Consider the following 57,671-nt stretch of genomic DNA (forward strand, 5'->3'; position numbering starts at 1 on the left):
ATTTAATTGATAGCGATAAAGCGTACCCGGATACACATCATTTACTTTTATCTGCCAATAACCTTCCGCTAGAGGTTTAAGCGGAATTAACTGTTGCTCTGGCTTTAAGATTTGCACTGCAACGCTGTTTAATTTTGGAGACCAAACTGTAAACTCACACTCTCCATTACCCAAGTAGTGAGCGCCAATTTTCACGCAGCATCCTCCCGTTAAATCAGATTTTGTGTAAAGGTTAGCCGACAACAAATGTCATCAATTACACACTTTTCCCAAAAGCTCCAGATAGAATCATGAATTGTCTTGGAGATAATTTACTAGCGCCAAAAGATATATTTGTTAATAGCTAAAAGGAGTAGAATCAGCAGGCTTCATATCTCCAAATTTTCTAGAAAACGCTGGATATGCTTGCACAACAGCTTTTAGGAAGCTTTAAATACAACTTACCTAAAGATAGATGCTCAAAAAAAAAATTTGAATAGATAATACCTATTGTCTACAGAAATAGGGAAATACAAAAATTTGTATCTCTGTTTATACATACTTTATATCGCATTAAAAATTGCATTTTTTTATGGTACAAACACCACCATCACAATTTTCCGAAGAGCAATACAAAGTCGAAAATGCTAATGCAGAGGTACAAGCATTAATCGAATCGCCTACGCCAGATACAGAAATAGATTTAGAATTTCTCTACACTAGAGATATTGAATTTCGCCAAGAAACTATTTACTTCCTCGTTGTAGATCGCTTTTATGATGGCGATGCTGAAAATAGCGAAGGTTATAATCCAGAACTTTATGACCCCAATGGGAAAGATTGGGGCAAGTATTGGGGGGGTGACTTACAAGGAGTAATCGACAAATTAGACTACTTGAAAGATATGGGAGTAACCGCACTTTGGCTAACTCCTTTATTTGAACAAGTCGAGGAATTATTTGTTGGTAACGCAGCCATGCACGGCTATTGGACAAAAGATTTTAAACGGCTAAATCCTCGCTACATTGGTAATGGAGAAGATCCTTCCTTAAACAATACTCAAGAAACCAGAAATACGACTTTTGACCGCTTAATTGCAGAATTACACAAGCGGAAAATGAAGCTGATACTAGATATTGTCTGTAACCATAGCAGTCCTGATACTAGTGGTAGCAAAGGTGAGTTATATGATGACGGCGTAAAAATTGCCGACTTTAATGATGATGTGAATCACTGGTATCACCACTATGGTGAAGTGCAGAACTGGGAAGATGATTGGCAAGTCCAAAACTGTGAACTGGCTGGTTTAGCTACTTTTAATGAAAATAATACTGAGTATCGTAACTATATCAAGTCTGCAATTAAGCAATGGCTAGACCGGGGTGTGGATGCGCTGCGGGTAGATACAGTCAAACATATGCCAATTTGGTTTTGGCAAGAATTTACTGGTGATATGTATAATCACAAACCAGATGTATTTATTTTTGGTGAGTGGATTTACAATTATCCCAGTGACGATCGCTCGGTGGAATTTGCCAATAATTCCGGTATGACTTTACTTGATTTTGGTCTGTGCGTAGCAATTCGCGGCGCATTAGCCCAAGGTGCGGAAGGGGGATTCCATCTCATCCAAGAAATATTCGACCAAGATGATCGCTACAACGGGGCTACGGAGTTAATCACCTTTGTTGATAACCATGATATGCCCCGCTTTCAATCCCTCAACCCCGATCCAGCGATGTTGAAAGTAGCGATCGCTCTCATTATGACATCACGGGGTATTCCATGTATCTATTACGGTACAGAACAATATCTGCACGATGATACCAACGGCGGTAATGACCCCTATAACCGCCCCATGATGGAAAATTGGGATACTGATACTGAGGTTTATAGATACCTCCGATTGTTGTCTGGTATCCGACGGTTAAATCCAGCCGTCTCTATGGGTAGCCAGTGGCAAAAATACCTCACACCCGATGTTTATTGTTATGTCCGCCGTTATCGTTCTTCTGTTTGCTTCGTCGCCCTTAATCGTGGTGGAGAGGTGACTTTACCAGAAGTCCAAACAGACTTACCAGATGGTGAACATACTTGTGCGGTGACTCGGAATAAATTTGAGGTAAAAGACGGTAAAATTTACAATCTACAACTGGAAGAACGGGGAGTCATCGTTTTAAGTCATGTAGGCGAACGAGTAAAAGCGCAAACCATTATCCGCGTTCAACTTAATGGTGTACATACTCAACCAGGGGAAACTATCGTAGTTGTCGGCGACTGTCCAGAATTGGGTAACTGGGATATTAGTAAAGCCTATCCCCTGGAATATATCAACTCTAATACTTGGTTTGCCGAAATTCCCTTTGATGAAAGTGCAGGCAAACTCATTAGTTACAAATATGCCATGTGGCGTGAAGGGCGATCGCCTCTGCGAGAAAATACCTTAAATCGTCGCTGGGTAGTGGCGAAGGAAGGCACTGTTAAATGGCGTGATACTTGGGCTTCTGGGAGAGAGTCTTAACTTGAAAGAAGGGTGAAGTAGATAAAAAAATGGGGAAGATTTGTTTATCTTCCCCACCTTGATTATTCTGCTTCTTGTCTGGCTTGTTAGCTTCTTTGAGCTTTTGCCGTAACATTTGTCTTTGTTTCTTGAGTTGTCGCTTTCTTGCAGAGCCGCCTCTGCCTTTGTCGTTTCTCCCTTCTTTGCGGGGAGATTCCCATCTTTTTAATCGCATCTTCTTTTTTATCTAGTTAACAGTGGGCAGGAGGAGAATCGAACTCCTATGACCGCAAGGTCGCCACATTTTGAGTGTGGTGCGTCTACCAGTTTCGCCACCCGCCCTTGGAAGCAACTTCACTATTATAGTATAGCAATTAAGTTTAATGCAAGGAATAAATTAAAATTTCTCCTCTACTTATACCGTTTCTTGATGTAGCTTGCCTGGCGTAGCCATAGATGCACTTTATTCTGTACTGTAGAGACGTTGCATACAACGTCTCTACATCATTTATTTGGCGCAGCTTCATATTAATTTGGTATTACTTAAAATGCAGAAAACTAGAATCAATATCTTGTAACTGAGAACAGCCCATCAGCGCCATTGCCACATTTAACTCCTTTTGCAGTAGCGAGATAACATGAGATACGCCTGCTTGTCCTCCTACTGCCAGTCCCCATAAAATTGGTCTACCTATGAGTACAGCTTGAGCGCCTATTGCTAAGGCTTTGATAATATCTGTACCCCGGCGGATTCCGCCATCTAGTAAGACTTCAGCTTTACCATTGACGGCTGCGACTATCTCTGGGAGGGCATCTAGTGAGGCGATCGCACCATCCAATTGTCTACCTCCATGATTGGAGACTACAATTGCTTTAGCTCCATATTCCACCGCCCGCGCCGCATCATCGCCCCGTAAAATCCCTTTCAGTACCAACGGTAGGGGAGATAAAGACTGCAACCATTCCAAATCTTCCCATGTTAAAGCCGAGTTGAGTTGTTGAGCAAAATAGGTCAATAACCCCGATTCTCCTGGCACATAAGGAATATCTAACCCGGAAATTGTTGCCAGATTAGCCAAATCCAGACCTGGAGGTAACGCAAATTCATTACGTCTATCTCGTTCCCGTTGTCCGAGTACAGGAGCGTCCACAGTCAAACATAATGCTTTGTAACCTGCTGTATAAGCCCTTTCTACCAAAGCGCGAGTTAAACCTTGGTCTTTATGAATGTAAAGCTGAAACCATTGCAGGGAGTCGGAAAACTTACTACCAACCTCTGCTACTTCTTCTAAACTTTTGGTAGATAAGGTACTCAAAACCATACCTACCCCAGCCGATGCAGCCGCCATTGCTGTGGCTAGTTCGCCTTCTGCATGAGCCAAACATTGAAACGCCATTGGTGCAATTAATAGAGGTAATTGCAGAGGTTGTCCCAAAACAGAGGTTGTGAGGTTAATTTGGCTAACATCCACTAGCATTCGCGGACGCAACTTAATGCGTTCAAAGGCTGTACGATTCTCTTGTAATGTGATTTCATCCCCAGCCCCACTAATGTAGTAGTCAAAAGCCATCTGAGATAGATGAGTTTTGGCTAACTGTTCATATTCAAAAAGGTTGATGGGACTGGATATAGCTGTCATGGGGCTGATTTTTAGTAAACACTGTTTAATAGTCAGGACTTAGGCAACTCGCACAATATTAGGGTGTGTCAGATGAGGAAGATCCTCTAATGTGTACGAAATTATTAGGGCTGACGCACCCTAAAGTTAGTTTAATTATGACACTTGCGTAAGTCCTAATAGTTTCAAATAAAGTGAGGACTTACACAACTGGCAGATTCGTATGGTGTGTCAGATTTGAGTTTTTTGTGATTCTCAACAGCCAAGAACTAGCGCTACTTTTATCACTTGGATAGCGATCGCCAATCTTGCTTCCTGCTCCTCTGCTTCCCTTAGCCTAGCAATTTTGGGTTGGTGAACTACTAGCACTAGCCCACCAAGGATCAAGAAGAGCAATTGGCAGTAACAATAATTACAACCTATATTAGAGAAAGCAAAAAACACCAGCTAATTTACCCTACTCATCTTGCCTAATAGAACTGAAATTTAACTAGATATCTATTAATTTTCCAAAGTTTTGTCGCTCAAGTTAAAAAAAGTATGACGCATTTTTTTATTTCAATTAGCAACAGGAAATCTACTTACATTCTAGTTATTTTTGCAACTATGAGCTTGGGTGCGATCGCGTCCGGCAGGGTAATTATCTCACCGATACTGGGGAGTAATGAAGCAGTAACACCTCAGCCAGTAGTTGCAACTCCAGTAGTACAAGGAGTAACTGCTTTGGGACGTATAGAACCGGAAGGAGAAGTCAGGCAAGTGTTTCCGGCTTCTACAACAGAATCGGCTCGTATCCAAAGACTACTGGTGAAGCACGGGGACAAGGTAAAGGCGGGGCAAGTGCTGGCAGTGTTAGATAATTATGCCCGTCGTTTAGCAACTGTGAAAATGGCAGAGGAAGAAGTGCAGGTGGCTCAAGCCCGCTTAATGCAAGTCAACGCAGGAGCAAAACAGGGAGATTTACAAGCTCAACAAGCAGAGATCGCTCGATTAGAAGCAGAACTGCACAATGCCAAAATCGAGGAATCACGATATCGCATTTTGTATAAAGAAGGAGCGGTTTCAGCTTCGCAGTACGATAGCAAACGCCTACAGATGGAAGCTGCACAACGATATATGACTCAAGCCTATGCTGCGTTGAAGAGTTTGGCAGAAGTACGCACAGTGGATGTGCAGTTGTCCCAGGCAGAGGTGAAACAGGCAAAAGCTAAGGTGGTGCAGGCTCTGGCAGAACTGGACTTGAGTATAGTGCGATCGCCACAAAATGGACAAATATTGAAAGTGCAAGCTTTTCCCGGTGAATTGGTGGGAACTCAAGGCATCGTGAGTTTAGGTAATACAACGCAAATGGTAGTGATAGCAGAAGTTTACGAAACGGATATCCGCAAAATACATCTAGGGCAAACAGCAACAATTACCAGTCCTAGCCTCACCAAACCGCTCTCTGGAAAAGTCTCTCAAGTAGGATTAGAAATTGGTACTCGGAATGTATTAGATACAGATTCCCCAACAAATGTAGATACTCGTGTAGTAGAAGTAAAAATTCTTTTGCATCAAGAAAGTAGTCATCGTGTAGCAGGAATGACGAATCTCAAAGTTGATGTATCCATAGACATGGAACATTAAAATCCTCTGCCATAGATTTATTAGAAATAAAAAATTAAACCTGTGAAGCACAGCCAGCATTAAACTCAAAGTATTTTTTAGCTTGTTAAAGAAGTATCAATATTTTTTAGTTTATGATTCAACGTTATTTCCTTGAATTGCAAAAAATTCCCATTGCTTGGCTACAACTAAGCTATCAACGCAATCAAACTATTGCGGGAATTATTGGCATCCTTTGCATTACATTTTTACTATTTATTCAGATAGGACTGAGAAACGCATTTTTAGAGGGGTCATTACAATTACCTTTAAACTTCAATGCAGATATTGTTTTAATTAGCTCTCTCTCTTCCACTGCACTGCAACCAGTAACTTTTTCTTCAAGACCTTTATATGAAGCACTAGCATTAAAGCAAGTTAACTCTGTTGCACCAGTTTACATCACATCAACCCAATGGTACGACAGAAACAACTCCCTTTATCGCATTAGAGTTAACGTTCTAGGTATTCCTTTAAATATATCAACACTTAATTTGCCGGGAGTAAAAGAAAATCTGCAAAAACTCAAGAAGCAAAAATTTGCGTTATTTGACCATAATGCCAGAAATGAATTTTATCCTATCATTGCCGAATTTCAAGCAAAAGGAGAATCTGCCGCAGAAATCCAAGTAGGAAATACTAGCTCGTTGAGAGGACTTAGAGTTGTAGGATTGTTTGAATTAGGAGTTAATAATGCTTACGATGCTAGTTTTATTATCAGTGCAACAACTTTTAGTGAATTATTCGGACGTGACAATTCACAAATAGATATTGGTTTAATTAAATTAAAGCCAGAGTATAACTCAGATGTAGATATAGAGAAAACTGTTGATGACTTAAGGAATTATCTACCTAGAACCATTAAAGTATTCTCTAAATCTGAATTAATCAAACGAGAAAGAACCTTCCATGAAAATAATTCTCCAATGGGTTTTATCTTTCGTTTTATTTTGATTATTGCTGTCGTTGTCAGTATTTTTATTTTATATCAAATTCTTTATGTAAAAGTTACACAAAACCTGGGGAATTATGCGACGTTGAAGGCTTTAGGGTTTAGTCAAAAATCTTTGATTTCCGTAGTTATCCATGAGGGTATTATTTTAGTAATTGCTGGATATATTCCAGGTATAATATTATCTTATTTAGCTTATTCATATCTAATTAATGTGACAAAGATTTTTATAGAAATGAATTTAAGAACAGCTTTGACTGTCTTATTGTTAGTGTATATGATTTGCTTAATATCATCAATTCTTTCTTTGATTAAGATTAAAGACGCAGACCCAGTGGATGTTTTTAAATAAGTTTAATCCAATATTTTTACGGAATTTATGAATCAGGTTATTAAAATTAAAGAACTTAACCATTATTATCAAGAAGGCAGAAGAAAAAAACAAATTCTATTTGGCATTAATCTTGAAATTCAATCCCAAGAAGTTGTGATTTTAACTGGAGCGTCTGGTTCAGGGAAAACGACACTTCTATCTTTGATGGGCTGTCTACGTTCTGTGCAAGAGGGTAGTCTTAAATTGTTTGCTCATGAATTAAAGGGAGCTAACGAATTCGAGCGGACGCAAATACGCAGACGAATTGGTTATGTTTTTCAACATTTCAACTTATTAGATTTTATGACTGTTCGTCAGAATGTCATTCTGTCTCTAGAACTACAGGATAATTTTACACCTCAAGATGCTATTAGCAAAAGTACAGAAATTCTCAAATTAGTTGGTATGGAAAAGCACATAAACGCTTATCCAAGGGATCTCTCCGGTGGGCAAAAACAACGGGTAGCGATCGCCCGCGCCCTTGTCCATCGTCCGCAATTAATTTTTGCAGATGAGCCAACATCTTCTTTAGATGGACAAACAGGAAAAGAAGTCGTTGAACTGATGACAGGACTGGCGAGGGAACAAGGGAGTGCTGTTGTGATTGTCACCCATGATAACCGTATTTTTGGCGTGACCAATCGGATTCTGCGTATGGAAGATGGCAAACTAGATTTAGACTATCAGGGCCGGCTATCTGTTGCTTTACCGACCTTAACTGATAAGCAATTAATCCAGTTACTTCCTCAATTAAAAATGCTGACTTTCCAACCTGGTGAAATTGTCATCCACCAAGGTGACTTAGCCGATAAATTCTATATCTTGATGGAAGGAGAGGTAGAGGTAATTCAAGAAGATGGGGACTCAGAACCAAAATTATTAAAAAGATTAGGGCCTAATAGCTATTTTGGTGAAATAGGGTTACTTCACGAAACTACGCGGACAGCAACAGTAAGGGCGGCAAGTGACACTCCTATAAAAGTTATAGTTTTTGAACAATCAGATTTTGAGAAGATGGTCAACAGTTCCGAAATGACCTATGCAGTTTTGAATTACCAAGCAATGAAAGCTGGACGAACGCAAATCCAAACTCCTAATAGTGCATCTATACAACTTCGCCAGAAAGAATTAAAAATCCTTGAGGAATACTGTAGGGAAGCCTCAAGGACTGAAATTGATGTGTTGAATGAGTTAATTAACGAGCTATCACAGCAAACTAGGCATAGTAAGTAAAAATCATACATACCTAATACCTTGCACTATGTCACCAATTCCGCCAGCCACCTTTTGGTGCTACTTCACTGGTATATTTCTGACCATGATTTAGTAATAAAGATTGGTATTCTTGACTACTTGCCCATCTGTCAATTTCTCTGGCACGGAGGACTGGAACGGGGTGGGTTAATTGAGCAGTACGAGCAGCTTTAACCATTTCCCCCATTTCGCTTTTACTAATATCGTCGTAAGCGCGAGCTTGCTCAATAAAAGCATCCAAATTCAGTTGCGGTGCTAGGGTGGGGGAACCTCCAGCCAACTTCATTAAAACTGACATCACGACCTTGGGGTCTTGGGTAGCTAGTAATGCGGCGCGATCGCAGGTAAACTCAGCACAACGTACCCACTCTAAAAGTTGTGCCTGGATAGCTTGAGCCATAAAAGCCCCTATATTGGGGACTGCTGATGCTGCTAATACTAATAAATTTACAGGTGTCAGATAAACACTGTGGTCACACTTGAGATGTCCCAACTCATGGGCAATCACCGCCTGGATTTCCTCTGGAGTCAGGATATCAATTAAGGAAGTATGCAACACTACAAAAGGTTGCTTACCCCGCATAGCAAAGGTGTAGGCATTAGGAGCCGGGTGTTGTCTGACATACAACTGGGGAGGCTCAATATCCAAAATTTTGCAAGCTTCTAACAACAGCTTGTGTAAATTAGGCAGTTGTTTTTCCCCTACCAAAACACTCGAAGCAATATTTTCTACATAAAAAACTTGCTCCGCCATTGGCCCTAGTAAATTTCGTACCAACATATCCAAGCCCGGTATTTGCTTGAGAGATGTAGTAGCTTCCAGGTCTAGTGGATGACGAAACGAGTCAGCTTTTAAACCGATGAGCGGAGATTTGAACAAGGACATGATATAGCCAGTTGGTAAAACAAAACATCAACAGCCTCCCACAGTTAGTATAGCGACTGGAGGTTGGGGACTGGGGATTGGGGAGCAGGGGAGCAGGGGAGCAGGGGAGAAAAACTACCCCTATACTCCTACACCCTTACACCCCTACACCCCTACACCCTTACACCCTTACACCCCTACACCCTTACCTAAGTAGAAATCGGCGCTGGCGACGCATTGTTATTAGCGGCTACTTCAGCATTTGCTGGCTCCTCGCGTACTCGAAGGATTTTAGCTCCCAATTGTTGCAACTTTACATCAATTTGATCGTAGCCCCGATCAAGATGATGTAAGCCCTGAATGGTAGTTTTACCTTCGGCGGCTAATCCGGCTATGACTAACGCGGCTGATGCTCGTAAGTCTGTGCCGATGACTGGCGCACCTGATAAAATTGGCACTCCGCGCACAAAAGCAGTATTGCCTTTCACCCGAATATCTGCCCCTAAGCGATTTAACTCTGAGGCATGGCGCAAGCGATTTTCAAATACTGATTCGTTAATAATGCTGTCGCCTTCTGCCAAAGTTAACAAGGCCATAAATGGTGCCTGCATATCCGTGGGGAACCCAGGATGGGGCAAGGTATCAATATCCGTAGCCTTGAGAATTTCGGCAGGAAGAATGCGTAAGCAATCTGGACTTTCCTCAATGATGGTTACGCCAATATCCCGCAACTTGGCAATTAACGGGATTAAATGATCTGGTACTACTGAGGAAAGAGTAATTTCGGAACGGGTGATAGCTCCGGCAACGAGGAAAGTTCCAGCCTCAATGCGATCGGGAATAATACTGTAGTCAACAGAGTGTAATTTAGGAACACCAACAATAGTAATTGTACTAGTGCCAGCGCCCTGAATATTAGCTCCCATTGCCTTGCAGAAATTAGCCAAATCGACTACTTCTGGCTCCCGTGCAGCGTTTTCCAAGATGGTTTCGCCATCGGCGAGGGTGGCTGCCATCATCAAGGTTTCTGTCGCTCCCACACTGGGAGTATCTAGGTAAATTTTGGCTCCTTTCAACCTACCACCACTACCAGGAACATAGGCGTTACAAATGCCATGTTCAATTTGCACCTCTGCGCCCATTGCTTGCAGTCCTCGGACGTGCAGATCAACGGGTCTGGCTCCTATGGCACAACCGCCAGGTAATGGCATCTGTGCAACGCCTAACCTTGCCAAAATGGCTCCTATGGCAAAGAAACTCGCTCGTAACTGGGTAACTAGCTCGTAGGGAGCTTTTGATGTCTTAATTTCGCTGGCATTGATGTCTATGATGTCTGCTTGTCGTGTCAAGCGTACACCTAACGCCGATATTACTTCACCCATTCGTTCTACGTCCGCCAATAAAGGAACGTTACGAATCCGGCAATCTCCTGAACAAAGCAAGGCTCCAGCCATGATTACCAATGCTGAATTTTTTGCCCCGCTAATTTTGACATGACCCCGTAAGGGATGCCCACCCCAAATTTGCAAGACTGAGGAGTCTGCTTCTGGCACCAGTTTGGCATCTGGTAAGCTGCTAGAAGGATTAATAAGCCTACCTCCAAAATAAACACGTAATTTTCTAGGTTAGAAGTTGGTTTTGATTCTACAGTAAAGATTTGATTTGTCTACATTTTTGTAGTTATCTCTTGTACTGATAAATCATTTTTCGGGTCTGCGCTGATGGCTGGAAGTTAATGATAGCAAGGCTTATAGGTTTTAACTAAATTTATCGACGACTTAATACAGAGCATTGTTTTTATGTAAAAATAAATACTCAATAAAATCTTGTCATATGCCCTCACTACTGCAAATTAAGCCATCAGCGATTATCCACCTATGAATAATTCCCATTTCGTTAACTCTAATTTCTATAAGACCCTAATTAAAGTCTGACAAGTTGATATTTTTTATCAAGCAATGAGTGTTGGCTAGAAAAACGCCACAAGAATCATTTTTTCTAGTAGCATAGCTATAAAAGAGTTTACCAACCCCTGTTTGCCAATGATCGCCAGCAATCGCTCAGTCACAAGAAGCATGGGAGCAAGGGGGAAGACTGAGCGGCAACTTACTAGCAACCCTACGCACTTTAACTCTCAAGAATTTGACTTGACAAAAATCAATAATTAGGTAACAATCAAAAACGGTCGATAAATAAACCGCAAGCGGAACTGGCGGAATTGGCAGACGCGCTAGATTCAGGTTCTAGTGCCGCAAGGCTTCCGGGTTCAAGTCCCGGGTTCCGCATAAATTCAGTGCTTAGTTATGAGTACTGAGTGCTGAGTTGTTAAATAATCGGAACTCAGCACTAGTAATGTTAACAAGTTTACAAAACTCTTTAGTTAAACAAATCCGCAAGCTGCACTCCACCAAGGAGCGGCATAAACAAGGTCTGTTCCTGTTGGAAGGGACGCATTTGTTAGAAGAAGCTTGTGCAATGGATTATCCCCTAGAGGTGGTGTGTTGTACTCCAGAATGGGAGGCAAGCCACACAGCTTTGTGGGAAGAGGCTTGTAATCGATGCGATCGCTGTGAGATAGTCAGTGAAGAAGTATTGCAAGCGATCGCTACTACTGTACAACCAGATGGGGTAGTGGCAACAGCAAAGCGCAGCGAACTCCAAAGCCAAATACCATTTACAGGTGTAGTCCTAGCCTTAGAAACCATCCAAGACCCTGGTAATTTAGGGACAATCATTCGCACTGCGGCGGCTGCTGGTGCTTCCGGGTTATGGTTGAGTCAAGATAGTGTAGATTTAGATAACCCGAAAGTTCTCAGGGCTTCGGCTGGACAGTGGTTTCGTTTAGCCACCGCAGTTAGTGAAGATTTAAAAGCAACAGTGCAGCTTTGCCAGCAAGCAGGAATGCAGGTAGTAGCCACCTTACCCACAGCTAAGTTAACTTATTGGGAAATAGACTGGCATAAACCCAGTTTAATTTTATTGGGGAATGAAGGCGCTGGCTTGTCGCCTGATTTAGCGGCGATGGCAGACCAGGAAGTGAAAATTCCCCTGAGTCCTGGTGTAGAATCTTTGAATGTGGCAATTACATCCGCCTTAATGTTGTACGAAGTACAGCGACAGTTAAACTTTCAATAGGTAATACATTGATGTTGCTGCGTTGGGTGGCGACTATTTGGACTTTGTGATTTCTTCTAAATAATTTTCAATATCAGCAACCGCATCTTCCAAGGCTGCCAAATCAATATGAGTTTCATCCTCACAAGCCGTCACTTGACCAATATTATCAGTAGATGTAACGGTAGTTTCTTCATCTTCAACTAAGCTTTCCTGTAAGATATCCTCCAACTCTTCCAGGGATGCTTGAAACTCTTGTTCAAGGTGACGGCGCTTTTCGGGCTGGCTTTGCTCCATAGTTTTGTAAAAAAATTTGATTGACTGTGTAACCTAAACCTGGGGTGACTGAAAAATTGCAGTTCTTCACCAGTATCTACAAAATATAAATTTGCCCATCTAAAAAATATTTACATCCATTTGCTGTATAAAGTTTACACACTCATCGGCAAAACGGGTAGCGAAATTTTATGGATAAAAACCCACCCACAAGGGGATAGAGTTTTGTCAGTGGTCAGTAGTCAGTGGCAAAGATATGTAAAAACCACGCCATGTGCGGGTTGGGTTATTAGACCAGATCATTTCCACAACTGACATACGCTGTGCAATAAAAAAAGCCTGCCAAAGCAAGCTTAGTTTGTATAGATTGAGACTTTAGTTTGAAGTCTGGTTTTTAATAATGAGTACCGGTTTTGCGATGATTAATCGCAGTTACATCATCGGGCTTGAGTAACTTACCGTTGTCAACAGTTGCATATACTACCCAGTGGTCGCCACATTCTAGGCGTTGGTCAACCGAGCATTCCACATAAGCTAAAGCGTCAGCGAGGACTGTACAACCGTTGTCAGCTTCTGTAGTGGTGAAGTTGGCAAAACGGTCTTCCCCTGGCGCGAAGTTTTTGCGGAAATGCTTCATGTATTCCAGATGACTGCCTTCAGGTAAGATATTCAAGGCAAATTTACCACCGGGATACATGAGGGATTCAATCGCCCGTTCTTTGGCAATGGCGACAGTTAAACCTGGTGGGTTAAAGGTGGCTTGAGATACCCAAGAACCAAGCATTCCTGTAGACACATCGCCTTGTTTGGCGGTAATGACACAAACTGAGCCGACAATGCGACCAACAGCTTGTTCTACAGGGGTAGCGGCTTGTTGGGGTACGCGGACTTTTTTGGCTTTCTTCAAGGTTTGGGCGAAGTCTGTACCAACTTCTTCACAGAACTTGAGGGTAACATCGTCTGGTTTAAACTTCACCTTCAAGGTTTCTAAACCAAAGCGATATCCCGCATCCCGCAGTTTACCTTCAATCATGTCTAAGGCTTCACCACTCCAACCGTAGGAACCAAACACCCCGGCTAGTTTGTTGTTATCACCAACTTTGAGGACAATACCCAAAGCAGTATTAATGGGGGTTGGTGCATGACCACCGATGGTAGGAGAACCGATGAGGAAAGCATCGACTTGTTCTAAATTGCTTTGAATTTCTTCCGGTGTGGCAAATTCGCAGTTGATAGATTTAACCGCAACACCGCCTTTAGTTAATCCGAGAGCGATCGCCCGCGCTATAGTTGCAGTATTACCGTAAGCTGAAGCATAGAGTAAGGCGACGGAAATTTCTCGCTCTTTTTGGGCTTTACTCCAATCTGCATAGGCTTGGGTGAGGGCGATTAAACTGGTACGTACCAGAGGCCCATGACCCACAGCATACATCCGCACTTGTAAATCAGAGATTTTCTCTAATGCTGCTTCCACATGGATAGCATGGGGAGCCATCAAACAGTTGTAGTAATAACGTTGGTCTTCCTTGAAGGATTCCCAGTTATCATCAAATACATCATCGCCACAGATATGAGCGCCGAAAATCTTATCTGTGTAGAGAATCTGGGTTTGCACATCGTAAGTACAAAGTCCAGCCGGCCACCGGGGGCTAGGAATTGGCAAGAACTTCAACACATGACCCTTACCTAAATCCAGGGTTTCCTTACCCCGCATTGCCAAAATATTTAAGTTGTCATCAGGGAAAGCCGCCCGTAAATCACCAGCCGCCGGTAGGGAACAGACAAAGGTAATCTGGGGAGCCAATTCTAACAGCGCCTTGAAAGTAGGTATGCGGTTGGGGCTAAAGTGACCCAAAATAACATAATCCAATTTTTTCAAATTGATCGTCTGTTGCAATGCTTCGAGATAAATTCCCATAAAGCTTTCAACAGGCGGGTCAATAATTGCTGTTTTATCACCTTCAATTACATAAGAGTTAGAGGTAGTACCTCTTTCTAAAGCATATTCAATTTCAAACCGCAAACGTGACCAACTACGCGCTCTGAGAACTTTCGTGTTTGTAGCAATCGGCAAAACCTGTACGTCACGGGGCTTGGAATCGCTCATAGATTTTGTTTTAGGTTTGTCAAAAAATTGCAAAAACCGGGTAGATTTTGCCCAGTCTTTAATTGATTGGATTAAGTTCATAGATATTGGGAGTTGGGTATTGGGGACTAGGGACTGGGGACTGGGGATTAGGTATAGAAACGTTCTTCTACACCCCTATACCCCTATACCCCTATACCCCTTTCTTAGTAATAGTTGCCTACTTTGCGGTGACGAACTGCTGTTAGTCCATCGGGCTTGGAAACGCGACCATCTTCCACGGTGCAGTATAAAATGTAGTGATCGCTGCATTCTAGGCTGCTTTGGACTTCGCATTCCATGTATGCTAGAGCGTCTGTGAGGATGGGGGAGCCGTTTTTGGCAATTTGGGTTCTTACTCCGGCAAAGCGGTCTGCACCGGGATGGAGGCGCTTGAGGAATTGTTTTTTCAGTTCTTGGTAATTGCCTTCTTCTAAGACATTGAGAACGAAGCGATCGCCTACTTGCATTAAGGTATCAATAGCTCTATCTTTAGCTACGGCAATCGTAAAGCCCAATGGTTGCAAGCTGGCTTGGGATACCCAGGAAGCTAACATGGCGCTGCTAACATCACCTTTTTTGGTTGTGACGATATACAGACCGTTGCTAATCCGTCCCAATGCCTTTTCCATGTTGACATCGAGGGACTTGATTTGCTTGATGTTACGTTCCCGTGTCAGCAGTTGTCCCAAGTCTGTACCCGCTTCTGTACATAATTGGTATGCGGATGCGCCAGGAACATCTTTAATCCGAATCGCCGGGAAGGCTTCTTTCACACCCAAATCAATAAATTTGCGGCGGATGGTATCAACGGGTTCGTCATCGCCACCGAAGCATTCAAACAAGCCGACTGCTTGCTTATCTTTAACTACAGATAGCAGGGAACTAATACCAGCTTGAGCTGCTACCGATGTTGTGGGAGGCATACCAATAATTAAACCAGCTGCCCTACCTGCCAATTCTTGAATTTCTTGAATTTCTGCTGTGCTGAGGTCGATCATTTCTACAGCAACACCAGTTTTTTGAATACCCTCGCCGATGGCTTGAACTAGTAAGTTGCTATAGCCATAGTCGGCGACATAGAATAAACCAACGGTGGTTTCCGCTTTGGCTTGTCTTTGGCTCCAGCTTTGGTAACACTCAGTCAACACATCTAAATGATGGTACAACAGAGGCCCGTGACCGTTAGCGATTATCTTAATTTTGCCCAGTTCACCCATGCGCTTCATCGCGTTCAATAGCGATCGCGCATTTGGCCCCATGAGACAGTCGTAGTAAAATCTGAAATCAGCTTCAATCGCTTCTAAGTCTTCATCAAAAGTGCGGTTGTCGCAAAAGTGCATCCCAAAAGCATCACAAGTATAGATAACTTCGGTTTTGCGATCATAGCTAAAAATGGTATCAGGCCAGTGCAGATTAGGCGCACTAACAAACTCAATTTCGTGACCTTTACCAATATCGATGCGATCGCCACTTTTGACAATCCGCTTAGAAAAAGGATCGTGTACTAAACCTTCCAAAAATTGCAAAGCAATCTTAGAAGCCAAGACAGTTGCTCTTGGTGCTAATTGCAGCACATCTTCCACCAAACCGCTGTGGTCTGGTTCTGTATGACTGACAATAATGTAATCAATAGCCTTGGGGTTAATTAGACCTTTTAGTGTTTCTAAATACAGCTGGCGGAACTTCTGGTGAGAAGTATCAACTAAAACTGTCTGTTCGCCTCTAATTAGATATGAATTATAAGTCGTACCGTTTTGTAGTCCGAATTCGATATCGAAGCGATCGCGATCCCAGTCTAGACAGCGAATCGCCGTAGTGTTAGGGGCAATTTCTACAGTTTCTACAGTCAGACGATGCTGAACATTTTCTGTGTGGGCGTTGCCGGTCGTAGACATCGATACCATGATTCGTCTCCGAGCGCAAATAAACAGTAATTATTTCTCTGCCCCCATTGTGCGCCTAACTAAATTTTAAAGTTGTAATAAAAACGATATTTTCTCAAATTCAACTTGTAGCAAATAATGCCATTTATCAGCGTATTTTATAACTCAATAAATATCCTGTAAATCAAATTACCCAAAGGGTATCACGTTTTAGAGGCTATTTATAAAGTAAATCTAAAAGCGAGAGAAAAGGAGTTACGGTAACGATAAAATACTTCATAAACAGTGTATTTACATAGTTGCTCATGGCTCGAAAGTCTTACCCCACAGACTTAACTGATATAGAGTGGGAAATTCTGTCTGAGTTGATTCCACCAGCAAAAACTGGAGGACATCCACGCACAACAGATATGCGTGAAATATGCAATGCCATCTATTATCATTTGAAAACAGGATGTCAATGGAATATGCTTCCAGGGGACTTCCCACCAAGCTCAACGGTATACAGCTACTACAGGAAATGGCAGCGCAAGGGAGTTTTGGAAAAATTAAATCATACATTGCGTGGTCAAGTTCGCTCAAAGTTAGGCAAATCAACACAACCAACTGCGATCGCCGCAGACAGTCAGTCGATCCAAGACCGACCAAAAAAGGGGATGTGTACGGTTTTGACGGATGTAAAAAGGTAAAGGGCAGAAAGCGGCAGACTTTGGTTGATAGTCTAGGACTTTTGTTAAAAGTCGTTGTCAGTGAAGCAAACGCCCCAGAACGAGTACTTGCTGCTTACGCACTCATGGAATTGCTAGAAGAACGCCCGGAATTACTGGAAAAAGTTAAAGTTATGTGGGTTGATTCTGGTTACGACGGTGATAAATTTGCACTCTGTGTTTGGTTGATGATCCAAGCTCATGTTGAATATGCTGTTATGACTAGAATTATGCTACGTCGTCTTGTCTCCTAAAGATTTACTTTATAAATAATCTCTTAAATATTGATATTTCTTGGCATAATTTAAAATCCCTCACATATCATACATAACTTATTCGTCTTGGCAAGATTACCGTAACAAAAAGCATAGATTTCCCTACTTCATAAGTATTAAAACCTAAACTTCAGGAAAGGTGGGAAGATGATACTAATACAGTTTCTTGATGAAAATGCACTTTATTCCGCACTGTAGAGATGCTGCATGCAACGTCTCTACATCATTTATTTGGCGCAACTTCATAGACAATTGGTATAACTTCAACTGTTATTGTTAAATAGGACTCACGCACCCAGATTTTCTGTTGATATCTGGTGTAAGGGTTGTAAAATTTCCATCAACTCAGACTGAATTACTCTTCATCATTGCTGTCACTAAAACTCACCTTTTCATAAATTTCAGGTATAGAAATTTGTAAATCAACAGTGCTGAGTGATAAAGTTGCAGAGTCACTTTCTAATTCAGTAAACAACCATTGATCAGCCGCAGTTTTTACATATTTCATCACATGATGTTGATACTGGTCGATTAAAATATATTCTTGAAATTCTGGAATAGGGCGATAATAATGAAACTTATCGCCTTGGTCATAATTTTTTGTGGACTTAGATAAAACTTCTACTATTAATGATGGATTGGTGACAGTGGTGGTATTAGTTCCGGCATAAACCGGCTCACCTTGAATTACCATGACATCAGGATAGGTATATTGCTGATAACGGGGTAGCCATAAACGCACATCAGCCATGTAAATCTCGTAATCTTGAGCGCGCAAAGCAGATTTTAAAGCAAATGCTGTATTAAGGGCTATTTTATTATGATTAGTAGTGCCGCCTGTCATCGGAATGATTTCTCCATTGCGGTATTCGCTTCTAAATTCGGCTTTTTCTTCCAGTTCTAGATATTCTTCGGGGGTGTAATAACGTTTTTGGGTTGCGGTTTGCATAACAGTTTTCACCTATAGAGAAGAATCACAGCTTAATTGTTTATTTTTGTGGCGATCGCCTAGCGTTTTTTGATATCCAATAGACTGATTGTAAGATGCGTAGGCGTAACCCGTCGTAGACATCGCTCGGCATAGATCCTAATACTTTCATTTATAAAATAAAGATGTACTCATAACTGAGGAACGGGAAATCAATCATGCTAAATTACAATCCATTAGCTTGCTTACCATCATCAGAGGAACTACCAGACTCGGACGATACCCCCGTGGATAATGAATTACAAGATTTGATTCCCGGTTTACTCAAAGCCCTTTTGGCGATGGCTTGGCCAGAACGCATGGATTGGTTTTTTGGCGTAGATATGGGTATTTATTATGACCCTGACTCACCAGCAATAGTACCGGATGGGTTTTTGAGTTTGGGTGTAGAACGATTTTATGATGCAAATCTTCGTCCCAGTTATGTGCTTTGGGAAGAAAAGAAACTACCAGTATTAGTGCTGGAGGTAGTATCCCAAACATATCGCGGTGAATACTCAACTAAGAAAGCGGAGTATGCAAAACTAGGGATTTTGTATTATGTGGTTTACAATCCATTGCGTCGCCGCAAGCCACGATTGGAAGTATACAAATTAGTTAACAATGTTTATGAGTTATATGATGGCAATCCTGTGTGGCTACCAGAAATAGGTTTAGGAATTGGTATAGAACAGGGAACTTATCTCGGTATTCCCCGCGAGTGGGTGTATTGGTATAACCAAGAAGGGCAAAGGCTTTTAACTCCGGAAGAACAAGCACAGCAAGCACAGCAACGCGCCGAATTATTAGCAGAAAGATTGCGATCGCTTGGCGTAGATCCTGATTTAATCTAAGAGCATATTTTAAAATTTCTCTGGTCAGTAGCAAAACGTTTTAGATCCCCCTAAATCCACGCCACTTGCTACACAGCATATAAATGTGTGTACAGCGTAGCTTCCCTTGTAGAGAAGAGTTAGGGTTTAGGTCTGTATTACATTCAACTGCAAACCGCTATCACTAAGCTCAAAAGTTCATTAACGAAGCTTTGAAGTTCTCGAATTAAGCTCAAAGATTCATCAATGGAGTTCAAACACTCGCCCATGAGTATCAAAGACTCTCGCGTGAATGTCAAAGACTCTCCCACGAGTATTAAACACTCTCCCACAAGTATCAAACACTCGCCCACAAGTATTAAACACTCGCCCATGAGTATCAAAGACTCTCGCGTGAATATCAAAGACTCGCCCACGAGTATTAAACACTCTCGCGTGAGTATCAAAGACTCGCCCACGAATATCAAACACTCTCCCGCGAGTATTAAACACTCATTACAGCAACTTTCATTTACCTAAACCACACACTCACCTTCTTCTTTGCGCCTTTGCGCCTCTGCGTGAGACAAAAACTTTCAAGAATTCCCCATCACCCTCTCAAGACTCACCCTCACATCTTCAGCGTGTGGTGACTGTAATCGCTGCAAAATCTCTAAAGCTGGTTGCAAATAAGATATCGCCTTAGCGTATTCACCCTGCTGTTCCGCCAAATGCCCCAAACACCACAGAGTTATTGCTTTGCCTTGGACATTACCAATGTGTTCAGTTATTTCCAAAGACTGGTGGTAGAGTGCGATCGCTTGAGCGACTTCCCCTTTATCGGCATGGAGAATTCCCAGTTGGTGCAAAGTCGCCGCTTTGCCTTGGACATTTCCAATGCGTTCTTTTATTTCTAAAGACTGATTGTAGAGTGCTATTGCTTGATCCACTTCCCCTTTGTCGTCTTTCAGCATCCCTAAATAATCATAGATTGCTCCTAATTCTCGTTCGTCTTCTGCGGGACAAAGATTTAAAGCTTGTTCGTAATAGTTTGATGCTCGATCAACCTCACCTATTTGGTGTTCACAATAAGCAATTTCTCTGAGAACCGTTGACATTTTGGTAGGGTGCGTCAGTGCCATAGAACCTAACTATACAGAGAAATTATTCATACTGACGCACCCTACTGGCTTTAGGTCGGTTAGTGTCAATCTGTCTACGACACGCTACGGAAACATAGAGAAGCCGCAGGTTATTACGAATTACTTTGCCGTGAAGCTTGGGCGCGTTTGTTAATTTCTGACCAATTAACTACATTCCACCAGTTATTTAAATATTCAGGACGACGATTTTGATATCTGAGATAATAGGCGTGTTCCCAGACATCATTCCCCATGATTGGGTATGAACCTTCTGCGATAGGGCTATCCTGATTAGGAGTGCTGACAATCTGTAACTGTCCTTGGGGATTTCGCACTAACCAAACCCAACCACTACCAAAGCGATCGCCTCCTGCTTTGTTAAACTGTTTTTTGAACTCTTCAAAATTGCCAAAGGTTTGGTTGATTTCTTGGGCGATGTCTCCTGTTGGTTGTCCACCGCCATTGGGACTCATAATTTGCCAGAAAATTGTATGGTTGAGATGTCCGCCACCATTATTACGTACTGTGTTGCGAATATCTTCAGGCACACTATTCAAATCCCGCAGTAAAGCTTCTACACTACTATTTTGCAGTTCTGGATGCTTTTTCAACGCATTATTAAGGTTATTAACGTAAGCGGCATGATGTTTATCGTGATGCAGTTTCATAGTTTCTGCATCGATCGCTTTCTCTAGTGCATCATAACCATAAGGTAATGGCGGTAACTCGGCTGGATTTGTCCCCAGTGGGCGGTCTAGAAAACCTATGGAACGTTTATCTGTTGCGGTCGCAGTGGTTTGCACAGGACTTGCTACATTAGTTGGGAGGGAATTTGCTGCCTCTTGAGGTTGGCAAGCATAAAGCATAGATGTCACTAGAATTACCATGAAAAAGCCAATAAACCGTTGCCACAGAGATGATTTCATGTTGTTGCCTCTTGTTTGTTCTTAAATTGAGCTATAATATGCTCTGCTTATATAGTTGGTGCCAAAATTCTTAATAGCAAAGAATAAATAATTGCCAGAAAAATTGGACTTTATATGGCGCTTAAAACACAATAACTTAATCTGGATTCAGAGTTAATAGATAATAGGTAATAAGACAATTAGATTTTATTCTTTTTAGCTGTGACGCTAGCCTGCGCTCACGATTTTCTCACCTGATAACGTACTAGCTCTTGAACATCTTGAGGCTGTAGTTTTAATACTTGAGCAGTCATTGATTCTATCATATTTATTTCGGTGACTGGAAATACAAAGCTCAACTTTCTCAGTGATTTATTAGCAGTTATTACTTCAATAAATGTTATTTCTTTTTCTTTTTTAATCTCAGCTTTAATTGCCTTTAATGCTACAGGAATATTGACGGTCACTGGTTGATTACGATTTATCTTTTTTACTTGAGGATACAATCCAAATGTTTTGGCGATCGCTGCTTCATCAAAATTAGATTTAGGAAATTCCATTTCTACTGTCTTGAGCAGAGAATCGCCAATATTAATATTAACTTTTGTTAGGCTTTGGTCTTGTTCTATTTGAGTATCAATTACCGTAAAACTCATCATTAATATAACTTGCGTCAGCTGATCAGCTTGTAACTTATCTATTGTCCTATAAGACAAAGCTAATAAGTGCTTCGTTAACAAATCACTGCCAGCCCAAAAAGAAATACCCACCAGCAAAAGTGACATAATAATCAGCAAAATATGTGGACGTAAATCAGGCATAGATGTAATTTGTCAAGTAAAATGGTCTTAAATCTTTAATAAGGTCTGAAAAAATTTATCAATTTTCCAGTAAAACTATCTATTGATAGATATATAATCTGTCTCCTGGTCGAACAAATCAAAATATAAAATTGGGATAGTAGTTATGATAGATATCAAAACACTTATCTTTATTAAAAAGGATCTGACAATTCCATCCCCAAAAATCTTATGCGGATATTACTAGTGGAAGATGATTATGAACAATTAGAGCCATTACAAGGTATCTTATCGGAAGCTGGCTATATTGTAGATACGGCGGAAGACGGAGAAATTGCCGAGTGGTTGATTTCCCAAAAGGATTATGACCTACTGATTTTAGATTGGATGCTACCCACAATAAGCGGGTTAAGTTTGTGCCGCCAGTATCGTTGTTCGGGTAAAACTGCACCTATATTGATGCTAACGGCCAGAGACACCACACCAGACAAAGTGATGGGTTTAGATGCTGGTGCAGATGATTATCTCGTCAAACCCGCAGACTTAGTAGAACTGTTGGCGCGGGTTCGTGCTTTAGCAAGGCGAGTTCCCAATTGGCAAGGAGACAGCTTGCGTGTTGCAGACTTACAATTGCATCTAGCATATTTAACCGTAGAACGAGAGCAACTCAAAGTCGAGCTATCTCCCCGTGAAGCACGATTACTCGAATACCTCATGCGTCACCCCAATCAGGTTTTAACTCGCAGCCAGATAGAAGAAGCACTGTGGGAGTGGGGAATGGAACCAGAAAGCAATGCTTTAACCGTACTGGTACGCAAGCTGCGACACCGTTTGCAGCAAGTAGATGCAGCAGAGTGGATTAGAACGGTTTATGGTATGGGTTATCGCCTAAATCCACAATATTAAATATTGTCAATCAATGGGATAATTGCCTAAAAGATAGGGACTGGGAATTGGGAACTAGGTGAAGCCGGAGAACATAACTAATTACCCACTACCTATTACCCATTACCTTATGAACAGTTCTGATGACTACAAAAGCGATCGCAATATTTGATATAGATGGAGTTATCCGCGATGTTGGGGGTTCCTATCGTCGAGCCTTAGCAGACACGGTAGAGTACTTTACAAATAAGGCCTATCGTCCCACTTCTTTAGAAATTGATGAACTGAAATCCGAAGGTATTTGGAACAACGATTGGGAAGCGTCTCAAGAATTAATCTCCCGTTACTTTGCAGCTCAAGGAACACGCCGTGAACAATTGCAACTAGACTACAACAATATAGTTGCCTTTTTTCAATCCCGTTACCGTGGCCCAGACCCAGACAATTGGACGGGATATATCTGTGATGAACCGTTATTATTACAACCAAGTTATTTAGAACAACTTACACAAGCGGGTATTGCTTGGGGATTTTTTAGCGGTGCTACTCGTGGTTCTGCTAACTATGTTTTAAAACAACGTTTGGGTTTACACTCTCCCGTACTCATTGCAATGGAAGATGCGCCAGGTAAACCAGACCCCACAGGACTTTTTGCAACTATTAGCCAGTTAGAGGATGGGCTAGAGGAAAAATCAGTAATTCTCTATGTCGGAGACACGGTAGCAGATATGTACACAGTCAGCAAGGCTAGAGAAATCAAACCTCACCGTACTTGGATTGGAGTAGGTATCTTACCGCCTCATGTCCAAGAAACAGCAGCCCGTCGAGAAGCTTATGCACAAACATTAGTAACAGCCGGTGCAGCAGTAGTTTTAAGTAATGTTGAACAGTTAAATCCAGCGCAAATACAAGAGTTATTACAGCAGTTGTCTTAACAATAGGACTTACGTACCCAGATTTTCTGTTGAGACCGGGTGTAGGGGTGTAAAACATTTATTTTGAATTTTAAGCTTTAGCTTCCCGTAGGGTATTTTGAATTGATTCATACCCTTCTCCAAACCCTTGATCTTTCGTTGTCATGCGTAATACCAATTTGAAAAAAGAATGCGATAGATAAACCATCCGTAGAGACGCGATAAATCGCGTCTTCACCCCATGATGTGTTGCAATCATTATTTGAATTGGTATAAGTCCTAAGCAGTTCAAAATTAAACCTATTCCCAAGTCTTAACTTTACGATCAAGGCAAAAATACGTAAGTAAATAACTATCAATAAGGGCTGTTAACATTTAACAGCCCTCACAATGGATTGTGCAACTTAAAAACAGAGTAGCTTATCTGCTAGATCAATCAATTAAATGCGTAGTACTATACTCCGAAAAAACTACTATAATCACGTTTTTTCACTGAAAATACATCAAGTTTTCATATTCAAATAAGTGTACTTACTTATACTGTATATAGCGCTGCAAAAAAGATTAAAAACTTGAGGTGCATTTGGCTCAAGCATGAATTGATTCCTTTTATCTCATGTCATTTAAAGAAATATGATCATCAAATTCACCGTGGTGATATGCACTTATAACGGTGCAACAAGACTGCCTAATGTACTTGATAAATTGCAAAATCAAATAGGTACAGAAGCGATTCCGTGGGAAATACTTGTAGTTGATAACAACAGTACAGACAGCACCAAACAAGTAGTCCAGCAGTATCAAAATACTTGTTTTAAATTCGGGCAATTGCGATATAGTTTTGAGCCAGAACAAGGATTAGCGATCGCCCGTCAACACGCTGTTGCAGCAGCCAGAGGAGAGCTAATTGGCTTTTTAGATGACGATAATGTTCCCTCTCCCACATGGGTTGCTAGTGCCTATTTATTTGCTCAAAATCATCCTCGTGCAGGTGCTTATGGTAGTCGTATTCAGGGTGAATTTGAAGCTCCTCCTCCAGCTGATTTCCAACGCATAGCAGCACTACTAGCCTTAACAGAGCGAGGCTCGAACAAGCTGCTCTATGAGCCAAAAAAAAAGGTACTGCCCCCTGGAGCCGGGTTAGTGGTGCGAAAACAAGCTTGGTTAGAAAATGTGCCAGAAAGATGTTTTCTCCAAGGTCGAGTTTGCGAACCCTATTTACCAGGGGAAGATTTAGAAGCACTACTACATATTCAACAAGCCGGATGGGATATTTGGTATAACCCAGAAATGCAAATAACTCACCAAATCCCTCATTGGCGGTTAAAGAAAGATTATCTTGTTGATTTATGCCGTGGTATTGGGTTGAGCCGTTATCACACGCGGATGTTGAGTGTTAAACCTTGGCAAGCTCCTGTTTTATTTTGGGTATATATTTTTAATGATCTACGTAAACTTCTTCTGCACTTATGCAAATATCGCGGTAGCGTCAAGAGGGATTTGATTGCAGCTTGTGAACTGGAACTATTTATTGGTAGCTTGCTAAGTCCTCCCTATATTTGGCAAGCATACATCAAAAAATATTTTCATTTAATTTGAGTCTCCAACTTCGCCTCCATTGGAGACTCACGTTAATTTACGCCACCGCGAACCGTCCCCTACACCCTCCAAGAGTTGCGTACACTCACTAAATAAGGCAAAATTGATAACACTAATTGGTTGCCAATATGCGTGTTCCAATAGTTGTGATTTTGGTGGTGGGGCTATTCGTGAGTCGGGAACATCAGCCAGTACTGGCGAATTTTCCGGTGGAGACGAAAGATTTGTCTGACGGAACGGTTATTGATGGATACGCCAAATATGGTGATTATGTAGGTGTTCCGGAAACGGGTGAACTTACCCAAACAATTGTTCAGGATGTGCAAATTCGGTTTATCGACGACAATAATCAGTCTGTAGATGAGCAGGGAAAACCGATTATAGGACGCACCCAAAAAGATTTTATTTTAGGTTTGTTAAAACTCAAGCCTGGTCAAATATTCCGTGATGAAGCTCTACAGGCAGATTTGCGAAGATTGCAGAAACTAGAGTCATTCACTTATGTTAGGGCTTACCGAGAAGAAAATCCCTTTGGGGTAAGTATTATTTATGATGTTAAAGAGCGCCGCTTTCCTAGTTGGAATTACGGTATAGGCAATAACGATGATATTGGCTTGTCTGGCCGGGTAACTTATAAAGATGCCAACATTAGCGGTTTAAATGACCAACTGACAACAACCGTGCAGGTTAGCGGTAAAGATATCCAATTTAATAGCCGATTTACAAGTCCTTATCGTCCAGGAGAACCAGAACGTCTGGGTTATAGTGTAACAGCTTTCCGCGATCGCCAAATATCCCGTACCTTTGATGATGAGATCAGACTAGCCAATGGTAACAGAACCAGGGAAGGTAGATTTGGTGGTTCTGTGGCTTTACTCCGTTCTTTTGATGAATGGGATGGGGCGTTAGGTTTTAACTACACCAGGATTAGTCTCCGTGATCAAGATTACAACGTTGTCCGGGCTGATGGCTTAGGTAATCCGCTTTCGGCAAGTGGTAAGGGCATTGATGACCTATTTACATTATCCTTGGCTGTAACGAGAGATTTACGAGATCATCGCCTCAATCCCACTCAAGGTTCAATTCTCACCCTCAGCACCGAACAAGCCATTCCCTTGGGACTAGGGAATATTTTTAGTAACCGTCTCCAAGGAAACTATATTCAATATCTACCAGTCACCTGGATAGGAAATCAGAATCTTACAGATAATCCGGAGATGGTGGCTGTAAATTTGCAACTTGGCACAATTTTTGGAGAATTTCCCCCGGCTGATGCGTTTAATTTAGGCGGGCTAAATTCGGTACGCGGTTATGGTTCAGGAAAACTCGCCAGTGGTCGCAGTTATGGTTTAGCTTCTGTGGAATATCGTTTTCCCATTGTGGAGTCAATCGGCGGAGTTGTATTTACCGATTTCGCCTCAGATTTTGGTTCTGGTAAAACAGTCATCGGGGAACCAGGTGTAGTCAGAAACAAACCGGGAAGCGGCTTTGGCTATGGCTTAGGAGTCCGCTTAAACTCTCCTTTTGGTTTATTTCGTGGTGACTTGGGAGTTAGTGACCAAGGAGAAATCAGATTTGAGATTACAACTGGACAAAGATTTTAATCAATAGTCAATAAGTGATTGGTCAAATATCATTATTTTTCTCACTACTTCCCCCAATCTAAGGCAAAAGAAAAAATCTTTTACCTTTTTACTTTTTACTTTCTTGTCCCCAATGATGAAATATTGGCGTGAAACCATCGCAGTTACCAAACGTATTTTAATTGAACTGTTACGCCGTAGACGCAGTTTGATTTTTTGGAGTATCTTCCCGATTTCGGTACTGACTTTGAGTGGTTTTATATTAGCAGAACGGGCGGAACTACCCCTAGCTGATGCTTTTTCCTATGCTGCACCTTCAACTTTAGTGGGTGCTGCACTGTTCTTTAGTTGCTTGGGCGGTACTGTGTCTACTGTAGTAGCAGAAAGAGAACAACAAACCCTCAAACGTCTTTTTCTGTCTCCCTTGAGTGGTTTATCTTATTTTTTGGGGATTTTCCTGGCCCATAGTTGCATTGGTATTGGTCAGGCTTTATTAATTTATGCGATCGCTGCTTTTTGGGGCGCAACTTTTAAAGGTTCAATTTTATTAGGATTGGGAATTATTTTTCTGAGTATTGCTGCTTACGTTGGTTTGGGTTTTATTCTCGGTACACAATTAGCCAGGCGGATTGAAGATGTCAATTCTTTGGTAGCCGCCTTTGGCGTTCCTTTATTAATTCTGGGTGGGGCATTTTTACCGACTGCATTGTTTCCTAAAACCCTGATCAATATAGCTAAATATAATCCCATTTATCATATGAATGAAGCTTTAGTTGCTGTATCTTCAAAAGGGGAACCAGTTGATAAAATAGCTTCACACATTACTTTTTTATTAGCATTCGCTATAGCGATGATTATTGGTGGTTGGTTATCGTATCAACGAATGTTAATTGTAGAGAGAAGATTATAATTGAGCAGAAAGATGCTAAATATTCATAATTTAAATAAATCCTATGGCGATCGTCAGGTTCTACAAAATTTAACTCTGAATATTACTAACAGTGAAATTTACGGTTTACTAGGTGCAAATGGCTCTGGTAAAACCACAACAATTAATATTATTTGTAATTTACTGAAAGCTGATAGTGGTGAGATTAAACTTAATAATCAGCTTATTTCTGAATCAACCAAAAAACTAATTGGTATTGCCCCTCAAGAAAATCTTTTATATAAAACCCTGACTTGTGAAGAAAATCTCCAGTTTTTTGGAGAAATTTATGGCTTAAGTAGAAAAAATATTCAAAAACAAACTAAAGATATTTTAGATGCTATCAACTTATCAGATAGGGCAAAAAGTCCGGTAGAAACTTTGAGTGGCGGGATGCAACGGCGATTAAATATTGCTGTAGCATTAGTACATCAGCCGAAGTTGGTAATTCTTGATGAACCAACTACAGGTTTAGATATTGAAGCACGTTACGAAATTTGGGAATTGATTCGACGACTGAAAACTCAGGGAATTACAGTTTTACTCACCACTCATTTATTAGATGAAGCAGAACGCTTATGTGAAAAAATTGGTATCCTTAAAAACGGACAGATTTTAGTTGAGGGTAGTTTAGCTGAGTTACGTAATTTAATTCCAGCACAAGAGGTTTTATTATTGAAAACTACACAAGAAAAAGAGGCGATCGCTCGCGCTCAAACCTACGGTTTTACCCATAGATACTATGATCAAGAATTAGCCTTCTGGCTACCTGAATCTTTGGAGTTAAAAGAGATAATTTCTCGTTTTGAAGGTATAAATATCGAGGCAATTTCTCGCCAACCAGTAAAACTAGAACATATTTATTTAGAAGTAACTCAACAAATTTAAAATCTCCGAGAACACATTCTCTACCTTATATCTTGCACCACTCTCTTATTGCCAAAATCACAGGCTAAAAGGCTGCTTATTTCGTAGGGTGGGCAATGTCCACCACTTGCTTATTGAGCAGGTGCAAGATGTCAGCTACTCTTGGATCAATTAATGTGATAAATAAACAAATCCATGAATAAACATTCATCCTTAGAATGGATAATTATTACTTCCATACTCACAGTCAGCAGTGTTGCCTATCTTAGCAATCAATTCATTTTCAAAAATGCTGAAAAAAAGCAATTAGAGGTAGCCCAAGAAAACTGGCTTAAACAGGGAATCTCACATTATAGAATTACTATTAATTATTTGTCTCCCAATAAATGTCAGCAAGAAGTTGAGATTAAAAATGAAACAGTAGTTGCTGTCAAGAACAACACTTGTACAAGTATATCTCCATTAACTGTTACGGAGATGTTCAAGGAAATTGAACTGCTTGCAACAGGAAAAGAATGCGGGCCAAATGGATGCGCTTGTGATGGAACTATAGGAGTAGATGCTACCTATGATGATCGATTTGGATACCCACACCGAGTTGCAATTAAATTACAACCGGAAAAACGTTGGTTACACTTCAATTCTTTGAGTGATATATATCCTGGAAGAAACTGCACATTAGTAGGCTATATCAATAAAAGAATCATTATTCGTGATTTTACTCCTCTCGACAATTAAACATTCATACCAAATTAATATGAAGCTGCGCCAAATAAATGATGTAGAGCCGTTGCATACAAAGTCTCTACAGTACAGAATAAAGTGTATCTTCATCAATAAATGCTTAGGACTTACGCACACAGGTTGTCTGTTGAGACCGGGTGTAAGGGTATAGGGGTGTAAGGGTTTCAAACATTTATACCTCTATACCCTTCTCCAAACCCTTGATATTTCGTTTTCATGCGTAAGTCCTAACGGTATTACAGAATGAGAAAATAATGCCAAATCTGCTCCCGTCTATCAAAGAAGTCTTCTCCATTGTGGGGATACTTTTGAGCTTTATTGGTCTTTTCTTGAGCATCTGGATTATAATTCCAGCACCAATTTACCTTTTACTACCTCTAGGGGTGGGAGCGCCAGAAGTCTGTCATTGGTCACTATTGTTAAATGCTACAGCTTTTGCCCTCTTGCTTTTCAGATTACCTGGTAACTTACTGCAATACGCTGCTTTAAGTATTAGTATAGTTGGAATTATTCTCAGTATAACGCCACTGCTGCAAATACCAACTACGCAACAGCAGATGCAGTCAGCAATGGAGAAACAATTAGGTAAAGACTACCTCAAACCAATTCTAGAACAAAAACATTTTGGGCGATCGCCTATGATGGGGCGTACCTTATCCCATCCTTTTAATATCATAGATGCGTTTAAAGGTATTCACATAGATGATGTACGTTACACACCCAACATCGAATTTGCATCACCTGATGGGATATCTTTGCGCCTCAACATCTACCGTCCTCAGCAAATTGGCAAATACCCCGGAATCGTCGTCATTCATGGCGGAGGTTGGCAAAGTGGAAGTCCAGAAAATAACGCCGATTTCAGTCGATATATGGCCGCTAGAGGCTATACAGTCTTTGCCATTACTTACCGCTATGCACCCACTTACAAATTTCCAGCCCAACTTGATGATGTCCGCAGCGCCTTAACTTTTATCCAGCAACACGCCACCGAGTATGAAACCGATATTAACCGTATCGCCATACTTGGACGTTCCGCCGGTGGACAATTAGCAATGTTAACTGCTTATCAGCAAAATGCTTTACCCATTCGTGCAGTCATTAGTTATTATGCTCCATCTAACCTAGCAAAAGGTTATCGAGAACCACCTACACCAGACCCCTTAAATGTAAGATCAGTACTTGAAGCTTTTTTAGGTGGTACACCAGATCAAGTCCCAGAACAATATACTAAAGCTTCCCCAATTAATTACGTGAATCGTCCACTGCCACCGACTTTGTTAATTCATGGTGGTCGCGACCATATCATCCAAATCATTTTCCCCAGAACTTTGTTTCAGTCTTTGCAAAATAGTGGAAATAAAGCGATTTTATTAGAAATTCCTTGGGCTGAACACGCTTTTGACTATATATTCAATGGAGCAAGTAATCAGTTAGCCCTTTACCACACCGAGCGTTTTTTAGCTTGGGCATTGCAAGAAAAAGTATGAAGTTAATTGCTTACCATATGGTTTGTCTAGGTAGTAATTTGTAGTAATTTGAAGTATCCATAATTTATTGAAGACTTTGTAATCATAACCAGCCTAATTGCTCAGTTGGTTGTTTAATCTATATATAAGTAATACTTGTAAATACCTGGTTGCAGTCACTAATTAAATCAGGTGACATGAGCATTTATATCAAAATTGGCTACGAGGTAATATTAAAATGCCAAAATGGAAGGTAGTAACGGAATTTTCATTTAATAGCGCTCACTACATTAAAGATTACAATGGCCCTTGTGGGCGGATGCACGGTCATAATTATCAAGTCCGTATTGAAGCAATATCAACACAACTACATTCTTCTCAATATTGTCCGCATCCTGTAATGGTAGCTGATTTCCGAACTTTACGTTGGGCTAAACAAGATGTGACAAAAGGAGGGCTTGATCACGGTATTTTAAATGAAGTGATGCCTCCTGAGTATGAAACAACTGCTGAGATGATTGCTAAGTATATCTATGATGAAACGAAAAAACGAGTACCACCAGATGTACAACTAAAAGTTCACGTTTCGGAAACACCTAATAGCTGGGTAGAATACGAAGACTAAAATTAAATTGTTTATGAGAGTGCATTATTACTCATAATGCACTCTATTATTTATTTGCGAGTTATTTTTAATAGTAGATAATATCCCTAATTATGATAATATCTCTTCAGATGCAAAATCACATATAAATTAATATCCAATTCACGCACATTGATTGATTAACTATTAAATGATTTAACAAAATTTTATAATTAGTATTTTCTAGGCACTCATCGGTTCATTGTGAGTATTAATTACTAGACTAAAATATTTAGAAAAAATTAACTTATGTAAAGCCTGACATATAGCAAGTCAATTCTTAAACTTAATCAAGTTATAAATCGCTATGTGAAGTTTTTAATAATACTTGTCTCAGCTTGTAGGTTAATGTCGTGATCTACTGCTGTAATTGTGTAATGTGAAAGTAACTAAGCTCATGATTAAATTGAGGTCTGATGACTCCTAAAATTCTGCGTCAGCTTTGGTCTGTAGTTGAAAACTCGCAAACAAAGACCCTCTTGCAGATGGACGATGCTAGCTTGGTGCAATGGTTGGTACACCAGACAACAACACAAGCGTTGTTAGAACCCAACGAAACCGATTTCTTGGTTGACTATATTCAATCTCGGCTAGCACTAATACGTGATCTTGCTTATGAGCGCCAATATTCATAGTTCTAATTCCACGATAAATTAGTCCATAGTCAATGGCGATCGCTATTGGCTATGAACTACCATTTATGGGTTTAGTGAGGGCAAATAACCTTCTACTAAGCAATCAGAACCCACCACACGCCAACGCACTCGTTCTAGAATTAGAGCTTCTGTCATCGTATCAAAGCCCAAGTCACCCACAGGCGTAGGTGCATGGCTACCACCAATGATTTTAGGAGCGATAAAGGCCAGAATTTTCTGTACTGCACCTTGAGCGATCGCACTAGCAGCTAAAGTCCCTCCACACTCCCACAACACGCTACAAAAACCGCGATCATATAAGTGAGACATCACAAATTCTGGTGTCAGCGATGCTAATTCTACTATCTCCACTCCCTTTTGCTGCAACAGTTTTTGGAAATCTGGATTAGCACCTACTTGAGTCAATACTAAAGTTGGAGCCTCAGCTGTTTCCCAAAGATGAGCATCCACTGGCAAATCTAGCTGACGACTCATCACCACCCGCAAAGGATTATGTACCCCTTCTTGGTGACTAGTTAAGTAAGGATTATCTCGCCGTACCGTATTACCACCAACAATTACCGCATCACAAGCAGCCCGTAATTGATGAACTTCGCCACGAGCTGATGGATTGGTCACCCAAGCACTGTGACCAGAGACAGTTGCTATTTTGCCATCCAACGTCATGGCATATTTCAAAATACCCAAAGGTTTTTTGTGAAGAATCCGATGCACAAAGCCTTCATTCAATTGCTGACAGGCTGCCATTTCCACACCCACCAACACCTCCACCCCAGCCCCACGTAACCGTTCAATCCCACCACCACCTACCAGGGGATTCGGGTCAACCATACCCACCACCACCTTCGCTACACCAGCAGCAATCAATCCTTCCGAACAAGGGGGAGTACGTCCATAATGATTACAAGGTTCCAAATTGACGTATACAGTAGCACCACGAGCCAGTTCTCCTGCTGCCCTGAGAGCAAAAACCTCTGCATGAGGCTCACCTGCGCGGGGATGAAACCCTTCCCCCACAATTTCCCCATCCTTGACAACAACTGCCCCTACTAACGGGTTAGGAGAAGTACGTCCTAAAGCACGGCGTGCCAGTTCTAAACACCGTTGCATCATACGGACATCAAAATCATTTCCTACCCTCTGTAGCACTGATGGCTGTATTGAGGGTTCATGTTGCTGAATGTTGTTGGGTTGGGATGCACCTGCTTGAGCGACCACTGGAAATTTATCCATAACTTTGGGAATTACTGTAAATATTCTGCACTTTAAATGCTCTTATAGTGATATTTAAACAGTAATATCCCTTCGCGTGTCGTCTATCTGCACCTTCTCCTATGCCTGCCAATGACCTGTATCATGATGCGGTAAAAAATTAATTGTCGTAGATACTGAACAGGAGCAAATCGAGCAATGGATAAATTAACCCACTATCGGCATACTATCCAAGAAATAATTAAAAAATATTATGACTTGAGCAATTCTCAACCCGCTACTGCCACAGAAACTAAAATTAGCGATGACCTTCCGGACACCGTAGGCGATCGCCTGATTATAGACGAACAACGCGACCAATATCTATGGTTATGTTGTGGCTGGGATGGCAAAAAACGGGTACAGCATATTATCTTATACCTCCAGATTCAAAACGGTAAAATCTGGATAGAAGAAGATAGCACCAACTTAGCAATTGTTGATGAGATGCTGGTAGCAGGTATCCCCCAAACCGACATTATTTTGGGCTTTCATCACCCTAGCAAAAGAGGACTGACTGAATTTGCGATCGCCTGAACCAAATCAAGCTGAATAAGCTGGGGCGATTAACAGGAGATAGGTCTGCTTTAGTGGCAAAAATTTGCCATACTAACCTGTGTCTCAAAGGTATTGAGCTATTGATTTCGACTCCACACCAAAATTGTCATAACTACTAACTTTCCAACATTTTCATTCTTTGCCACCAACTGTTTAAGGGATAGTACAGCACAGGGGCCCAAAGACTACTGAGAATAGCAGAAGCTAGGGTGACACGTTGATAATATGCCCAGATGTATTCTGTTTGGCGATCGCCTGCTAAAGTCAATAACAGTGCAAAAACTGTTTCTGCCAAAATTGCCATCCCAAAGACAATTAAGGCAATAGAAATAAAATCTTCTTGGATAAAACGCTGCTTTTGTAATAATCCAGTCAAAAAGCCTACTAACCCCAACGTGATGGCATGGGACGGATGAGGGGATGTAATGGCATCTTGCAGCAGCCCTAACACAATGCCAGCAAAAGTTCCCGCCCATACTGAACGTTTGACACTCCAAGCTACCACCCAAATTAATAGCCAATTAGGGCCAATCCCCAACAATTCCATACCTGGTAAGCGGGTTGGTAACAATAACAAACATAACAATACCGAACCAATCGTTACTCCCCAATCGAGTAGGTGAAGCAAACCCGGATGCCAACGCGACAAAGGCATACGCCGGACGCTGAATCTTCGCGCCGGCGGTTTTGATTTACCATTAAATGAAGGTGTCTTCATTGTTTTGAGAGATTTCCAGAAAATCTAGTTGGACTTTTGTTGCTGTGGCTGATTGGAGTGTTGATTTTCCAAATTTGGGCTTGTCACCTTGGGATATACAGCTACCCAATCTAATGAACTGAGCGCTGGAAAAAGTTCAATTTTGGCGATTGATGCGGGTAATTTCTTTAAATCCAGTGATTTAATTCTGCCCACTGCCAAACCAGAGGGGAATCTTTGGCTATAAGTTGACGTAGAAACTAAATCTCCCACTTTCGCATTTGGCACTTTTTCGTAAAATTCCAACACAGCCTCCGAAGAAGAATCTCCCCGCAGAACACCTTTGGCTGAAGTCCGGCTGATAGTAACACCGACTTGACTTTTGAGGTCACTAATTAACAATATGCGGCTGGTGTTAGGTGTAACGCTGTCTACCAGACCAACTAATCCCCCCTCAGCCTTGACAATATAACCTTCTTTAATCCCAGCATTAGCACCGCGATTAATAGTTACTTGTTGCCACCAATGGTCAGCACTGCGTCCTATCACCCTTGCAGGTACTGGACGCGATGCTAGTGGTTCGTTTTGAACGTAACCTAATAAATCTGTGAGTTTTTTGTTTTGACTTTCTAATTCGGTAATGCGTGTTTGCATCTCCAAGAATTGCGCTTTCTTGAGACGTTCTTCCTGGCGTTCCTCTAGGCTTGGGCCTGTCTGCAACATTTGCAAAGGACGGGTAATTACTTGGTATGCTTCCGCTAAAAACCCGCCTTGAGTCTGACGCAACACCCAAGCACTGCCAACTGCTAACCCTAATAAACCAACTTGTAAGGCTTTGCGATCCCACCAACGACGTACAGTAACCATTTATACCTATTCTCAGATTCAGAAGATACTGGATTCTATTTATATAAAACCCAAATCACAGCCAAATAGAACCCAATATCTAAATATTTTTTCCCTACATATTTCGAGAACGTCCGCTAAAAACTCTTTCTAGCTGTTTGAAGTTTTCTAACACACGACCTGTTCCCAACACAACACAGCTGAGAGGATCAGCCGCGATGTGGGTGACAATTCCTGTTTCGTGGCTAATGAGGGTATCTATACCCTTGAGCAAAGCACCCCCGCCAGCTAGCATAATACCTCTGTCAATAATGTCTGCCGCCAGTTCAGGAGGTGTACGTTCTAATGTCCGCTTCACCGCTTCGATGATTACAGATAAAGGTTCCAGCATACTTTCACGAATTTCTGGCCCCTTAATTGTGACAGTTCTTGGTAAACCGGAGAGCAGGTGTAAACCTCGGACTTCCATCATCGCATCGTCATCATCATGGGTAGGATAGGCAGAACCCATGCGAATTTTAATATCCTCAGCAGTGCGTTCCCCAATCACCAAGTTATGAACTTTCTTCATATACATAATGATGGACTCAGTTAATTCGTCCCCAGCAATGCGTACTGATTCGCTAATCACAGTCCCTTGGAGACTTAGTACAGCAACTTCCGTAGTTCCCCCACCAATATCGATAATCATGTTACCAGTAGGTTCCGCAACTGGTAATCCCGCACCGATCGCAGCTGCTATTGGTTCATCAATTAAATATACCTCTCTAGCTCCTGCTTGAGCTGCTGCATCCATTACGGCGCGTCTTTCCACCCCAGTTACCCCACTGGGAATGCCAATCACAATCCGGGGCAATATTAAAGACCTACCTTCATTGACCTTCTGAATAAAGCTTTTTAGCATTAGTTCAGCTGTATCAAAGTCAGCAATTACCCCATCGCGCAAAGGTCGCAGGGCAATCACATTTCCCGGTGTGCGACCGAGCATTTTTTTAGCCTCTTCCCCAACTGCCAAAGCTACCTTTTCATTTTGATCGATAGCTACCACAGAAGGTTCTTGCAGTACAATACCTTTACCAGACACATAAACGAGGGTATTTGCTGTACCGAGGTCGATACCCATATCCCACGATGAGCGAAAGTTCCTAAAAAGCCCCACGCGTCTCTACGCCCCCTATCTCTGACATTTTATAGACTACAACTGTTAATGCGAATCGTGCTGGATTTTATTATGATTTTGAGCCTGAGTCCAGCCAAGTAGGCTATATGTCGATAACTTTCGGCAATTTTTCCTCAGTCTCAAACATCCACGGTATTGATATTCTCTGACTAATTCAGTATACGCGTATAGTTTTTCAATTTTGTCAAGTAATTTTGCATATTTTTATACTGTAAATTTATTGCTAAGTTTCTAACACATTTTCAATCAGGTCACAATTAGTTATGATTAAAGTCAAAATAAATAAGTACTTATGTACTAAAGAGTAAAGCAGATGAGCATTAACATTGTCACCCTAGTAGGTCGCGTAGGCACTGATCCAGACATTAAATATTTTGAGTCTGGAAGTGTGAAGTGTCGATTAACTCTAGCCGTCAATCGCAGAACTCGAAACAGTGATAAACCTGACTGGTTCACCTTAGAATTGTGGGATAAAACAGCAGAGGTCGCGGGTAATTATGTCCGCAAAGGTAGTTTAATAGGAGTTAAAGGTTCCTTGAAGTTTGACACATGGAGCGATCGCCAAACTGGAGTTAACCGATCTACACCAATAATTAGAGTAGACCAACTAGAACTGCTAGGTTCCAAACAAGATAGAGATGGTGGTGGTGGCGACTTCGCACCAGAAAATTTTTAGTAGGTGAAGTGGCCAGTGGTCAGTAGCCAAGGAAACAACTGACAACTGACCACTAACAACTAACTAATAACTAATTTGCAACGTGACTGAGGCTTCAACCTGTTGTTCGCCACCAATTACAGGAGTAGAAACATCTGCACTGCTAAGTTTGGCAGCCTCGTCTCTGTACAATATGGGTGGTGGAGGCGCAGTTGCACCACCAACTTGAATACTTACTACTTCTTTAGCTTGAAAACCAAGGCTACTAAACACAGCACTGGCTTGCTGTTGTGCGTCTTGGGTAGCTTCCTTTAAAGCTTGTTGCCTAGCAGAGGCGATCGCTTCATCAGTAGCCACAAAACTGATACCATTGATTTGAGTCGCACCAGCTTTGACAGCTTCATCTAATAATGTCCCAGCCTTCTCAGTAGCAATACGGAAGCTTACTGTATTACTAGCAGCATATCCCGTAATTCTCTGTACGTTATTGTTGTAACTATAAACAGGGTTGAGACGAATACCAGTTGTTTGTAACTTCTCCACATTTCGGCTTTTCAGTAAAGCAACCACAGCCGATGATCTACGTGCTGCTTCCTGCTGCACTTCCTGAGCAGTTTTACCCTGAATTTCCACCCCTAAACTAACTTCCGACAACGTGGTAGGAATCGATTCAACACCACGACCACTAACAGTCAAAGTACGCCACATTCTTTCTTTTTCTTGTGCTAGTCCAGGCTGCACAAAGCTGACAAAGACTAACAACGCTAACGGTAAACTTTGCCAAAATTTGCCAGCACGCAACTGAGAACCAAATAAAGCGGCTCTAACCATGATTTACACTCCTCATAAATATATGCAGATACCTTTAAACCGTATCAATTCAGCGCTGAGTTCCAAGTAAAAATCCCTCCACTTAGAACTTTGCACTGTTATACCTTATGCAGTTAGTCGATACGATTTGTATGTTCCTACTGTGACACTGCCATCGTCAAAAGTTAAAACGGTTACATTTTTTGAAACTAAAAAACTTAGACCAAACTTATTCAATTGTCTTCATAGATAGGTATCCCATAAAAAATCCGATTAATCTCTCACAAATTTCTTAGCGTACCTCAGCGCTTACCTCTACCCTCCTCTGCGTTAAAAATTATCCTCAATTCACTCCGATTTTACGCAAATTCATCCGCCAAACATCATTGATCACACCCGCACGAAGTGTATTTTCCCTAAAAGAGTAACAATGGAACAGAAGGATGTTCACGTAACAACGCGTAACAAATGCAGTTTTTCAATGCAATCAACTTCGCTTTTCCTCTGCTGGCCAGTACAACTGAAGCCGCAGACAGTTCGATGGTTGTCGCCGCAGTCTTGCTAAGTTTAGTGGTAGTTTACCTAGCTAGCAAAGTTGGTGGCGAGTTATCCAACCGAGTGGGTTTACCACCTGTCTTAGGCGAACTTTTAGGTGGTGTAGTAGTGGGTGTTTCTGTCCTGCACCTGTTGGTGTTCCCTGGAGGTGGTGCAGACGGTTCCAGTTCTATGATTATGACCTTCCTCCAAACAACGGCTGGTTTAAGTCCAGAAGCGACACCAGCCGTCTTTACAGCCCAATCAGAGGTAATTTCTGTTTTGGCTGAACTGGGTGTGATCATCCTACTGTTTGAAATCGGCTTAGAGTCAAACTTAAAAGACTTGATGGCGGTTGGTGTCCAAGCTTTAGTCGTTGCAGTGGTGGGGGTTACAGTCCCATTTGCCGCCGGAACTATAGGCTTGATGACCTTATTTGGCATCGATGCTGTACCCGCAATCTTTGCTGGGGCAGCTTTAACGGCTACCAGTATTGGTATTACCTCTAAGGTACTCTCAGAATTAGGAAGGCTCAATTCCAAAGAAGGACAGATAATTTTAGGTGCGGCTGTAATTGACGATGTACTGGGAATTATTGTCTTAGCTGTAGTTGCCAGCCTCGCTAAAGAAGGCACAGTAGATGTAGGTCAAGTCATCTATCTGATTATTAGTGCCAGTGGCTTTCTTTTGGGCGCGATTGTCTTGGGTAATGTTTTCAATAAAACCTTTGTCGCGATCGCTGATATGCTCAAAACACGGGGTGAACTAGTAATCCCAGCTTTCATCTTTGCTTTTGTCATGGCATACCTCGCTGCCATCATCCATTTAGAAGCCATTCTTGGCGCTTTTGCCGCAGGTTTAGTTCTGGAAGAAACAGACAAGCGCAAAGAACTACAAAGGCAAGTCTGCCCCATTGCTGATATGTTAGTGCCAATTTTCTTCGTTACCGTAGGCGCAAAAACTGATTTAGGCGTACTTAACCCAGCCATCCCCAGCAATCGGGAAGGGTTAATTATGGCAAGTTTCCTGATCATGGTCGCCATCTTCGGTAAAGTAATCACAGGCTTTAGCGTCTTTGGTCAATCCCAAATCAACCGCCTAGCCATTGGCGTAGGGATGATTCCCAGAGGTGAGGTAGGGTTAGTATTTGCTGGTGTCGGTGCAGCCAGTGGCGCACTCTCTAAACCGTTAGGGGCAGCAATTATTATGATGGTGATCCTGACAACCTTTCTCGCCCCCCCTTTATTAAGATTCGTTTTTCCAGACTCAGACGATGGTATAGACGACTCAGCACCATTGATTTTAGATGGTTCCCCAGGGAAAGAATTAGCGATAGAAACACCATCATCTGTTGTATCTACTGCCAAAGATAGTGGGAATGTAAGTTCTTAAAGTAGGGGTTTAGGGGAGATATTTGATTTCTTACTCCCCAGCCCCCATGCCCAATCCCCACACATGGAAACTTCTATCTTCCCGTTTCCGTCCTGAGGAATTATCAATTTTATTTTTTATCTCATAACTATTTAGTATTCGGAATGTTATCTGTTGCAGAACTAAAAACCAAACACTTTTGTGATTAGGTCAACCGCCAAAGAATGATAATATTTTTCTCTTACACCTTGAAACTTTTTTATCCTCATAGCCGTTTACCAAATCGTTGGAGTGTTTATCTAAAAATTTGATTTATCGGTCATAAAATAACTCGATTCCCAATTTTTGGTAAGCTCGAAGATCGCTCACCAAAACTTTTGGATGAATGTCGTAAATTCCGGAGCTATTAATGTTGTATTTAATGCTTCAAAGGCAAAATATTGTGTTCTGATAGTACGGCAATAATTAAGGGAATACTGAGATTCAAAGCCACTATATTGTCTTTTTATACCAAATTCCCAGGGATATAGAGCCTATCAAAGCTCAAGATCAGGTGGCAAAGATGTGACAACTTGCCGATATGTTGAGACATTGACGGCTCTCATGAATGCAAATCAGGAGAATGGATTGTGAAATTACACTGGTTACTATCTGGTACTGTTGGAACTGTCTTATTACTATCGTCGCCAGCCTTAGCAACAAGGTTAAATTCTTGGCGCTTTGATGCCAATCAAAACCGCTTGGAAATTAATACAACAGGTGCAGTCCAACCAAGGGCGCAACTAATTTTTAATCCCACACGGTTAGTAATAGATTTGCCAAATGTTACATTTGGGCGATCGCAGTTAACACAACCAATCGGTGGTAGAATCCGCTCTGTCCGCGTAGGGCAATTTGACCCGCAAACCACGCGTATAGTTGTGGAAGTGGCTCCTGGTTATACTCTCGATCCTCAACAAATCAAATTTGTCGGGCTGACCGCTAGCCGTTGGACAGTCCAGTTACCAACTCCCACATCGGAGCAAGCAGAGTCTTCACCAGACAACACCTATAATGTGGTGACTATTGACTCCAACACCAGACCAAATTTACCCAACAACACAAGACCAGAGTTACCGAATAATACCAGACCAGAGTTCTCCGATAATACAATTAGCGCTGCACCCGGAACGACGCAAGTTGAAGGCTTACAGGTGACTGGGGATGGTTTTTTTGTCCGCACCAGTGGTGGCAATCCTCAAGTTCAAGTCATTCGCAGCCGCGATCGCGCTACTATTTTCATGGATATTGCTGGGGCAACTTTATCACCACGCGCCCCAAGAAATATCCCTGTCAACAAACATGGTGTCAACCGAGTCGAACTTACCCCATTACAAACCAGAACCCCAAGCGTCCGTATGACCTTGCGGGTAGATAGAAATAGCCCAGACTGGCGAGCAACTAGCAGTAATGCCGGTGGTTTAGTAGTTCTACCTAGTCGTATAGTCAGATTGCCCAATAATGACTACAGCGAAGGTAACACTTCAAATTTACCTGACAGAATACCTACAACCAGCGCCATTGCCACAATTGAGTCAGTTGACCTCTCTAGTAATGGTACACAACTACTGATTAGAGCCGATCAAGCAGTCTCTGGTAACAGTGGATGGGACAGAAATACTGGTCTATTCCGCATCACTATTCCTAACGCCCAGTTAGCTCCCCAAGTCACCGGGCCGAGTTTAAATGCTAATAGTCCCATTCTCAGAATACGCCTGCAAAAACAAGAACCTAATACCGTAGTTGTTCTTGTCCAGCCAGCTGCTGGGGTGCAAGTTGGACAACTCAACAAAGTTGGCAACCAGCTTTTAGCTCTACAATTACAAGGCTCACGTCGGCTCGCTACCACACCTCCCTTACCCCCCATCCAAGGACAATTACCAGATCCCAGCAATCCCCGCCCTCTACCCCAGCCAGGGACAAGACCAATACCCAAAGGTAGATTAGTAGTTTTGATTGATCCCGGACACGGTGGTAAAGATCCAGGAGCGATTGGTATTGGTGGAGTCCGAGAAAAAGACATCATCTTGCCCATCAGCCAAAGAATAGCCGAAGTCTTACAGCAAAATGGTGTACAGGTGGTGATGGCAAGAAATTCCGACTATTTTGTTAGCTTACCAGGACGAGTACAAATGGCGGAAAGAGTTGGTGCTGATGTTTTTGTCAGTATTCACGCCAACTCCGCAGGCGCAGGCCGTCCCGATGTCAGTGGTCTAGAAACCTACTATTATGACAGTGGTTTGAGTTTAGCTCGTGTAGTTCATAGCAGCATTCTCCGAAATGTGAATGTCCGAGATAGAGGAGTACGTCGAGCCAGATTTTATGTCCTCAGAAAAAGCTCTATGCCCTCTATTCTGGTAGAAACAGGGTATTTAACTGGTAGAGATGATGCTGCTAAACTACGAAATTCAGCTTACCAAAGACAAATGGCAGATGCGATCGCTCGCGGTATTCTTCAGTACCTCAAACGATAAATAATCAGTCAGTCTTCACAAACTTAGAATCATCCTGATTACCACACTATGCCTGTTATTCCTGAAGATTTTGTGTGAATACTAACCACATCCTTATATTCTCAACCAGGATCTTATGCCTTCACGACATGGCAAAATCAAAAGGGCGTGTTAAGATGTGTCGCCATTAGTTGTATTTTTATACCAGCGCAAAATTTTTATTGCAGTAAAGCTGAAGTTTTAACGGTGATGGTGTGAGGATTAGCCAACATTTTGGAGCCTTAACGGCTCTCATGAACGCACATCAGGAGAAAAGATTGTGAAATTACATTGGTTACTATCCGGTACGGTTGGAACCATCTTCTTACTATCGTCACCAGCTTTAGCAGCAAGGCTAGACTCCTGGCGATTTGACCCTAGACAAAATCGTTTAGAGATTAATACTAACGGCGCTGTACAACCCAAGGCGCAACTGATTTTCAATCCGACACGTTTAGTTATTGATTTACCCGAAACTACATTTGGTCAGCCCCCATCAACACAGCCAATAGGTGGTGCAGTTCGGGCTATACGTGTAGGACAATTTGATCCACAAACCACGCGTATCGTCGTAGAACTCAATCCTGGTTACACACTCGACCCCCAACAAGTCAAATTTGTCGGTATCAGCCCTAGTCGCTGGACTGTGCAGTTACCTACCCCAACAGTTGAAAGAGTCGCATCGCCAAGAGAAACTGCACAGCAGCCAGTACCGACCATTCCCTCGGAAACCGTCGTTGAGACACCCTCGGTTTTATCACCCAGAAATGTTTACTCTGTCACCCCAAATACTAGAGAAGCTCAAGTTACTAATATTGCATCTGTAACTCAAATTGATAACTTACGAGTTACAGGCGATGGATTTTTTATCCGTACCCGTGGTGCTACTCCCCAAATTCAAGTTAATCGTACAGATGATAATCGGGTAATTAATATCAACGTTGCTGGCGCATCTTTATCACCAAACATCGAGAGAGATTTATCAATTAATCGTTATGGTGTTAACAACATCCAATTGACTCAACTGTCAACGCAAACTGTACGTATCTCCATGCAGGTGGATAGAAACAGTCCTGACTGGCGAGTGAGTACTAGCAGCGTGGGTGGATTTGTGCTTCTCCCTAGTAAAGGCATTGCCAACTTACCCCAAAATAATACTCCCAACACCATTTCAGCAAATACCAACTCACCAGCTACTATTCAAGCTGTAGAACTAGGTGATAATGGCACACAACTTTTAATTCGCTCTGACCAAGCAGTCACAGCTAAAGGCGGCTGGGACAGAACCTCTGGACTTTACCGCATCATTATCAATAACGCTAAGTTATCTCCTAGAGTTACAGGCCCAGCTTTTAATGCTAACAGTCCTATCCTCCGTGTCCGTCTGCAACCCCAAGCAGCCGATACGGTAGTTGTTTTGGTACAACCAGCAGCCGGAGTGCAAATAGGAGAACTTAATCAAGTAAGTAACCAAATTTTAGCTCTAGAATTACAATCTTCTCGGCAATTGATACCACCAGTAGGTTTACCACCCCTACCATCAACAAATCGTAGTCAATTGCCAAATCCAAATATCGATAATCCCATAAATGTTCCACAACCAATACCCAGGTCAGTTCCCAGGGGAAGACTTCTAGTCGTCATTGACCCTGGACATGGTGGTAAAGATTCTGGCGCTCCTGGTTTAGGTGGATTACTAGAAAAAGATGTAGTCCTGCCCATTGGTTTAAGAGTAGCCGCTATTTTAGAACAGAATGGTGTCCAAGCAGTCTTGACGAGAAATTCTGACTTTTTCGTGGAGTTACAGGGACGGGTAGATATTGCCGAACGAGCCAACGCGACTTTGTTTGTGAGTATTCACGCCAACTCTGTAGATGGTCGCCCTGATGTTAATGGCTTGGAAGTATATTACTACGATAGTGGTTATGCTTTAGCCGAAACAGTCCGCAAGACTATTCTCCAGAGTATTGGCACACTCAAAGACCGAGGCACACGCAAAGCTCGGTTCTACGTCCTGAGGAAGAGTTCTATGCCATCGATTCTAGTAGAAACAGGTTATATGAGTGGTAGGGAAGATAATCCCAGACTAGGCTCACCAGAATACCAAAATCGTATGGCAGATGCGATCGCTCGTGGTATCCTGCAATATTTAAAGAGACAGTAAAATTTTCATTAAGTTAAAAATTTAGTCTCAATTACTCACTCTAGAGGTGGTATGTAAACTGCGTGTAGATACAGAATTGGGTAGTCAATTGGTAAATTGTCTGTTAAATTCTGTATTTTAATATTCCAAAATCTCTAACAATATCTGCCTGTGTATTCATCTTCCAGCATTGAAGGTAATCTTTACGGTTTCTCAGAACAAGAACCTCAACGCGCCCCCATCGGCGTATTTGATAGTGGTGTAGGCGGGTTAACGGTACTGCGGCAAATCTATCGCCAACTACCCAATGAATCGGTAATATACTTTGGTGACACAGCTAGACTACCTTACGGTATCCGCTCGCAAGCGGAGATTTTAACGTTTGTGCGCGACATCCTTGACTGGATGCAGCAACAACACGTCAAAATGGTAGTCATGGCTTGCAATACCAGTTCTGCCCTCGCTTTAGATATTGTTCGTGAGGAATATGACTTCCCCATTCTTGGTGTCATCCTGCCTGGGGCTAAAGCCGCAGTACAGCAAGGTAAGCGTATTGGCGTAATTTCTACTCCAGCTACAGCCAAAAGTAATGCCTATCGTCAAGCAATTTGGGAAATAGACCCCAATGTCGAAGTCTGGCAAGTTGGTTGTCCGGAATTTGTTCCCCTAATTGAACAAAACCGTATCCAAGACCCATACACCACAGAAGTAGCCAGGGCTTATTTAGAACCCCTAATTCAGCAAGATATTGATACTTTAGTTTATGGCTGTACCCATTATCCTTTGCTTGCGCCAGTACTGCGATCGCTTCTCCCCCCCCAAGTCAAAATCATTGACCCTGCTGTTCACGTCGTCACAGCTTGTACCCAAGAATTAGACATCCTTGGACTCAGCAACACTCACCCACCATTACCAACGCGCTTTGCCGTTAGTGGTTGTCCCCAACAGTTTTCTCAATCAGGAGTAAATTGGTTAGGTTATACCCCCTTAGTTGAAGCCGTCGATTTTACTGGCATACCAGTTTCCCAACTTCAACAGGATTTGGCATAATTCGTAATTCCTAATTCGTAATGATTACCCTACAAATAGAAGCTCGTCTTACTGTTTAACTATAAATTTTTGCTTCACGGTAGAGTATTTAGGCACTTGTCCGTAAATTTATCTATGGCGAAACTACCTAAATCAATTGCTTAGGCGCAGCGCTCCTGTAGGGTATTACGAATTCAGAATTAATAGTTATAGCCTCACTAACTTCTAGTTCAAATTATTACTAATAACTATTGACTATTGACTATCTCAGTGACTGTAGGTGAAATAGACAATTGTTGTTGACTATTATTTTTAGCCACCACAGAACGATTATTAATATTGGATTTTTTCCCAGTTCGTTTAGCTAATCCTAATAATAGGTAAACTGTGAATAGGTATCCAGAAGCTAAAATAAAAATCATCATAGGCATATTCCCGTAAATCATTGTGCCACCCACACTTTTTCAAATACATAATGAAATCGCATAAAATTAGCAAGACTTTAGCCAACCAAGTTCACTCTTGATGGCCACGTTTTGCATTGGCAAATCTTTCCGTAGAGTTTTAATTCTCTTTGCCCAACGGATTTAATATTTAATTGATTTTTGCAGACCATACATCCGACAACAGTTGGGTCACTAAAATAGTGACTTACAATGATTGCCTCAGCAGCCTACCTAGTCCGCGTGAATTTTGCTGACATCTTATATCAGGAGCCATGCTTACGCTCAACGCAAGCCCGAAACTTGCAGCAACTTCTCCCATGAGAGTTGCCTAGCTCCGAATAAAGAGTTCTGATCATCAAGAAAAGAGATGAGAAAAGACTTCCTTGATTCTGTTCTTGACAATGCACTATTTTCGATTCGCCACGCGAGAAAATTAACATCACTTGAAAAGTGATCTAATTTTGCGCGGTGAATACTTGAAAAATTTAAAATCCTTACATTTTAGCGTAACACAACAACTCAAACTTTGAAGCCAACTTTGAGGCTAAATTTCAAAATTTCTAGATGGTTACACAGAGGTTAGAAGAACTTAGTCTTAACCTAAAAATAACTAATCTGTAAGAAGTATTAGTGAAGACAATGAGTATATATCCAGAGTTGTATTCCAGGCCACTAAAGATATGTATCCTGCAACTCGGATTTTTGAGATCCACGAATTATCTGAAAACAACAAAGACTTTTTATTATTTATCCAAAAGTATAAATTTTTACGAGACTAAATTTATTACGGTAGGTACGTAGCAGTTAGTCAAGTTCAGTAGACATTAACAAATTCCGGAAAGGGGACAAATCAATTCAAAATTCAACAATTGCTGCTCAATCCCCAATCTCCAGTGCCTAATACCCTATCCCAGTAAAGAAAATGAGAATATCCCAAGCAAAACCTTGCACAGGCACAGGCTTATCTTAAAATGAGTATAGGATATGTAAACTTTCGTAACCAAAGTCAGAGTCCGCCAATCCATGACCCCAGCCACCTCCCTGTTTACCCCTGTGGAAGCAGACCTGCGAATACTAGCAGATAACCTGAAACAGCTAGTTGGAAATCGCCACCCCATTTTGTTTGCGGCAGCCGAACATTTATTCGGAGCTGGGGGAAAGCGTATCAGACCAGCAATCGTGCTGCTGATATCAAGAGCAACAATGTTAGAGCAAGATATTACGCCGCGTCACCGACGGCTAGCCGAGATTACAGAAATGATTCATACGGCCAGCTTAGTACACGACGACGTGGTCGATGAATCTGAAGTACGGCGAGGTGTACCCACCGTTCACAGTTTGTTTGGCAATCGAATTGCCATCCTAGCAGGAGATTTCTTATTTGCTCAATCTTCCTGGTATTTAGCAAACTTGGACAATTTACAGGTGGTGAAACTTCTCTCAGAAGTCATTATGGATTTGGCTACTGGGGAAATTCAGCAGGGACTAAACCGCTTTGACGCGAGTATTTCCATCGAGAATTATATCGAGAAGAGCTACTACAAGACAGCTTCCTTAATTGCTAACAGTTCCAAAGCTGCTGGTTTATTGAGCGAAGTTTCCCCAGAAACTGCCGAACATCTCTACGCCTATGGTCGTCACTTGGGCATAGCATTTCAGATTGTCGATGACATTTTAGATTTCACCAGCACCACAGACACTCTTGGTAAACCGGCTGGGTCTGATCTCAAAAGTGGCAATCTCACCGCACCGGTTTTATTTGCTCTAGCGGAAAAACCATACTTAGAAGTGCTGATTGAACGAGAGTTTGCCCAAGAAGGAGATTTAGAGCAAGCACTAGAACTCATCCAAAATAGTCAAGGCATACAGAAAGCACGAGATTTAGCTGCTCATCACACCAAGTTAGCAATTGAGCATCTAACGACACTGCCAACTTCGGAATCTCACCAAGCACTAATCAACATAGCTGAATACACACTAAGCCGATTATATTAGTCAATTTTAAAATTTTCGATTTTAAATTAGCGATTGTTGACATTTGCGATTTTGGATGTGGGATGTATTGAAGAAATCCCACATCCAAAATTTTTTTAGGCAATATCTGGGGGTATCGGTTTAGGCGATCGCTGGCTTTTTAACTGTTTGTACATACGTTTCTGGAAATCAGCCCGCCGCAATTCAAAGGTGTGAGTGGTCTTACCCGGTGTTTCCAAAAAAACGATACTATCTACGGGTTCTAATGCCACCAATTGGAACAAAATGTGGGTAACTGGGGTGATCTTGCCACTAATGTGAGGGTCTAGCCCAGCAGGTGAGATTAGAGAAACATCCTGTATGGTAGGGAAAGCGTAAACAACACGCTTTTCGATTCCTGGGTTTGCTCGATTTCTCAATGTAGTCAAGACCCAGCTACCTTCCGAATCTTGAAGAATGTAGTACTGGGTGTGACGCAACTTTTGAGCGATCGCCACAAGCAAAGGAGCAATTGCTGCAACAAGATGTGGTGTAACGCCATCATTGGGTGCATTGTTAATCAGCAATTGTATTTGTGCTTCTAAATCCATAATTACTTGTCAACGGCTCCTGGGTAATGGCAATAACATTTATCAAAATGTGATCTCTCCCACTAGAGTTGGGAATAATAAAATCAACCACATCCTCATTACAAATTGGTATGCGTTTAGTTTATCCGCAAAACCATAATGCCAATACCCACAGTCGTCACAGGTTGTATGTAAGTTTATTGTTAGGGTCTAGTGAAAGTCGAGACTATGAATTCAGCCGCAACAGCAACTATTCCAACCGCAAATCTTCTCGAAGAAAACTCTTTTGGTACAGAGGTCATCTTCAAACTGATTTACAAAGAGCTAAAACAGTTTACCAAAGCTTCCGACCAGAATTGTCATGATGTAGCAAATCGTATCACTACAGAAGTATACCGAATTTGTACCGAAAGTAAACGGATTCAAGCTTCTGGCGCTGTAGAAAGTTCAGCCATGACCCTAGCCAAGCATCGGCTACAACAATGTTTGAGATATTATCAACAAGGTTCTAACCGAGGCAGAGTCGAACTACACAGCACACTCAGCGCTATTATTTATCGTTACATTAATCCCCCTCAGCGCCAATTAAGCTATCAAGGGCGGCTGACTATTATAGAAGATTTCTTACAAAGTTTTTATTTAGAAGCATTAAACGCTTTCCGCCGCGAAAATCAACTCGGTCCTACCTACCGTCCCCAAACTCTTCTAGAGTTGGCAGAGTATATGGCATTTACCGAGCGCTATGGTAAGCGCCGCATTCCCTTACCAGGAAGACAACAACAGTTGATTATCCTGCGGGCGCAAACTTTCTCCCAACAGCAACCACCAGAAACCAACGTCGATATTGAACAAGCCGCCGAAGGTAGCTCTAATGATGGTGATGGTACATGGGAAGAACCAGCAGTACAGCGCTTACGCTCTGCAATGGCTACCCAACCAGAACCAGAACCAGAAGAAGACACCTTACGTTCTGTAGTGATTACAGAATTAATGGACTATCTGGAGCAGAAACAACAATCTGACTGTGCTGATTACTTTTCTTTACGTCTTCAGGATATGTCAGCTCAAGAAATTGAGAACGTTTTAGGTTTAACTCCACGTCAGCGAGATTACTTACAACAACGCTTCAAGTATCATTTGATTCGGTTCGCTTTGTTACATCGCTGGGAATTGGTCCACGAATGGTTAGAAGCTTCCTTAAATACTAATTTGGGTTTGACTCCTCAACAATGGGAAGCTTACACAGCAGAGCTAGACGACAAACAAAGGTCTTTATTAGATTTGAAACAACAAGGTCAACCAGATGAAAAAATTGCCAAAACTTTAGGGTTATCAATGGCACAACTACAGAAACGGTGGTTTAAGATTTTAGAACAAGCTTGGGAAATTCGTAATTCCCTAGTGTCCGGATCAAGTGCATCTACTCATGAATAGTGACTCAGAATCTTTGCAACAGTACTTACTCGGTTTGTTGGCATCCATTGTCAACAAACACGAAAATAGTAGGGAAAGTTGTCAAGGAATCGATGGGGACAATGCGATTCAACTTGCTACTTCACAAATGAGGTAAGCATAATCTGAAAAGGCAGCCCCAAACCTTTTGATTAGGAGAAATTCCTACTGTGCAAGAACGTTTTCAAGCCGTAATCAAGCGTCGTTTACAGATTCACATCGAAAACCACCCACCTCTATTCCCCTGGGAAAGCCAAATAGTGGATTACCCAGATTATATAGAAGAGCCATCATTGGCTTTAGCTCCTAATTGGGGATGGTTAGCCCAGCAAACAAAACTGAATCTCCCAGTGAACCTACCAGAAAGAGTTTTCCAAGAAATCTTGGAAAAGTGCCAGCAGATGGTCGCATCTTCACTACCCTTAGGCGCAAAATTAGTTCAGGTAGTGGAAGGTTTCTTCCCTAACGAGTCACAAACAATCAATGACTTAGCTGGGTTAGTACTGCGAACCAACTATCGATCGCCAGAAAGTCTGGATACAATGCCTAATATTCAGAGTGATTATGCAGATTTAGACTCTCGTCAACAAATGGCGTTGTCTTTGTTGGCTGCTAAACAGTTGCTAGCTAACTTGACTCTACCAGTGTCAGCCACTCAACCAGTGGTAGAAAGACTTTGGCTGACTAGCCTTGGTGCTTTAACTTTGCGGGTAGAATACTACGCCAAAGGTGATGTTACCCAGTTAGTTGTCCACAGTGATTTACCTACTCAAGGTATTTTGACACTCCAAGGTAATGGCAGTATTGCGATCGCACAGTCATCAAGCCCAGGATGTTTGAGTGTAGAGTTGACCTGTAAACAACTTCAACCATCTTATACATTAGAGGTTGATTGTCCCGAACTCGATCAGAAACCATTGCTGTTTGTCATTAATCCCACAACATAGCTGAAATTGCCACCGCTAGCACAATAGAGATGAAGGTAGAAAGAAGCTGGAGGTAGTACATCTTCTGGCATTAGCTTTTGTACCTCTTTCAACTGATGGTTGATTAGTGCCAATAGTTGGTTCACGGCTAATATTTTTCTCAATCAAGGGTCATTAGGGCTTCTACAATAACCCGCAGCGAGAATGAAAATTTACAACTTACCTATACTCCCAAAATTTACTTTCGGGGAGTTCCTGTTTTCTTAGAGGAACTTCCCGAAAGTTTGTATCTATAAGCATCTACTTTATTTCTTGACTGACAATAGAAATGTTTAAATTAACCAGGATGAATCAATTTTGGCGTTTACCTGTAAGTCTTGATTGGGGACAAAATCACCAGGGTTCGCCTTTGATGGAAGTAGAAAATTCCATTTCGCTGCGGGTACTAGTGCTAGCGTTGGTAATTACTGGAATTGTGGCTATGGATATTGCCGCAGGGACTACATTCAGTTTCTGGGCAATACCCATAAGTGTAGTTGGAACAGTTTGGGGTTATTATCATCGCCGCAAACCCAATATTCCCATCAAGTTTTGCATTGCTATTGGAATGTTAATGGCATTGGGGGCTTTCTTTGGGCGATTATTTGGCGAATTGAATGATACGCGGTTGGCTTTAGCCGAGTTGTTAATTCAACTACAAGTCCTCCACAGTTTTGATGTACCTCGTCGCAAAGACTTGGGTTATTCTATTGTGATTGGGTTGATTTTGTTGGGTGTAGCCGCAACATTAAGCCAAACCCTGGCATTCGCACCTGTTTTATTATTGTTTTTAGCGATCGCCATCCCCACTTTAGTCATCAATTATCGTTCCCAATTGGGGCTAAACAATTCAAAATTCAAAATTCAAAATTCAAAAACAAAGAAATTATCCTCTGGTTTACCTACTTATTTTTTATTATTTGGTGTAGTTGTGGGGTTAGGCTTGGTAGTCTTTGCCTTATTACCCCGATTCCCTGGCTATCAACTGCGGACTTTTCCTGTGAGTTCGCCTATCGAGGTCAACCAAAGTTTTACTGGCCGTAGCATTATTAATCCTGGTTATGTTCGTCAAGGTAATGCTGACAATCAAGGTAACGGTCGTGGTGAAAATGAACAAAGTGGAAATGGTCAACCAGGAAAGGTAGATGATAGCTTCTATTACGGGTTCAATAACCAGATCAACCAAAACCTGCGGGGAGAAATGAAACCCAAGGTAGTGATGCGGGTGCGATCGCAAGTTGAGGGTTTTTGGCGAGTGTTGGCTTTTGACCGTTACACAGGTAAAGGTTGGGATATTTCCCGTAATGATGATGTGACAACCCTGAGGCGATCGCCTTGGTCTTATCAAATATATTTATCACCACCACCAATATCTGGCAAAACTAGGGAAGTAGTGCAGACTTACACTGTAGTATCGGATTTGCCTAACCTGATTCCTGCTATGTCTTATCCCAGGGAAGTTTACTTTCCCACACCCATGATTGCTGTTGATAAAGAAGGTGGGTTACGCGCACCTGTAGGTTTATCGGAAGATTTGACCTATACAGTTATTTCCGAAGTACCTTACCGCGATCGCACTTTACTGGGAAAAGCCGCTAACGATTATCCCGATAGCATCAAAAATTATTATCTACAAATTCCTCCAGAAATTGCGTCTAAAGTTAAGCAACGTACCGAAGAAATTTTAGCCGATTACGATCAACAACTGGTCTGGAAATCGCAAACTCAAAAGACTTTGGATTCCGACTATGAGAAGGCGCTTTATTTAGCGCAATATCTCAAACAAAACTATTCCATCCCTGAAAATCCTTTAGAGTTGCCCTATTTGAGTGAAAAGGAAGATTTAGTAGAAGCGTTTTTGTTCAAACATAAAGGCGGTTATCCAGACCACTTTTCCACAGTTCTGACGGTAATGCTACGGTCTATTGGTATCCCTGCACGGTTAGTAGCTGGGTTCAGTGCGGGGGAATTTAATCCATTTACAGGGATGTATGTTGTACGTAACACAGATGCTTACGCGATGACGGAAGTATATTTCCCTAAATATGGTTGGTTTACCTTCGACCCAATTCCCAATCATCCACTGATTCCGCCTTCAGTTGAGGATGTGCAGACTTTTAGTGTATTGCGGCAATTTTGGCAATGGGTAGCTGGATGGTTGCCGACTCCGGTGACAGGTTTGTTTAATACTATATTTGGGACATTATTTAGTTGGATTGGTAAGGCGATCGCTTGGTTTTTTACTCTGTTTACTCAAGGTTGGTTTGGCGTATTAACTGGCTTACTTGTAGGAACGACAACCGCTTTCTTTGGTTGGTTAGGTTGGACACAGTGGAGAGAATGGCGTAACCATCGCCGATTACGTCAACTACCCCCAATGGAAAGCCTTTATCAACAAATGCTGCAATGGACAGCTAAAAAAGGCTTGGGTAAACATCCAGCCCAAACACCTTTAGAGTATGCCCAAGTAGCCTATCACCATCACGGAAGTACCACCGCCCAAGTTATAGATGAGATTTGTCAAGCCTATGTTGGCTGGCGGTATGGTGGTCAAAAACCTAACTTAAATCAACTGCGACAAAAATGGGAAAAGATAAAAAAGGTGGGTGACGATCGGGTAAATAGTAGCTTGTAGAGATACAAAGCTTTTTCTAAATTTACCTGGGGCGAGTGAAGCAAAAAGTCACACTGCTTCACTCGCTTCAATCTTATTAAGCACACAAAACATCCCCTAGTCCTCACCGTGAATAGAAAAGCAGAATTAGTTTCAGCAGCATCTAAAAGCTGCTGAGTTAGTGGAAACTTTAAAGGGTATGAAGCTAGGCTTGGAACAGATGCAAGAAGGATAAGGGAAAAAGGCGGAAGAATTTTTTAATGAACTGTTTGAGAAATTAGACAGGTTCCAATGAGCCAGAAATATCAGGTTATTTACAACCGTCAGCACAAAGGGCGATCGAAGAAGCTTATTTATGGTTGAGCAATGATTTATCTCGTAAGCATAGAATCTGGATAGAAGGCTTATATAAAGCTATTTTATCCCCAGAAAATATGCCTTATCGATGCTCATTAGCATTTGAAAATAACTTTTTCGAGCAATAAATCCATCAACTTATTTACGGAAAAGGAAAAAATATTTATCGGATTATTTTTACTATTATTTATGATATTGTTCAGACTCTATTTGTGCGACACTCCACCCAAAAACCTATTTTTGATGAAGATGATCAAGAATAATGTCCGTAGATTTTCCAACAGCCTGAATTGACTCTACCGTCGTATTACCTAGATACGTTAATTGATAAATCGTATTTATTTTTAGCCGTTAAAAGCGTTTAAGCTTACCGTTTAAAAAACTTGGAACTTGTTGTAGATATCACTTAGCACAGATATCTCCCCCAATATTTTAATATCTTGGGGAAGAGGAAAGTCGTCATCAATTACCTTTAGATAGTATTTGTACTGTCAACTTGGCTCTAGCTCTTATTGACTGGTTAATGCCTATACCTTTGGGCATATTTTAAGTAAATTTGACTAATAAATAGCTAAAAAAAGCATGAGTTACATAAAAACTCAACGTGGCTAAATGTAATGCGTTGTAACTCTTATTTTTTCGGGATAACATGAGAATACAATCCTCTTTAGTTTAGTACACCACATAAGGTGTCAGTTTTTTTATGGAAATACAGTTAATTAATATCGGTTTTGGCAACATTGTATCTGCTAACCGAGTAGTTGCCATTGTTAGTCCGGAATCAGCGCCTATCAAGCGGATTATTACCGATGCTAGGGACAAAAATCAGTTAATTGATGCGACTTATGGTCGCAGAACAAGAGCTGTAATTATCACTGATTCCAGCCACGTAATTTTGTCGGCGATTCAACCGGAAACGGTAGCAAATCGTTTCGTCATTTCCCGCGAGCATCAGAGTGTAGAAAATTAGTTGGTGGGAGGAGTAAAAACCCGCCCAGATTTGCACCACATCAGCAGTACTATGTGAATTAGACAAGTTTTCTGTCACTCGTGCTACAAATTCGTTAGTTAAGGTTTGCGCTGGTAACGTAGACTAGATTAAATTACTAACTTATCTAATGAATGATGTTTCTTGATTAATTCACAGGTTTAACGGATGATGCAAGTTTTATCCATCCAGAATTGTGCTACTACCAAAGAAAATCCATCGTCAGGCAAGCTGATTGTTTTAACCGGGCCTAGTGGGGTCGGTAAAGGTACTTTAATGCGATCGCTCCTTCAGCGTCATCCGGAACTTTATTACTCTGTATCTGCAACAACTCGCGCTCCCCGTCCTGGGGAAGTAAATGGCGAAAGCTATTACTTCATTAGCCGCAACAAATTTGAAGAATTGCTTGCTCAAGGCGAATTTCTCGAATCGGCAGAATTTGCGGGTAATTATTATGGCACTCCTCGTGAAGCTGTACTGAACCAAATTCAATCTGGTAAGTTAGTTGTGCTGGAAATTGAACTAGCCGGGGCAAGACAAATTCGTGCTTCTTTCCCTGAAGCGTTGAGTATTTTTATTCTGCCGCCTTCCTTTGAAGAGTTGGAGAAACGGATTCGGGGACGTGGACAGGACTCAGAGGAAGCGATCGCCCGTCGCTTACAACGTGCCACAGAAGAGATTCAAGCTGCGGATGAATTTGATATTCAAATTGTGAATGACGATTTTGAAGCTGCACTCCAGGCGATCGAAGTAGCTTTATTTGGATAATCGATATTCTATAAAATCAAAGCCAACCATTTTTTACACCGAATAATCAAAACTAAGGACACATAGAGAAGATGATGGTTTTCTTTTGTGTTCTTATTACCTAATACAAGGGGAACCACTATAATGCAGTGGTTCCCCAATGATCAAAAACTAAATTAGCCTACTAGACCTTGAATTAAAGCAAAATTACTAGTCAAAAAGTAAGCAACTACCGCGCCACCAATACCACCAATTAAAAAAGCACTGGCAAAGTTATTCCAGCCTTCTTTGGATTGGAAAGCATCAGGAGGATTGGGTACAGTAACACTGGCAAGAGCCTTGGGTGGATTGCTATTAGCGTACAAAGACAGAGAAAGTGTGAAAAGCACCACCAAACCTATAGCACCTAACAAACCTGCTAAGTTAGCATTAGCTGCATCCCGCAGTGGACCTAATTTGGCAAAGGGGCCAAACAGAAAGTAACCATGAGCCATACCTACTTCTAATCCACGTCTAAAAGGGGTGAGACCTGGGCGATAGGCGGGTAGGTTGTTAATAAACCACTTGACTAAGGGAGAAGCGTTAACCGGGGTTTCTAGGTTGCCCCATTGAGGATCGCGTCCTGCCGGAAAAACCACTTCCCGATTTCTGGGGTCACTGGGGAGATTTTTTGATGCGTCTACTGCTTGCGCCATATTTTATGTTTGCCTCAAAAATACAATGGTGGCATTTTTATATTAATAATAATTGTAGCTAAGGACGTTTTTTATTCGATAAGTTTAGAAAAATTAATTTAGATTACTTAAAATTATAAAACTCGTAAGCTAATTCTAGCTTTACGAGTTTCTAGAAATAATTTTTACTGCCTATTTGAGTGATAATTTGACTAAATTAATAAAGCAAATTAATCACACAAAATAGGCTAAAAACAACAGATTAAACTGCCTTAAAATCCCTGTCTCAACTTATGGTAAGGGATGGAAAAGTAGATCTGGAAAAAAGCGATTGAATTCAATCAAAATCCCAGCCGTGATTATCAGCCAGATAGTAGCTGCAACTGGTGCTGTGGAAATGAATTTAATTAGGTAGCTAGATTGGTCAGCTTTGTCTGCCATGATTTATTCTCCAAACGAACAAATTGATTAGGTGGAATTAGCGGGGAGAAACAGTGATTTCAGAGTCCTTAGCAGTTAATTCTCCAGAAAGAAGTTCTTTAACTGCGGCTGCTGGCCAAGCAAAGCCGGTAGCGATAATGGGTAGCGCAAGACCCAAATCGAGTTGGATCTCTTTTTGTTCAGTATCTGAGTCCTTTTTGATTGCTTGTAGGTAAGCACGACCTACCCAACCAATCCAACCGGCAATGTAGAGGAAGAGAATGCTGGGAATTAGAAAATCACCAGCACGATCAAGACGACCATCAACAATCAGGTGAGGATAGCCTTCCGGACCACAAAGCGCTTGAGAATAACGC

General features: G+C 41.6%; 52 protein-coding genes, 2 tRNA genes and 1 pseudogene (2 of these 55 only partly in view). 31 read left to right on the forward strand and 24 right to left on the reverse strand.

The annotated features are described in order from the left end of the window. A protein-coding gene (gene treZ, locus GSQ19_RS12380; RefSeq protein WP_011318252.1) for a malto-oligosyltrehalose trehalohydrolase crosses the window boundary here: on the reverse strand, positions 1-195 show its 5' end (the start). It extends 1,626 nt beyond the left edge of the window; 195 of the gene's 1,821 nt are visible here — the first part of the coding sequence; its start codon is at positions 193-195; the stop codon falls past the left edge of the window. A 376-nt stretch (positions 196-571) separates the two neighbouring features. Here treZ and GSQ19_RS12385 point away from each other — a divergent pair, with 376 nt between their 5' ends. After that, positions 572-2,500 (forward strand): alpha-amylase family glycosyl hydrolase, encoded by a 1,929-nt coding sequence (locus GSQ19_RS12385; protein ID WP_011318253.1) that lies wholly within the window; start codon positions 572-574, stop codon positions 2,498-2,500. On the opposite strand, the gene GSQ19_RS12390 is transcribed toward GSQ19_RS12385, so the two are convergent. The 3 genes from GSQ19_RS12390 to GSQ19_RS12400 all read right to left on the reverse strand — a co-directional run bounded on the left by GSQ19_RS12390 (position 2,460) and on the right by GSQ19_RS12400 (position 4,119). After that, entirely contained in the window at positions 2,460-2,714 is a 255-nt protein-coding gene (locus tag GSQ19_RS12390) for a hypothetical protein (protein ID WP_041456070.1), read from the reverse strand. The two genes, GSQ19_RS12385 and GSQ19_RS12390, sit on opposite strands and share 41 nt — an antisense overlap. Before the next feature lie 23 nt (positions 2,715-2,737). Next, positions 2,738-2,821, reverse strand: a tRNA-Leu gene (locus GSQ19_RS12395). 197 nt (positions 2,822-3,018) lie between these two features. Next, positions 3,019-4,119, reverse strand: a complete 1,101-nt coding sequence (locus GSQ19_RS12400) for an alpha-hydroxy acid oxidase (RefSeq protein ID WP_011318254.1) — start codon at positions 4,117-4,119, stop codon at positions 3,019-3,021. A 519-nt stretch (positions 4,120-4,638) separates the two neighbouring features. On the opposite strand from GSQ19_RS12400, the gene GSQ19_RS12405 reads away from it, so the two are divergent. The 3 genes from GSQ19_RS12405 (at position 4,639) to GSQ19_RS30440 (ending at position 8,300) form a co-directional block, all read left to right on the forward strand. Then, on the forward strand, positions 4,639-5,724 hold the full coding sequence (locus GSQ19_RS12405; RefSeq protein ID WP_011318255.1) for an ABC exporter membrane fusion protein: 1,086 nt from the start codon (positions 4,639-4,641) through the stop codon (positions 5,722-5,724). A 113-nt stretch (positions 5,725-5,837) separates the two neighbouring features. Continuing rightward, positions 5,838-7,046 carry an ABC transporter permease DevC gene (gene devC / locus GSQ19_RS12410; RefSeq protein WP_011318256.1) on the forward strand — a complete coding sequence of 403 codons (1,209 nt, stop codon included), beginning with the start codon at positions 5,838-5,840 and terminating at the stop codon, positions 7,044-7,046. A 27-nt stretch (positions 7,047-7,073) separates the two neighbouring features. Beyond that, positions 7,074-8,300, forward strand: coding sequence for an ATP-binding cassette domain-containing protein (locus GSQ19_RS30440; protein WP_011318257.1), 1,227 nt, complete (start codon positions 7,074-7,076; stop codon positions 8,298-8,300). 31 nt (positions 8,301-8,331) lie between these two features. On the opposite strand, the gene GSQ19_RS12420 is transcribed toward GSQ19_RS30440, so the two are convergent. Then, the gene (locus GSQ19_RS12420) at positions 8,332-9,207 is read right to left on the reverse strand and encodes a M48 family metallopeptidase (RefSeq protein WP_011318258.1); all 876 of its coding nucleotides are present in this window, start codon (positions 9,205-9,207) and stop codon (positions 8,332-8,334) included. Between the two features lie 188 nt (positions 9,208-9,395). Then, a complete protein-coding gene (gene murA / locus GSQ19_RS12425; RefSeq protein WP_011318259.1) occupies positions 9,396-10,739 on the reverse strand; it encodes a UDP-N-acetylglucosamine 1-carboxyvinyltransferase in 1,344 nt (447 codons plus the stop codon). A 650-nt stretch (positions 10,740-11,389) separates the two neighbouring features. On the opposite strand from murA, the gene GSQ19_RS12430 reads away from it, so the two are divergent. Both GSQ19_RS12430 and GSQ19_RS12435 read left to right on the forward strand, forming a co-directional pair. Continuing rightward, positions 11,390-11,471 (forward strand) — tRNA-Leu (locus tag GSQ19_RS12430). A gap of 67 nt (positions 11,472-11,538) precedes the next feature. Continuing rightward, complete coding sequence (locus GSQ19_RS12435; RefSeq protein WP_011318260.1) at positions 11,539-12,321, forward strand: TrmH family RNA methyltransferase; 783 nt, start codon at positions 11,539-11,541, stop codon at positions 12,319-12,321. A gap of 33 nt (positions 12,322-12,354) precedes the next feature. Here the strand turns inward: GSQ19_RS12435 and GSQ19_RS12440 are convergent, their stop codons facing one another. The 3 genes from GSQ19_RS12440 to GSQ19_RS12450 all read right to left on the reverse strand — a co-directional run bounded on the left by GSQ19_RS12440 (position 12,355) and on the right by GSQ19_RS12450 (position 16,608). After that, positions 12,355-12,597, reverse strand: coding sequence for a hypothetical protein (locus GSQ19_RS12440; protein ID WP_011318261.1), 243 nt, complete (start codon positions 12,595-12,597; stop codon positions 12,355-12,357). A gap of 373 nt (positions 12,598-12,970) precedes the next feature. Beyond that, the gene (locus GSQ19_RS12445) at positions 12,971-14,683 is read right to left on the reverse strand and encodes a diflavin flavoprotein (protein WP_041456671.1); all 1,713 of its coding nucleotides are present in this window, start codon (positions 14,681-14,683) and stop codon (positions 12,971-12,973) included. A 185-nt stretch (positions 14,684-14,868) separates the two neighbouring features. After that, positions 14,869-16,608 carry a diflavin flavoprotein gene (locus tag GSQ19_RS12450; RefSeq protein ID WP_011318263.1) on the reverse strand — a complete coding sequence of 580 codons (1,740 nt, stop codon included), beginning with the start codon at positions 16,606-16,608 and terminating at the stop codon, positions 14,869-14,871. Between the two features lie 284 nt (positions 16,609-16,892). Here GSQ19_RS12450 and GSQ19_RS12455 point away from each other — a divergent pair. Beyond that, positions 16,893-17,548 (forward strand): annotated as a pseudogene (locus GSQ19_RS12455) (IS5 family transposase). Between the two features lie 376 nt (positions 17,549-17,924). Here the strand turns inward: GSQ19_RS12455 and GSQ19_RS12460 are convergent. After that, the gene (locus GSQ19_RS12460) at positions 17,925-18,518 is read right to left on the reverse strand and encodes a Uma2 family endonuclease (protein ID WP_011318266.1); all 594 of its coding nucleotides are present in this window, start codon (positions 18,516-18,518) and stop codon (positions 17,925-17,927) included. A gap of 197 nt (positions 18,519-18,715) precedes the next feature. Here GSQ19_RS12460 and GSQ19_RS12465 point away from each other — a divergent pair, with 197 nt between their 5' ends. Further along, positions 18,716-19,390, forward strand: coding sequence for a Uma2 family endonuclease (locus tag GSQ19_RS12465; RefSeq protein WP_011318267.1), 675 nt, complete (start codon positions 18,716-18,718; stop codon positions 19,388-19,390). A 222-nt stretch (positions 19,391-19,612) separates the two neighbouring features. Here the strand turns inward: GSQ19_RS12465 and GSQ19_RS12470 are convergent, their stop codons facing one another. The 4 genes from GSQ19_RS12470 to GSQ19_RS12485 form a co-directional block, all read right to left on the reverse strand. Next, the gene (locus tag GSQ19_RS12470) at positions 19,613-19,861 is read right to left on the reverse strand and encodes a hypothetical protein (protein ID WP_153228356.1); all 249 of its coding nucleotides are present in this window, start codon (positions 19,859-19,861) and stop codon (positions 19,613-19,615) included. 83 nt (positions 19,862-19,944) lie between these two features. Then, positions 19,945-20,490: a tetratricopeptide repeat protein gene (locus GSQ19_RS12475; protein WP_011318268.1), complete on the reverse strand. Its 546-nt coding sequence runs from the start codon at positions 20,488-20,490 to the stop codon at positions 19,945-19,947. A gap of 113 nt (positions 20,491-20,603) precedes the next feature. Then, positions 20,604-21,416: a superoxide dismutase gene (locus GSQ19_RS12480; protein ID WP_011318269.1), complete on the reverse strand. Its 813-nt coding sequence runs from the start codon at positions 21,414-21,416 to the stop codon at positions 20,604-20,606. Between the two features lie 218 nt (positions 21,417-21,634). Beyond that, entirely contained in the window at positions 21,635-22,216 is a 582-nt protein-coding gene (locus GSQ19_RS12485; RefSeq protein WP_011318270.1) for a hypothetical protein, read from the reverse strand. Between the two features lie 210 nt (positions 22,217-22,426). Between GSQ19_RS12485 and rppA the strand changes: the two genes are divergently transcribed. From rppA to GSQ19_RS12535, 10 genes are all read left to right on the forward strand, one after another. Further along, entirely contained in the window at positions 22,427-23,101 is a 675-nt protein-coding gene (gene rppA, locus GSQ19_RS12490; protein ID WP_011318271.1) for a two-component system response regulator RppA, read from the forward strand. A 122-nt stretch (positions 23,102-23,223) separates the two neighbouring features. Next, a complete protein-coding gene (locus GSQ19_RS12495) occupies positions 23,224-24,015 on the forward strand; it encodes a TIGR01548 family HAD-type hydrolase (protein ID WP_011318272.1) in 792 nt (263 codons plus the stop codon). Positions 24,016-24,627: 612 nt separating this feature from the next. Further along, the gene (gene hpsE, locus GSQ19_RS12500; protein WP_011318273.1) at positions 24,628-25,593 is read left to right on the forward strand and encodes a hormogonium polysaccharide biosynthesis glycosyltransferase HpsE; all 966 of its coding nucleotides are present in this window, start codon (positions 24,628-24,630) and stop codon (positions 25,591-25,593) included. Between the two features lie 128 nt (positions 25,594-25,721). After that, on the forward strand, positions 25,722-27,197 hold the full coding sequence (locus tag GSQ19_RS12505) for a BamA/TamA family outer membrane protein (protein ID WP_011318274.1): 1,476 nt from the start codon (positions 25,722-25,724) through the stop codon (positions 27,195-27,197). Between the two features lie 115 nt (positions 27,198-27,312). Next, the gene (locus GSQ19_RS12510) at positions 27,313-28,086 is read left to right on the forward strand and encodes an ABC transporter permease (RefSeq protein WP_041456074.1); all 774 of its coding nucleotides are present in this window, start codon (positions 27,313-27,315) and stop codon (positions 28,084-28,086) included. 12 nt (positions 28,087-28,098) lie between these two features. After that, positions 28,099-28,992, forward strand: a complete 894-nt coding sequence (locus GSQ19_RS12515) for an ABC transporter ATP-binding protein (protein ID WP_011318276.1) — start codon at positions 28,099-28,101, stop codon at positions 28,990-28,992. A 174-nt stretch (positions 28,993-29,166) separates the two neighbouring features. After that, a complete protein-coding gene (locus GSQ19_RS12520) occupies positions 29,167-29,709 on the forward strand; it encodes a DUF6174 domain-containing protein (RefSeq protein ID WP_011318277.1) in 543 nt (180 codons plus the stop codon). A gap of 260 nt (positions 29,710-29,969) precedes the next feature. Further along, on the forward strand, positions 29,970-31,205 hold the full coding sequence (locus GSQ19_RS12525) for an alpha/beta hydrolase (protein ID WP_011318278.1): 1,236 nt from the start codon (positions 29,970-29,972) through the stop codon (positions 31,203-31,205). A 217-nt stretch (positions 31,206-31,422) separates the two neighbouring features. After that, complete coding sequence (locus GSQ19_RS12530; protein ID WP_011318279.1) at positions 31,423-31,809, forward strand: 6-pyruvoyl trahydropterin synthase family protein; 387 nt, start codon at positions 31,423-31,425, stop codon at positions 31,807-31,809. A 434-nt stretch (positions 31,810-32,243) separates the two neighbouring features. Next, positions 32,244-32,462 (forward strand): hypothetical protein, encoded by a 219-nt coding sequence (locus GSQ19_RS12535; protein ID WP_010994258.1) that lies wholly within the window; start codon positions 32,244-32,246, stop codon positions 32,460-32,462. 63 nt (positions 32,463-32,525) lie between these two features. On the opposite strand, the gene ribD is transcribed toward GSQ19_RS12535, so the two are convergent. After that, positions 32,526-33,716, reverse strand: coding sequence for a bifunctional diaminohydroxyphosphoribosylaminopyrimidine deaminase/5-amino-6-(5-phosphoribosylamino)uracil reductase RibD (ribD, locus tag GSQ19_RS12540; RefSeq protein ID WP_011318280.1), 1,191 nt, complete (start codon positions 33,714-33,716; stop codon positions 32,526-32,528). 177 nt (positions 33,717-33,893) lie between these two features. Here ribD and GSQ19_RS12545 point away from each other — a divergent pair, with 177 nt between their 5' ends. Continuing rightward, the gene (locus GSQ19_RS12545) at positions 33,894-34,271 is read left to right on the forward strand and encodes a XisI protein (RefSeq protein ID WP_011318281.1); all 378 of its coding nucleotides are present in this window, start codon (positions 33,894-33,896) and stop codon (positions 34,269-34,271) included. Positions 34,272-34,407: 136 nt separating this feature from the next. Here GSQ19_RS12545 and mreD read toward each other — a convergent pair whose 3' ends face one another. The 3 genes from mreD to GSQ19_RS12560 all read right to left on the reverse strand — a co-directional run bounded on the left by mreD (position 34,408) and on the right by GSQ19_RS12560 (position 36,958). Beyond that, positions 34,408-35,010, reverse strand: a complete 603-nt coding sequence (mreD, locus tag GSQ19_RS12550) for a rod shape-determining protein MreD (RefSeq protein ID WP_011318282.1) — start codon at positions 35,008-35,010, stop codon at positions 34,408-34,410. A 24-nt stretch (positions 35,011-35,034) separates the two neighbouring features. Next, positions 35,035-35,856 carry a rod shape-determining protein MreC gene (mreC, locus tag GSQ19_RS12555; protein ID WP_011318283.1) on the reverse strand — a complete coding sequence of 274 codons (822 nt, stop codon included), beginning with the start codon at positions 35,854-35,856 and terminating at the stop codon, positions 35,035-35,037. 94 nt (positions 35,857-35,950) lie between these two features. Further along, positions 35,951-36,958: a rod shape-determining protein gene (locus GSQ19_RS12560; protein WP_041456075.1), complete on the reverse strand. Its 1,008-nt coding sequence runs from the start codon at positions 36,956-36,958 to the stop codon at positions 35,951-35,953. Between the two features lie 370 nt (positions 36,959-37,328). On the opposite strand from GSQ19_RS12560, the gene GSQ19_RS12565 reads away from it, so the two are divergent. After that, positions 37,329-37,691: a single-stranded DNA-binding protein gene (locus tag GSQ19_RS12565; protein ID WP_011318285.1), complete on the forward strand. Its 363-nt coding sequence runs from the start codon at positions 37,329-37,331 to the stop codon at positions 37,689-37,691. 63 nt (positions 37,692-37,754) lie between these two features. Here GSQ19_RS12565 and GSQ19_RS12570 read toward each other — a convergent pair whose 3' ends face one another. Next, positions 37,755-38,501, reverse strand: a complete 747-nt coding sequence (locus GSQ19_RS12570; RefSeq protein WP_011318286.1) for an SIMPL domain-containing protein — start codon at positions 38,499-38,501, stop codon at positions 37,755-37,757. Positions 38,502-38,948: 447 nt separating this feature from the next. Between GSQ19_RS12570 and GSQ19_RS12575 the strand changes: the two genes are divergently transcribed. The 4 genes from GSQ19_RS12575 (at position 38,949) to murI (ending at position 46,109) form a co-directional block, all read left to right on the forward strand. After that, positions 38,949-40,406 carry a cation:proton antiporter gene (locus tag GSQ19_RS12575; RefSeq protein ID WP_011318287.1) on the forward strand — a complete coding sequence of 486 codons (1,458 nt, stop codon included), beginning with the start codon at positions 38,949-38,951 and terminating at the stop codon, positions 40,404-40,406. A 608-nt stretch (positions 40,407-41,014) separates the two neighbouring features. Continuing rightward, the gene (locus GSQ19_RS12580; RefSeq protein ID WP_011318288.1) at positions 41,015-42,898 is read left to right on the forward strand and encodes an N-acetylmuramoyl-L-alanine amidase; all 1,884 of its coding nucleotides are present in this window, start codon (positions 41,015-41,017) and stop codon (positions 42,896-42,898) included. Between the two features lie 298 nt (positions 42,899-43,196). Continuing rightward, entirely contained in the window at positions 43,197-45,080 is a 1,884-nt protein-coding gene (locus GSQ19_RS12585) for an N-acetylmuramoyl-L-alanine amidase (RefSeq protein ID WP_011318289.1), read from the forward strand. A gap of 150 nt (positions 45,081-45,230) precedes the next feature. Then, a complete protein-coding gene (gene murI / locus GSQ19_RS12590; RefSeq protein WP_011318290.1) occupies positions 45,231-46,109 on the forward strand; it encodes a glutamate racemase in 879 nt (292 codons plus the stop codon). Between the two features lie 227 nt (positions 46,110-46,336). Here the strand turns inward: murI and GSQ19_RS12595 are convergent, their stop codons facing one another. Further along, complete coding sequence (locus GSQ19_RS12595; protein WP_041456076.1) at positions 46,337-46,534, reverse strand: hypothetical protein; 198 nt, start codon at positions 46,532-46,534, stop codon at positions 46,337-46,339. Positions 46,535-47,557: 1,023 nt separating this feature from the next. On the opposite strand from GSQ19_RS12595, the gene sds reads away from it, so the two are divergent. Next, a complete protein-coding gene (sds, locus tag GSQ19_RS12600) occupies positions 47,558-48,529 on the forward strand; it encodes a solanesyl diphosphate synthase (RefSeq protein WP_011318292.1) in 972 nt (323 codons plus the stop codon). Positions 48,530-48,624: 95 nt separating this feature from the next. Here the strand turns inward: sds and GSQ19_RS12605 are convergent, their stop codons facing one another. Next, a complete protein-coding gene (locus tag GSQ19_RS12605; RefSeq protein ID WP_011318293.1) occupies positions 48,625-49,098 on the reverse strand; it encodes a hypothetical protein in 474 nt (157 codons plus the stop codon). Between the two features lie 207 nt (positions 49,099-49,305). Here GSQ19_RS12605 and hetZ point away from each other — a divergent pair, with 207 nt between their 5' ends. The 6 genes from hetZ to gmk all read left to right on the forward strand — a co-directional run bounded on the left by hetZ (position 49,306) and on the right by gmk (position 56,221). Beyond that, the gene (hetZ, locus tag GSQ19_RS12610; protein ID WP_011318294.1) at positions 49,306-50,511 is read left to right on the forward strand and encodes a heterocyst differentiation protein HetZ; all 1,206 of its coding nucleotides are present in this window, start codon (positions 49,306-49,308) and stop codon (positions 50,509-50,511) included. After that, complete coding sequence (locus tag GSQ19_RS12615; RefSeq protein WP_153228357.1) at positions 50,504-50,647, forward strand: hypothetical protein; 144 nt, start codon at positions 50,504-50,506, stop codon at positions 50,645-50,647. The genes hetZ and GSQ19_RS12615 overlap by 8 nt, the downstream gene beginning before the upstream one ends. 52 nt (positions 50,648-50,699) lie before the next feature. Next, positions 50,700-51,476, forward strand: a complete 777-nt coding sequence (gene patU3, locus GSQ19_RS12620; protein ID WP_011318295.1) for a heterocyst pattern formation protein PatU3 — start codon at positions 50,700-50,702, stop codon at positions 51,474-51,476. Between the two features lie 325 nt (positions 51,477-51,801). Then, entirely contained in the window at positions 51,802-54,129 is a 2,328-nt protein-coding gene (locus GSQ19_RS12625; protein ID WP_041456077.1) for a transglutaminase TgpA family protein, read from the forward strand. Between the two features lie 1,039 nt (positions 54,130-55,168). Continuing rightward, the gene (gene remA / locus GSQ19_RS12635; RefSeq protein ID WP_010994282.1) at positions 55,169-55,435 is read left to right on the forward strand and encodes an extracellular matrix/biofilm regulator RemA; all 267 of its coding nucleotides are present in this window, start codon (positions 55,169-55,171) and stop codon (positions 55,433-55,435) included. A gap of 186 nt (positions 55,436-55,621) precedes the next feature. Next, positions 55,622-56,221 carry a guanylate kinase gene (gmk, locus tag GSQ19_RS12645; RefSeq protein WP_011318297.1) on the forward strand — a complete coding sequence of 200 codons (600 nt, stop codon included), beginning with the start codon at positions 55,622-55,624 and terminating at the stop codon, positions 56,219-56,221. 155 nt (positions 56,222-56,376) lie between these two features. On the opposite strand, the gene GSQ19_RS12650 is transcribed toward gmk, so the two are convergent. From GSQ19_RS12650 to GSQ19_RS12660, 3 genes are all read right to left on the reverse strand, one after another. After that, entirely contained in the window at positions 56,377-56,895 is a 519-nt protein-coding gene (locus tag GSQ19_RS12650; protein ID WP_011318298.1) for a photosystem I reaction center protein subunit XI, read from the reverse strand. 270 nt (positions 56,896-57,165) lie between these two features. Further along, entirely contained in the window at positions 57,166-57,315 is a 150-nt protein-coding gene (psaJ, locus tag GSQ19_RS12655; RefSeq protein WP_011318299.1) for a photosystem I reaction center subunit IX, read from the reverse strand. 37 nt (positions 57,316-57,352) lie between these two features. Further along, positions 57,353-57,671 carry the 3' portion of a photosystem I reaction center subunit III gene (locus GSQ19_RS12660; RefSeq protein WP_011318300.1) on the reverse strand. It continues 176 nt past the right edge of the window, so the window shows 319 of its 495 coding nt (coding positions 177-495); its start codon lies off the right edge, out of view; it ends in the stop codon at positions 57,353-57,355.

It is taken from the genome of Trichormus variabilis 0441 (genome assembly GCF_009856605.1).
GTDB lineage: Bacteria > Cyanobacteriota > Cyanobacteriia > Cyanobacteriales > Nostocaceae > Trichormus > Trichormus variabilis.

Bases quoted from the DNA above. Each gene is read 5' to 3' on its own strand.
- GSQ19_RS12385 (WP_011318253.1), top strand. From the start codon at position 572: ATGGTACAAACACCACCATCACAATTTTCCGAAGAGCAATACAAAGTC.
- GSQ19_RS12390 (WP_041456070.1), bottom strand. From the start codon at position 2,714: ATGCGATTAAAAAGATGGGAATCTCCCCGCAAAGAAGGGAGAAACGAC.
- GSQ19_RS12400 (WP_011318254.1), bottom strand. From the start codon at position 4,119: ATGACAGCTATATCCAGTCCCATCAACCTTTTTGAATATGAACAGTTA.
- GSQ19_RS12405 (WP_011318255.1), top strand. From the start codon at position 4,639: ATGACGCATTTTTTTATTTCAATTAGCAACAGGAAATCTACTTACATT.
- devC (WP_011318256.1), top strand. From the start codon at position 5,838: ATGATTCAACGTTATTTCCTTGAATTGCAAAAAATTCCCATTGCTTGG.
- GSQ19_RS30440 (WP_011318257.1), top strand. From the start codon at position 7,074: ATGAATCAGGTTATTAAAATTAAAGAACTTAACCATTATTATCAAGAA.
- GSQ19_RS12420 (WP_011318258.1), bottom strand. From the start codon at position 9,207: ATGTCCTTGTTCAAATCTCCGCTCATCGGTTTAAAAGCTGACTCGTTT.
- GSQ19_RS12435 (WP_011318260.1), top strand. From the start codon at position 11,539: ATGTTAACAAGTTTACAAAACTCTTTAGTTAAACAAATCCGCAAGCTG.
- GSQ19_RS12440 (WP_011318261.1), bottom strand. From the start codon at position 12,597: ATGGAGCAAAGCCAGCCCGAAAAGCGCCGTCACCTTGAACAAGAGTTT.
- GSQ19_RS12445 (WP_041456671.1), bottom strand. From the start codon at position 14,683: ATGAGCGATTCCAAGCCCCGTGACGTACAGGTTTTGCCGATTGCTACA.
- GSQ19_RS12450 (WP_011318263.1), bottom strand. From the start codon at position 16,608: ATGGTATCGATGTCTACGACCGGCAACGCCCACACAGAAAATGTTCAG.
- GSQ19_RS12460 (WP_011318266.1), bottom strand. From the start codon at position 18,518: ATGCAAACCGCAACCCAAAAACGTTATTACACCCCCGAAGAATATCTA.
- GSQ19_RS12465 (WP_011318267.1), top strand. From the start codon at position 18,716: ATGCTAAATTACAATCCATTAGCTTGCTTACCATCATCAGAGGAACTA.
- GSQ19_RS12475 (WP_011318268.1), bottom strand. From the start codon at position 20,490: ATGGCACTGACGCACCCTACCAAAATGTCAACGGTTCTCAGAGAAATT.
- GSQ19_RS12480 (WP_011318269.1), bottom strand. From the start codon at position 21,416: ATGAAATCATCTCTGTGGCAACGGTTTATTGGCTTTTTCATGGTAATT.
- GSQ19_RS12485 (WP_011318270.1), bottom strand. From the start codon at position 22,216: ATGCCTGATTTACGTCCACATATTTTGCTGATTATTATGTCACTTTTG.
- rppA (WP_011318271.1), top strand. From the start codon at position 22,427: ATGCGGATATTACTAGTGGAAGATGATTATGAACAATTAGAGCCATTA.
- GSQ19_RS12495 (WP_011318272.1), top strand. From the start codon at position 23,224: ATGACTACAAAAGCGATCGCAATATTTGATATAGATGGAGTTATCCGC.
- hpsE (WP_011318273.1), top strand. From the start codon at position 24,628: ATGATCATCAAATTCACCGTGGTGATATGCACTTATAACGGTGCAACA.
- GSQ19_RS12505 (WP_011318274.1), top strand. From the start codon at position 25,722: ATGCGTGTTCCAATAGTTGTGATTTTGGTGGTGGGGCTATTCGTGAGT.
- GSQ19_RS12510 (WP_041456074.1), top strand. From the start codon at position 27,313: ATGAAATATTGGCGTGAAACCATCGCAGTTACCAAACGTATTTTAATT.
- GSQ19_RS12515 (WP_011318276.1), top strand. From the start codon at position 28,099: ATGCTAAATATTCATAATTTAAATAAATCCTATGGCGATCGTCAGGTT.
- GSQ19_RS12520 (WP_011318277.1), top strand. From the start codon at position 29,167: ATGAATAAACATTCATCCTTAGAATGGATAATTATTACTTCCATACTC.
- GSQ19_RS12525 (WP_011318278.1), top strand. From the start codon at position 29,970: ATGCCAAATCTGCTCCCGTCTATCAAAGAAGTCTTCTCCATTGTGGGG.
- GSQ19_RS12530 (WP_011318279.1), top strand. From the start codon at position 31,423: ATGCCAAAATGGAAGGTAGTAACGGAATTTTCATTTAATAGCGCTCAC.
- GSQ19_RS12535 (WP_010994258.1), top strand. From the start codon at position 32,244: ATGACTCCTAAAATTCTGCGTCAGCTTTGGTCTGTAGTTGAAAACTCG.
- ribD (WP_011318280.1), bottom strand. From the start codon at position 33,716: ATGGATAAATTTCCAGTGGTCGCTCAAGCAGGTGCATCCCAACCCAAC.
- GSQ19_RS12545 (WP_011318281.1), top strand. From the start codon at position 33,894: ATGGATAAATTAACCCACTATCGGCATACTATCCAAGAAATAATTAAA.
- mreD (WP_011318282.1), bottom strand. From the start codon at position 35,010: ATGAAGACACCTTCATTTAATGGTAAATCAAAACCGCCGGCGCGAAGA.
- mreC (WP_011318283.1), bottom strand. From the start codon at position 35,856: ATGGTTACTGTACGTCGTTGGTGGGATCGCAAAGCCTTACAAGTTGGT.
- GSQ19_RS12560 (WP_041456075.1), bottom strand. From the start codon at position 36,958: ATGGGTATCGACCTCGGTACAGCAAATACCCTCGTTTATGTGTCTGGT.
- GSQ19_RS12565 (WP_011318285.1), top strand. From the start codon at position 37,329: ATGAGCATTAACATTGTCACCCTAGTAGGTCGCGTAGGCACTGATCCA.
- GSQ19_RS12570 (WP_011318286.1), bottom strand. From the start codon at position 38,501: ATGGTTAGAGCCGCTTTATTTGGTTCTCAGTTGCGTGCTGGCAAATTT.
- GSQ19_RS12575 (WP_011318287.1), top strand. From the start codon at position 38,949: ATGCAGTTTTTCAATGCAATCAACTTCGCTTTTCCTCTGCTGGCCAGT.
- GSQ19_RS12595 (WP_041456076.1), bottom strand. From the start codon at position 46,534: ATGATTTACGGGAATATGCCTATGATGATTTTTATTTTAGCTTCTGGA.
- sds (WP_011318292.1), top strand. From the start codon at position 47,558: ATGACCCCAGCCACCTCCCTGTTTACCCCTGTGGAAGCAGACCTGCGA.
- GSQ19_RS12605 (WP_011318293.1), bottom strand. From the start codon at position 49,098: ATGGATTTAGAAGCACAAATACAATTGCTGATTAACAATGCACCCAAT.
- hetZ (WP_011318294.1), top strand. From the start codon at position 49,306: ATGAATTCAGCCGCAACAGCAACTATTCCAACCGCAAATCTTCTCGAA.
- GSQ19_RS12615 (WP_153228357.1), top strand. From the start codon at position 50,504: ATGAATAGTGACTCAGAATCTTTGCAACAGTACTTACTCGGTTTGTTG.
- GSQ19_RS12625 (WP_041456077.1), top strand. From the start codon at position 51,802: ATGAATCAATTTTGGCGTTTACCTGTAAGTCTTGATTGGGGACAAAAT.
- remA (WP_010994282.1), top strand. From the start codon at position 55,169: ATGGAAATACAGTTAATTAATATCGGTTTTGGCAACATTGTATCTGCT.
- gmk (WP_011318297.1), top strand. From the start codon at position 55,622: ATGATGCAAGTTTTATCCATCCAGAATTGTGCTACTACCAAAGAAAAT.
- GSQ19_RS12650 (WP_011318298.1), bottom strand. From the start codon at position 56,895: ATGGCGCAAGCAGTAGACGCATCAAAAAATCTCCCCAGTGACCCCAGA.
- psaJ (WP_011318299.1), bottom strand. From the start codon at position 57,315: ATGGCAGACAAAGCTGACCAATCTAGCTACCTAATTAAATTCATTTCC.